The organism is Nocardia alni (assembly GCF_019038435.1).
Classification (GTDB): Bacteria; Actinomycetota; Actinomycetes; order Mycobacteriales; family Mycobacteriaceae; genus Nocardia; species Nocardia alni.
This window is the reverse complement of record NZ_JAGPOX010000088.1, coordinates 1-40661: the sequence shown is the minus strand read 5'-3', so window position 1 is coordinate 40661 and position 40661 is coordinate 1. Positions and strand designations below refer to the sequence as shown.

Annotated in this window: 36 protein-coding genes and 1 pseudogene; 15 read left to right on the top strand and 22 right to left on the bottom strand. The window is 65.9% G+C overall.

Annotated features, from left to right (window positions below; genetic code table 11):
- A partial coding sequence (locus JZ791_RS28300) for a hypothetical protein (RefSeq protein ID WP_216898392.1) occupies positions 1 to 221 on the bottom strand: 221 nt, incomplete at its 3' end.
- 173 nt (positions 222 to 394) lie between these two features.
- Here JZ791_RS28300 and JZ791_RS28295 point away from each other — a divergent pair.
- On the top strand, positions 395 to 1009 hold the full coding sequence (locus JZ791_RS28295) for a dihydrofolate reductase family protein (RefSeq protein ID WP_216898391.1): 615 nt from the start codon (positions 395 to 397) through the stop codon (positions 1007 to 1009).
- A 53-nt stretch (positions 1010 to 1062) separates the two neighbouring features.
- Here JZ791_RS28295 and JZ791_RS28290 read toward each other — a convergent pair whose 3' ends face one another.
- Both JZ791_RS28290 and JZ791_RS28285 read right to left on the bottom strand, forming a co-directional pair.
- A complete protein-coding gene (locus JZ791_RS28290; protein ID WP_216898390.1) occupies positions 1063 to 2568 on the bottom strand; it encodes an AMP-binding protein in 1506 nt (501 codons plus the stop codon).
- 130 nt (positions 2569 to 2698) lie between these two features.
- Complete coding sequence (locus JZ791_RS28285; RefSeq protein WP_216898389.1) at positions 2699 to 3151, bottom strand: VOC family protein; 453 nt, start codon at positions 3149 to 3151, stop codon at positions 2699 to 2701.
- 524 nt (positions 3152 to 3675) lie between these two features.
- Between JZ791_RS28285 and JZ791_RS28280 the strand changes: the two genes are divergently transcribed.
- Positions 3676 to 4803 carry an alkaline phosphatase family protein gene (locus tag JZ791_RS28280; protein ID WP_216898388.1) on the top strand — a complete coding sequence of 376 codons (1128 nt, stop codon included), beginning with the start codon at positions 3676 to 3678 and terminating at the stop codon, positions 4801 to 4803.
- 69 nt (positions 4804 to 4872) lie between these two features.
- Here the strand turns inward: JZ791_RS28280 and JZ791_RS28275 are convergent, their stop codons facing one another.
- Positions 4873 to 5304, bottom strand: a complete 432-nt coding sequence (locus tag JZ791_RS28275; protein WP_216898387.1) for a TIGR03618 family F420-dependent PPOX class oxidoreductase — start codon at positions 5302 to 5304, stop codon at positions 4873 to 4875.
- 330 nt (positions 5305 to 5634) lie between these two features.
- Between JZ791_RS28275 and JZ791_RS28270 the strand changes: the two genes are divergently transcribed.
- The gene (locus JZ791_RS28270; protein ID WP_254206435.1) at positions 5635 to 7353 is read left to right on the top strand and encodes an MFS transporter; all 1719 of its coding nucleotides are present in this window, start codon (positions 5635 to 5637) and stop codon (positions 7351 to 7353) included.
- 24 nt (positions 7354 to 7377) lie between these two features.
- Here JZ791_RS28270 and JZ791_RS28265 read toward each other — a convergent pair whose 3' ends face one another.
- Entirely contained in the window at positions 7378 to 8232 is an 855-nt protein-coding gene (locus tag JZ791_RS28265) for a hypothetical protein (RefSeq protein WP_216898386.1), read from the bottom strand.
- A 366-nt stretch (positions 8233 to 8598) separates the two neighbouring features.
- Here JZ791_RS28265 and JZ791_RS28260 point away from each other — a divergent pair, with 366 nt between their 5' ends.
- Entirely contained in the window at positions 8599 to 9117 is a 519-nt protein-coding gene (locus JZ791_RS28260; protein WP_216898385.1) for an Imm42 family immunity protein, read from the top strand.
- A 4-nt stretch (positions 9118 to 9121) separates the two neighbouring features.
- Here JZ791_RS28260 and JZ791_RS28255 read toward each other — a convergent pair whose 3' ends face one another.
- The 3 genes from JZ791_RS28255 to JZ791_RS28245 form a co-directional block, all read right to left on the bottom strand.
- Entirely contained in the window at positions 9122 to 12526 is a 3405-nt protein-coding gene (locus tag JZ791_RS28255) for a tetratricopeptide repeat protein (RefSeq protein ID WP_254206434.1), read from the bottom strand.
- A gap of 240 nt (positions 12527 to 12766) precedes the next feature.
- On the bottom strand, positions 12767 to 13264 hold the full coding sequence (locus tag JZ791_RS28250; protein ID WP_216898383.1) for a VOC family protein: 498 nt from the start codon (positions 13262 to 13264) through the stop codon (positions 12767 to 12769).
- A gap of 50 nt (positions 13265 to 13314) precedes the next feature.
- Complete coding sequence (locus JZ791_RS28245; RefSeq protein ID WP_216898382.1) at positions 13315 to 14076, bottom strand: pirin family protein; 762 nt, start codon at positions 14074 to 14076, stop codon at positions 13315 to 13317.
- A gap of 411 nt (positions 14077 to 14487) precedes the next feature.
- Between JZ791_RS28245 and JZ791_RS28240 the strand changes: the two genes are divergently transcribed.
- Positions 14488 to 17313 (top strand): DUF6924 domain-containing protein, encoded by a 2826-nt coding sequence (locus JZ791_RS28240; protein WP_216898381.1) that lies wholly within the window; start codon positions 14488 to 14490, stop codon positions 17311 to 17313.
- Positions 17314 to 17416: 103 nt separating this feature from the next.
- Here the strand turns inward: JZ791_RS28240 and JZ791_RS28235 are convergent, their stop codons facing one another.
- The 4 genes from JZ791_RS28235 to JZ791_RS28220 form a co-directional block, all read right to left on the bottom strand.
- Complete coding sequence (locus JZ791_RS28235) at positions 17417 to 18394, bottom strand: hypothetical protein (protein ID WP_216898380.1); 978 nt, start codon at positions 18392 to 18394, stop codon at positions 17417 to 17419.
- A 292-nt stretch (positions 18395 to 18686) separates the two neighbouring features.
- Complete coding sequence (locus JZ791_RS28230) at positions 18687 to 19265, bottom strand: NUDIX domain-containing protein (RefSeq protein WP_216898379.1); 579 nt, start codon at positions 19263 to 19265, stop codon at positions 18687 to 18689.
- Positions 19266 to 19833: 568 nt separating this feature from the next.
- Entirely contained in the window at positions 19834 to 20688 is an 855-nt protein-coding gene (locus JZ791_RS28225; RefSeq protein ID WP_216898378.1) for a DUF4097 family beta strand repeat-containing protein, read from the bottom strand.
- Between the two features lie 84 nt (positions 20689 to 20772).
- A complete protein-coding gene (locus JZ791_RS28220) occupies positions 20773 to 20946 on the bottom strand; it encodes a CsbD family protein (RefSeq protein ID WP_216898377.1) in 174 nt (57 codons plus the stop codon).
- Positions 20947 to 21135: 189 nt separating this feature from the next.
- Between JZ791_RS28220 and JZ791_RS28215 the strand changes: the two genes are divergently transcribed.
- Complete coding sequence (locus JZ791_RS28215) at positions 21136 to 22110, top strand: hypothetical protein (protein ID WP_216898376.1); 975 nt, start codon at positions 21136 to 21138, stop codon at positions 22108 to 22110.
- 78 nt (positions 22111 to 22188) lie between these two features.
- Here the strand turns inward: JZ791_RS28215 and JZ791_RS28210 are convergent, their stop codons facing one another.
- Together JZ791_RS28210 and JZ791_RS28205 are read right to left on the bottom strand one after the other, a co-directional pair.
- Positions 22189 to 22968 carry a PucR family transcriptional regulator gene (locus JZ791_RS28210; protein WP_216898375.1) on the bottom strand — a complete coding sequence of 260 codons (780 nt, stop codon included), beginning with the start codon at positions 22966 to 22968 and terminating at the stop codon, positions 22189 to 22191.
- A gap of 500 nt (positions 22969 to 23468) precedes the next feature.
- Positions 23469 to 24413, bottom strand: coding sequence for an aldo/keto reductase (locus JZ791_RS28205; RefSeq protein WP_216898374.1), 945 nt, complete (start codon positions 24411 to 24413; stop codon positions 23469 to 23471).
- Positions 24414 to 24958: 545 nt separating this feature from the next.
- Here JZ791_RS28205 and JZ791_RS28200 point away from each other — a divergent pair.
- A complete protein-coding gene (locus JZ791_RS28200; protein WP_216898373.1) occupies positions 24959 to 26443 on the top strand; it encodes an amidase in 1485 nt (494 codons plus the stop codon).
- A gap of 134 nt (positions 26444 to 26577) precedes the next feature.
- On the opposite strand, the gene JZ791_RS28195 is transcribed toward JZ791_RS28200, so the two are convergent.
- Entirely contained in the window at positions 26578 to 26964 is a 387-nt protein-coding gene (locus JZ791_RS28195; protein ID WP_216898372.1) for a putative quinol monooxygenase, read from the bottom strand.
- Between the two features lie 17 nt (positions 26965 to 26981).
- On the opposite strand from JZ791_RS28195, the pseudogene JZ791_RS28190 reads away from it, so the two are divergent.
- A pseudogene (locus JZ791_RS28190) lies at positions 26982 to 27215 on the top strand (epoxide hydrolase N-terminal domain-containing protein); the annotation flags it as partial.
- A gap of 36 nt (positions 27216 to 27251) precedes the next feature.
- On the opposite strand, the gene JZ791_RS28185 reads toward JZ791_RS28190, so the two are convergent.
- Positions 27252 to 28244 carry a glycosyltransferase gene (locus JZ791_RS28185; protein WP_216898371.1) on the bottom strand — a complete coding sequence of 331 codons (993 nt, stop codon included), beginning with the start codon at positions 28242 to 28244 and terminating at the stop codon, positions 27252 to 27254.
- A 27-nt stretch (positions 28245 to 28271) separates the two neighbouring features.
- Here JZ791_RS28185 and JZ791_RS28180 point away from each other — a divergent pair, with 27 nt between their 5' ends.
- Positions 28272 to 28532 (top strand): hypothetical protein, encoded by a 261-nt coding sequence (locus tag JZ791_RS28180; protein WP_216898370.1) that lies wholly within the window; start codon positions 28272 to 28274, stop codon positions 28530 to 28532.
- A 287-nt stretch (positions 28533 to 28819) separates the two neighbouring features.
- Here the strand turns inward: JZ791_RS28180 and JZ791_RS28175 are convergent, their stop codons facing one another.
- Positions 28820 to 30016 carry an epoxide hydrolase family protein gene (locus JZ791_RS28175; protein ID WP_216898369.1) on the bottom strand — a complete coding sequence of 399 codons (1197 nt, stop codon included), beginning with the start codon at positions 30014 to 30016 and terminating at the stop codon, positions 28820 to 28822.
- Positions 30017 to 30130: 114 nt separating this feature from the next.
- Here JZ791_RS28175 and JZ791_RS28170 point away from each other — a divergent pair, with 114 nt between their 5' ends.
- The 4 genes from JZ791_RS28170 (at position 30131) to JZ791_RS28155 (ending at position 33334) form a co-directional block, all read left to right on the top strand.
- A complete protein-coding gene (locus tag JZ791_RS28170; RefSeq protein WP_216898368.1) occupies positions 30131 to 30967 on the top strand; it encodes a helix-turn-helix domain-containing protein in 837 nt (278 codons plus the stop codon).
- Positions 30968 to 31255: 288 nt separating this feature from the next.
- A complete protein-coding gene (locus JZ791_RS28165; protein ID WP_216898367.1) occupies positions 31256 to 31966 on the top strand; it encodes a dienelactone hydrolase family protein in 711 nt (236 codons plus the stop codon).
- A 27-nt stretch (positions 31967 to 31993) separates the two neighbouring features.
- A complete protein-coding gene (locus JZ791_RS28160; protein WP_216898366.1) occupies positions 31994 to 32266 on the top strand; it encodes a YciI family protein in 273 nt (90 codons plus the stop codon).
- A gap of 552 nt (positions 32267 to 32818) precedes the next feature.
- Positions 32819 to 33334, top strand: coding sequence for a GNAT family N-acetyltransferase (locus JZ791_RS28155; protein WP_216898365.1), 516 nt, complete (start codon positions 32819 to 32821; stop codon positions 33332 to 33334).
- Between the two features lie 352 nt (positions 33335 to 33686).
- On the opposite strand, the gene JZ791_RS28150 is transcribed toward JZ791_RS28155, so the two are convergent.
- The 5 genes from JZ791_RS28150 to JZ791_RS46160 all read right to left on the bottom strand — a co-directional run bounded on the left by JZ791_RS28150 (position 33687) and on the right by JZ791_RS46160 (position 38255).
- Positions 33687 to 34514 (bottom strand): ZIP family metal transporter, encoded by an 828-nt coding sequence (locus tag JZ791_RS28150; RefSeq protein WP_216898364.1) that lies wholly within the window; start codon positions 34512 to 34514, stop codon positions 33687 to 33689.
- A gap of 226 nt (positions 34515 to 34740) precedes the next feature.
- Positions 34741 to 35628 (bottom strand): type I-C CRISPR-associated protein Cas7/Csd2, encoded by an 888-nt coding sequence (gene cas7c, locus JZ791_RS28145; protein ID WP_216898363.1) that lies wholly within the window; start codon positions 35626 to 35628, stop codon positions 34741 to 34743.
- Positions 35625 to 37442: a type I-C CRISPR-associated protein Cas8c/Csd1 gene (locus JZ791_RS28140; RefSeq protein WP_216898362.1), complete on the bottom strand. Its 1818-nt coding sequence runs from the start codon at positions 37440 to 37442 to the stop codon at positions 35625 to 35627. Before JZ791_RS28140 ends, cas7c begins: the two co-directional genes overlap by 4 nt.
- Positions 37442 to 38113: a type I-C CRISPR-associated protein Cas5c gene (gene cas5c / locus JZ791_RS28135; protein ID WP_216898361.1), complete on the bottom strand. Its 672-nt coding sequence runs from the start codon at positions 38111 to 38113 to the stop codon at positions 37442 to 37444. The genes JZ791_RS28140 and cas5c overlap by 1 nt, the downstream gene beginning before the upstream one ends.
- Before the next feature lie 10 nt (positions 38114 to 38123).
- A complete protein-coding gene (locus JZ791_RS46160) occupies positions 38124 to 38255 on the bottom strand; it encodes a hypothetical protein (RefSeq protein WP_256461972.1) in 132 nt (43 codons plus the stop codon).
- Positions 38256 to 38264: 9 nt separating this feature from the next.
- On the opposite strand from JZ791_RS46160, the gene JZ791_RS28130 reads away from it, so the two are divergent.
- Both JZ791_RS28130 and JZ791_RS28125 read left to right on the top strand, forming a co-directional pair.
- The gene (locus JZ791_RS28130) at positions 38265 to 38624 is read left to right on the top strand and encodes a hypothetical protein (protein ID WP_216898360.1); all 360 of its coding nucleotides are present in this window, start codon (positions 38265 to 38267) and stop codon (positions 38622 to 38624) included.
- 1394 nt (positions 38625 to 40018) lie between these two features.
- Positions 40019 to 40661 (top strand): WXG100 family type VII secretion target (locus tag JZ791_RS28125; protein ID WP_216898359.1); only part of this gene is annotated, 643 nt, incomplete at its 3' end.

The window sequence follows — 40661 nt, the reverse complement described above, 5'->3', positions numbered from 1 at the left end:
ACCCCACTGTTACCCGCGGGAAACGCCACCACCAGACGCGGATTCGGCCCCGCCCGCAACACCAGATGCGCCGCGGTACCGCCGTCCCGCAGAAAGTAGTTCAGATTCCCGCCTTCGGAGACCTCGAACCGCAACGGCTGCTCCGCACGCCCGGCCGTGCACCCCGCGACCACCAGCGCCATCGCGACCACCAGCGCGATCCTCGAGCCCAGCCACCGCATCCCCGCCTCCCATCGGTGAGGTCAGTATCGGAATCGATAGTGCCTCGCCACAGCACGGATATGAAGCTTCTTCCGCCCCGTTTCCGGGATACTCGAGTCTCATCTACCGATGATTTTCCGGACCGCCCGTCGTCCATCCGGTATAGGCGTGCATCTCACACAGGAGGAAGGTCATGACTCGGGTTGTCGCGGATATCACGATGTCGGTGGACGGATATATCACCGGGCCGAACGACGGTCCCGGGGCTGGGCTCGGTGAGCGCGGCGAATGCCTGCACAACTGGGTGATGGGCGGGCCGTGGACGTATGCGGGCGGGCATCCGTTCGCGCCGCAGGAGGCCGATCGGGAGGTGCTGGCGCAGGCCGTGAGTTCGATCGGGGCGGGCATCATCGGCAGGCGCATGTTCGACGTCACCGACGGCTGGGGCGGCAACCCGCCCGGTGGGCCGGACGCGCGGTACTTCGTTGTGACGCATTCGGTTCCGTCGAAGTGGGCGAATGTCGAATCGCCGTTCACGTTCGTCACCGACGGCATCCACAGCGCCCTGGACCAGGCTCGCGCGGTGGCCGAGGGAAAGGACGTGGGGATCGGCGGCGGCGCGAACGTCATCCAGCAATTCCTGGCCGCCGGTCTGGTCGATGAATTGCGCCTGCATGTGGCGCCGGTACTGCTGGGCGCGGGTAAACGCCTGTTCGACCACCTCGGTGACCGAACCATCGAGCTGGAACGAACCCGCGTGGTCGAATCGCCCTACGCCACCCACCTGTATTTCACCGTGGGCAAATAATCGCGGCGAGCATTCGTTGCGCGGCGGATATCGCGCTCACCGATGCCGCCGATTCACCGAGCGCGGAGGGCGCGGCGCAGCATCTTCCCGGTTTCGGTGCGGGGCAACTCATCTCGGAACTCGAAGCGGTTGGGGATCTTGAATCCCGCCAGCGCCGCGCGGCAATGATCCGTCAGACGCCGAGCCAGGCTCTCGTCGCCGACGCTTTCCGGCACGGGCTGGACGAAAGCGACGACGCGCTGACCCCATTCGGGGTCGGGTTCACCGATGACCGCGGCGTCGGCGACCTCCGGATGCGCGAGCAGCCTGCCCTCGATCTCGGCGGGGTAAATATTGACACCACCGGACAGGATCAGGTCGGTTCGCCTGTCGCACAGGAAGATTCGACCTTCCTCATCGAGGTAGCCGACATCGCCGACGGTGAACAGCTCACCGCGGCGCGCGGCCGCGGTCTTCTCCGCGTCACCGTGGTAGTCGAGCTGGGTGGACGCGGAGTGGAAATACAGTATTCCGGGCTCACCGGGCGGCAGCTCCGCACCGTCGTCGTCGAGAACCCGCACCTGGACCGAGGGCAGCGGACGCCCCACGGTGCCCGGCGCCTTCAGCCACTCGGCCGTCGGCACGATCGAGACCATGCCCTCGGAGGCGCCGTAGTACTCGACCACGACCGGACCCAGCCAGTCGATCATCTCCTGCTTGACCTGCGGTGGACACGGGGCGGCCCCGTGCATGACGCTGCTGAGCGAGGACAGGTCGTGACCGGAACGGACCCGTTCGGGCAGGCGCAGCATGCGGTGGAACATCGTCGGCACGAGATGGGTGCTGGTAACCCGGTACTGCTCGATCAGTCCGAGCGTGCGCTGCGCGTCGAACCGGTCCATCAGCACCAGGGTGTGCCCGAGATGCAGTGCGCCCATGGAGAATGTGCCCGGCGCGGCGTGATACAGCGGGCAGGCCACCAGATGTACGCCCGCGCCGGGACGTAATCCGAAGGCCCGCAGGGTCTGTATGCCGTCGGGATGCAGGGCGGGGGGCTGCCCGGACAGCGGACGCCGAACTCCCTTGGGCCGCCCGGTCGTCCCCGAGGTGTACAACATCGTCTGCCCCGCAGTGCGATCCGCCGGGGCGCCGCTGGGCTGATCCGCGCCCCAGCTCTCGAAATCCGACCATCCCTCGACCGGCCCGATCGAGAATCGCCGCTGCTCCGTGATGCCCAACTCGTCCAGCACCCAGGTGCAGGTCACCGCTATGTCCGCATCGGCGACGACCACGCGCGCACCGCTGTTCTCGACGATGTACGCGATCTCCGCGGGCGTCGACCGGTAGTTCACCGGGGTGAAGTAGACCCCCATCTGCATTGTCGCCAAAAGCATTTCGTAATAAGCGAACCCGTTGCGCACGACCACGACCACCCCGTCGCCCACACCGGCCCCCAGCCCTCGCAGTGCGTGCGTCAGCCGATTCGCTCGCGCGAACAGCTGCCCGAAACTCACCGGACGCCCGGCGGGATCGATCACCGCGACCCGGTCCGGATCCTCCACGGCGATGTCGTAGAACATGCTCGCTCCCTCGCTCGGCTCTGCCGGTCGTCCGCTCGCTCAGACTCGATCGACATCCACCGTACGACGAATCCCGGCACGGCCGACGAGATCGACCGCCAGCCGGGGCCGAGCGCGAGAAAACCTCAGCTCACGGCGCGAGCCACGGTGAATCACCATCCGCCCCAGCCGGGTCCCACTCATGGGTCTCACGCGTGTAGAACCGCACGGACTGCAGGCTCGGACTACGCGCGACCAGTACCCACCCCGCCAGCCCACGCAGCACCGGAGAGTGCTCGATCCCGCGACCATCCAGGCGCTCGCCCAGCCCGACCAGGTCATCCCTGGTCCGGACCGCGAAGGTGATGGGATCGAGCCCGGCGGTCCGCCCTGCCGCGGCCGGATCCAGCCGCAGTTCCAGATACGGTGCGACACCGGGAATCCGAACGAGACAGCCGAACAGATCACCGGCGGCCGTGCGGTGGTCCAGACTCGGCTCCCGCCGAGCCCCGACGAGCGCCTCCCACCACGCGAGGTCAGCGGCAAGATCGGTGACGAAAACCTTCAGATGATGTATTCCGTCGAATCCGTTGGGCCCGTCCATCAGCACACCATAGCGCCCCGAATGAACGATTCAAGTTGCGCGACAAGGTGATCCAGCGGTCCGGCGCGCGAGAACCGGCCTCCCGCCGCATTTTCCGCCCGCGTTCGTCCGAAACCGGATGATCGAGCCACGAAAATGCAGCGGTAGGCCGGGTCATCGCGTAGTGGCGTGGAGTCGGCTCGCGGAGCGCGGTTCGGTGTGGTGGCCGTGCGCTGATGGCTGGCGGGTCGCGGGGTATGGGAGAACCGGCCTCCGGCTGCATTCTTCGGGCGGAATTGTCGGGAATCAGAGTTTCGGGGCGGAAAAATGCAGCGAAAGGCCGGGGTGCGGTCTGCTCGCAGAGTGCAGCGCGGCGGCCGTGCCCTGAGACCGGGTCATGGGCGTAGTGCCGGGTCGGCATCGCGGGGAGCGGCTCGGAGAACCGGCCTCCCTCTGCATTCTTCGGACGGAATCCTCGGAAACCAGAGTCTCGGGGCGGAAAAATGCAGCGGGAGGCCGGGCACGGACCGGCATGATGGACGGCGATGTCCAATACACTCGCCGATATCCTGCCGTCCGTCGCCGCATCGTTCGGGATGGGCGGGCCCGATCCGCTGGGGCTCAGGCCCAATCGCGATGTCGTGATGCTGCTGATCGACGGTTTGGGCGCAGAACTACTCGCGCGGCACCCGGAGGTCGCGCCCACGCTGACCGCACACGTCACCGGCACGCTGACCGCCGGATTCCCCGCGACCACCGCGACGAGTCTCACGAGTCTGGCCATCGGCGCGCCCTGTGCGACACACGGCATCGTCGGATACAGCTTCGCGGTACCCGATGCCGATGGTCCACGGCTGCTCAACGCGTTGCGCTGGAGCCTGGACTCGGCGACCGGACCGGATGCGCGCGAGGCGTACCCGCCGGAGACGGTGCAGCCGCATCCCAGCCGGTTGCAGGACCTCGCCGCGCACGGCGTGCAGGTGCACTACGTGGTACCCGAATATCAGCGCGGCTCCGGGCTGACCCGGGCATCGTTCCGCGCGGACGGAGTACTGCATCCGGCCACCACCCTCGACCAGGTGCGAGCCGGAATCCTCACGGCCGCGGATCATTCGGATCGGCAGAGCCGCTTCGTCTACGCCTACTTCCCCGATCTCGACGCGAACGGTCACCTCCACGGCCCCGAATCGCCGCCGTGGCTCTCGGTTCTGGGCGATATCGATCGGTGCGTCGCCGATCTGCTGACCGATCTCCCGGCCACGTGCACACTCCTGATCACGGGCGACCACGGAATGATCCGGGCGGACGCGGTGATCGATCTCGATACCCGGCCGCACCTGCACCACGACGTGCGGCTGATCGGCGGCGAGCCTCGCGTGCGCCACGTCTACCTCGACCGCGCCGACGCGCTGCCCGATGTGCTGGCCCGATGGACCGGCGAACTATCCACGCACGCAACGATAGTGAGCCGCGAGCAGGCGTTGGACGAACACTGGTTCGGCCCCACCCCGCCCGGCCCGATCATCACCGGCCGCATCGGCGACCTCGTCGCCGTCGCCCAGGGCAACAGCGTGCTCGTCCGCCCCGGCCTCGAACCGATGGAATCGACGCTGCTCGGCCACCACGGCGCCCGGACCTCCGCCGAACAGCTGATCCCACTGATCACCGGATAGCGATGGATACCCGGGGCCGCACCCTCTCGGGCACGACCCCGTCCTTATTCGGTGATGTCCGAACGATTTTCAGAGATCTCCCGAATAGTCCTGGCTGATCCACCGGTCAGGACGAATGCTGAACAGCACCGACCCTTCCACGGGCATGGCATCGGCGAACGCCCGACCGCCCTCTGGTCCGAGATAGCGCACGGCGATCTCCTCCCGCACGTCCCGCGGCGCGGGGCTCGTCGCATCGACGATCGTCCCTTCGACGCTGACGTACTGATACGGCGGCTCTTCGCGCTGCACGGTCACCGTCACCACCCCGGCGGCGCGCATGAGCCGCGCCTTGCGACTCCCGTCGCTGGTGTGAATCCGGATCACCCCACCCGGGGTGTAGTCGTACCAGATCGGAATGCTCAACGGCGGCCGGCCATCCGCCGCTTGGACCGACAGCACGGCCGTGTGCTTGGCCTCGAGAAACTTCTGACGCTCAACCTCGGAAAAGGGTTTCGGCATGCATGATCAGACACCCGACCCCGCGTCGTTTATTCCTGGCCGCTCGGCGACGCGCGAAACCATACACTCGATAGTGATATACATCACAACTCTAACCTCATCGGATTCGCCGATCGACGGCCCGTCGGTGTCGTGACATCCCCGTAGCGGTTTCGATGAGCTAGAGCGGCTGAGCGAGAACGGCTTTCATTCACCCTGGTCGACAGGACCAAGACTTGACTCCAGATTCAACTCGAGTCAGCATTGTGTCGCAGATCACAGGCTCGGTGATCTCGCCGAGCCGGACTGCTTGGATCGACGCCGGTCGACGGCCGGATCAGCGAGGTAGCCATGCTCGACAGCACCGCCAACACCCCCACGCGAGAAGGCCGGGCCGGTTACCCGTTCGGCTGGATCTGGCATAGGCAGTTGCCGCACTATCCGGATACGGCCCTGCGTTACGGATTCCTGTTGATCACCGTGCTCGCCACCGTGGTGCTCTACTACGAGCTGTACGTCCAGGGCGCGGTCGCCACCAAGATCATAGTCAGCTTCGGATTCACCTTCACCCAGTACATCTTCGTCTCGGTGCTCGGAAATCTGGTGGGGGCCTTCGGATCTCTGGCGGCGGGCCTGGCCGACCGTTGGGGGCGAGCGAATCTCGTGGTCGTCGGCCTGTTCATCACCGGCCTCATCGTCGTCGTCGGGCTGCCCAGGGTCACCGAGAAGCCAGCCTGGACAGTGCTGTTCGCCGTACTGAGCATCGTGGAGGGGATCATGCTGGTGGCGACGCCGGCACTGATCCGCGACTTCTCACCCCAGCTGGGCCGCGCCTCGGCGATGGGGTTCTGGACCATGGGTCCGGTACTGGGCAGCCTGGTCGTCACCGTGGTCTCCAGCCACACCCTGTCCACTCATCCCGACTGGCAATTCCAGTTCTACGTCTGCGGTATCTCCGGCCTCGTGGTCGCCGTGATCGCACTGCTCGGTCTGCGCGAGCTCACGCCGCAGTTGCGGGATCAGCTGATGGTGAGCCTGCGCGATCGTCAGCTCGTCGAGGCGCGCGCGGCCGGCCTCGACCCGGAGCAGGCGCTGCGCGGGCACTGGCGGCAACTGCTGCGCCCGGACGTTTTCGGCTCCGCCTTCGCGATCAGCGTCTTCCTGTTCTTCTACTACATCGCGGTCGGCCTGTTCGTGGTCTACTTCGTCACCACGTTCGGCTACAGCGAGGCTCGCGCCAACGCCCTGGCCAACTGGTACTGGGCCGCGGACGCGATCGCGCTGATCGTCGCCGGAGTCCTGTCCGACCGACTGCGAGTGCGCAAGCCGTTCATGATCGTCGGCGCGGTCGTCGCCTGCTGCTCGACGGCGGTGTTCGCCCTGCTCGCCACCCGACCGAACACCTCGTATTACGAGTTCGCCGCGGTGATGGCCATCGGCGCCGCCGGCGCCGCGTTCGCCTACTGCACGTGGATGGCCGCGTACACCGAGACCGTCGAGGCGCACAACCCGGCCGCCACCGCCACCGGCCTGGCCATCTACGGCTGGACCATCCGCATCGTGATCACCATCTCCCTGGCGGTGTTCACCCTCGTGGTCACCGCGACATCCACACTGGTGGACCAGGGTTCGCGCGTCGGGGCGATCGTCGCGGCCTATCCCGAGCAGACCGCCGCGCTCTCGGCCCTATCCCCGCAGGTGAGCGCCCAGCTCGCCGCGCATCCCACCGACCCGTCCGTCGCCGCCACCGCGGTAACACAGCTCATCCACGCGAAGGTGGCCACGGATCCGGCGGGCGCCGAAGCCGTTCTGCGCCAACTGGGCTCGCACCCGATTCCCACGGCGGATCTGGCCTACCTGAAGGCGCATTCGGCCGAAGTAGCGAAGGCAGGACACGACGGCCCGCGGCAATGGCAGGTGTGGTGGTGGGTCTGCGCCATCACCCAATTGCTGTTCATCCCCTTCGTTTTCGTGATGCGTGGCCGCTGGAGCCCGTCCAAGGCCCGCGAGGACGCCGAACGCCACGAGGCGATGGTCCAGCAGAGCCTCGCGGAGCTGCACGGCCGATAACCACCCCGATCGGGAACCCGGCGCCTAACCGGGTCGGACCTCGTCGAGTAGCCGGCGCAGGTCCGTTCGGTCCGATTCGGCGGTTTCCGGATCGGTGAGCAGCGCGGTGGCGGCGACATGCAGAGCGTGTATCGCGCAGCGCACCGTTGGTTCGTCCATCAGCGCAAAGGCGATACCGCGCCGGGAAACGAGGCCACCGACTGGTCGCTCGGTCGATACCGTCGCCGCCCTTCTCACCAATCTCTCCCAGCCGGTGATGGTGGTGATCCAGTCCGTTCCGTCCGGGAAATAGATGTGTCGCCGCGTCGGCTGGATCGTGCCGAGGAGGGCGGCCAGGTGGTCAGCCAGTATGTGGAGCCGAGAGTCGATCGGCGGCTGGGTGGCGAGTTCCTCGACCGTGTCCAGGAGCGCCTGCACGAACTGTTCGTCGTATCCGGGATCCACACGCATGCCCTCCGGTCGCAGCCGATCGGCGAGTTGTCCCAGCCCGCGCTGTTCGAGTTCATCCCGAGCCCGTGCGGAAATCCGTTGCCAGGTGGCCGGTTCAGCGGTCCACCGCTCGATACCGAAATGCACGGCGACCGGGCGTTCGGTCGTAGCGAGTTCCACTTCCAGAAGTTCCGCCAGGCGGTGCGAGTGGTCGGCATTACCCTCCTCGCCGTCCGCGATCGCCTCCTGATGCAGCTCACGTGCCGCACCCAGTAGCGCTCGAGCCACCGGTAACCGATCCTCGTCGGACATCATGTCGAAGAACACCCCGTAATCGTCCAGTCCCTCGGCATCCGGTAACCGGGCCCGCGCCCGCTCGACGAACGAGTACCAACCGAGCGAATTGGCGAACCACAGCTCACCGCTGCTGAAAACGACGACCGCCGACACCAAGCCATTGTCACTCGATACCGTCCGGCCGCAACCAGATTCGCCCATGGACGACCTCGATGTGCTCGACACGTCCACTGACTCGCCCCAGCGCCCGCAGCGCGGGAATCACTGTGCTGAAACACGAACCATCGGCCCACAATCCGTGAGCGAAAACAATACTCGGCATGACGTGCGCTTGCGGGTTCCGGAGCGGAGGCGGGTTTTCCGGACCGGAAAAGCCCCGGACCTCCAGCTCCCGGAGGGCGCGGGCGACCGGGGCGCTGACAGCCGATGCGGCTTCTTCCTACTGTTCGGTGGTGATTTCGGCTCGGTCTTCGGTGCAACCTGCTGTGGCGGCGGCGGTCATAGGTTCGGAGAGATGCAATGGTGCTGGTCGGGGATCCACAACGGTTTGCCGTCGAATACGAGCTCGACGCGGCGGGCAGCGACACGCCGCCGTCGCACTGGATATTCGGGCGTATCCGATGGTGGTGCGGTAACCAGCCGGTCGGCCGCTACGAATCGAGCACGGCGATCCGATATGTCGCGTCGGCGGCCGAACGGATTCTCCGGCAGGACAGCGGCAGGCACGAGTCCGACCTCGTCGACCTGCCGGCCGGGGAAGTGGCGCGGATCGTCACCGAGGCGCTGTTCGCCGACAACGACCGCTCCGACGAGCAGATCGCGGCGGACGGCACGCGGTATGGTCCCTATTTCGTCAGTCCGCGCACCGCGGCCTTCGATCCCTGGGACATCTTCGTCGTCGAGAGCGCGACGCACGCACGACTCATCTGGGGGCAGGTCGATCATCGGGAGTTGCACGAACTACGCCTGCGCGCCGGCGAATTCGCGCAGGTGCTGCGCGGATTTCTGGACACCCTTCCGCTGGAGCAGGCCCGGTGAGCGGTCAACGCGCGACCTCGGGCACCGGCAGATCGCGCCACACCCGGCGCCTCTTCCAGCGGATATGGATTTCGCGGATCGCGCGAAGCGCGTCGACGTAGGAGACCACCGCGTTCTGCGGCCCGCTGGATTCCTCCCAGAGTTGATTGATCTGCTCGACCACCTCGGCCCGGCCGGGCTCGTCACCCAACTCGCGGAACAGCGCGAGCCCCGCACCGGCCAGGTCGGCGGCGGAATAGTCGCCGGCCTTGAACCGCACCAAGCCCAGGCCGAGGAAGGCGTACGCCTCACCGATCCGATCGCCGATCTCCCGGAAGATCCCCGGCGCCTGTTCGACCAGCTCGGCGGCGCCGCGATAATCACCGGCCTGGTAGCGCAGCAGCCCCAGCAGCATGAGGCTGTACGCCTCCATGACCCGGTCGCCGATGCCGCGGACGATCGCGGTGGCCTCTTGCAGATGGAAGGTGGCCTCACCGTAGTTGCCCTCGGCATACCGCAGCAATGCCAGTCCGTCGAGGCTGAAGGCGTGCCCCAGCCGGTCACCGGTCGCCCGGTAGATGCTCAGCGCCTGCCGGACCAGGGCCTCGGCGGCCGCCATGTCGCCCGCGGCGAAGCGCAACCGCCCCATGCTGCCGAGGGTGTACGCCTCACCGATCCGGTCGCCGACCTCCCGAAATATGCCCAATGCGCGGTCGAGGTCCGCGACTCCCTCGGGGATGGCGTCGGCGGCGTACCGCAGCCTGCCCAGGCCGTTGAGCACGTAGGCCTGGCCCACCCGGTCACCGATCTCCTCGAAGATCGCCAACGCCGCCCGCATCAGATCGTTTGCCTGGTGGTAGTCGGCGGCCGCGTAGCGCACCAGCCCGATCATGAGCTGCGTGTACCCCTGCCCGACCCGATCACCGATCTCCTGGAAGATCGCGAGTTCGCGGCGCATCTGCTCGGCCGCGGCCATGTAATCGCCGGTCGAATACCGGACCATACCGAGACTGCCGTGCACATAGGCGGTGCCGACTCGGTCACCGATCTCCTCGAAGATCTCCAGCGCCTGTTCGACCTGTTCGGCGGCGGCCGCGGCCTCTCCTGTCGCATACTTCGCGGTGGCGAGGGTGTCGATCGCGTAGGCCTCGTTCAGCCGATCACCGACATCCCGGCAGATCGCCAGCGCCTGGCGACCCAGCTCCGCGGCGCCCGTGTAGTCCCCGGTGGCGAACCGGACAGAGGCCAGATCACCGAGCGCGTAGGCCTCGCCGAACCGGTCACCGGTCTGGCGGTAAATCTCCAGCGCCTGCTGTTCGGCCGCCACCGCGTGCACGTAATCACCTGTCGCATAACGGATAACGCCCAGCTCATCGAGGGCATATGCCTCCCCCAGCCGATCACGAACCTGCCGGAATATCGCCAATGCCTGCTGAACCAGACTCGCGGCGCCCGGATAGTCGCCGGTCGCGTACCGGACCACGCCCAGCCCGCTGAGCGCGTACGCCTCCCCCAGCCGGTCGCCGACTTCCCGATACAGCGCCAGCGCCTGCCGGATCAACTCGACGGTGCCCGGATAGTCACCCGTGGCATATCCCAAGCGGCCCAGGCTGTTCAGCGCATGCGCCTGCCCGACCCGGTCACCGATATCCCGGTACATCCGCAAGGCCTGCCGGATCACCTCGGCGGTCCCCGGATAGTCACCGGTCGCGTACCGGACCCCGGCCAAATCGTTGAGCGCGTCGGCGGCGGCGGGCAGATCGCCGCTGTGTTCGGCGACCGTGGCCGCCCGGCGGTGCAGTCGAATCGCCAACGGCCACGGCCCATCCAGACGCAACAGCCCCGACAGGATGCTGGTCAGACCGATCACCCGCGCCGACTGATGGTGCGACGCCGCGTATTCCAGGCAGGCCAGCAGGTTCTCGCGCTCGGTCCGCAGCCAGGTCAGGGCCCCGGCACGATCCGAGAAGTACGGCGTGCCAGCCGGTTCCGGATCCTGCGACACCTGCAGGCGCAACCCCACAGCCACGAACCGATCGGCGGTCTCGGCGGTATGTTCGTAGTGGTCCAACAGCGCGTCGAGGGTCTCCCGGCGCTCGTCGACCGGATCCCGCTCGACCAGCTCCAACGCGTACTCGTGCAGCAGATCGTGCATCCGGTAGCGGCCGCTGTCCGGCTCATCGAGCAGATGGTCGGTGAACAGGGCCTCGAGTTCGCGCCGGGCCCGGGCCGGGGAGAGGCCGCCCAGCACCGCGGCCGCGTGCCGGTCGATGGCGGGCCCCGGATGCAGGCTCAGCTGCCGGAACAGCCGTTGCCGTTCTGCGGGCAGGTCACGGTAGGACATGGTGAACGCGGCCCGCACCGCCCGCTCACCCGCCTCCAGTTCGCCCAGCCGGTCCTGCGCCGTCGCGAGATCGGCGGCCATTTCGGCGACAGTCCAGCTGGTGTGATAGGCCAGCCGGCCCGCGAGCAGCACGATCGCCAGCGGCAGGTACCCGCACAACCGCACGATCTCCCGTACCGCCGCACGGTCCTCGCCGCCGGGGGTGCGGCGCGACAGCGTCCAGAACAGTTCGGCGGCCTTGTCCGGATCCAGCGTATCCAGCGCGAACGGCTCGGATCCGTCCAGCGCGATCAGGTGCCGCCGGCTGGTGATCAGGGTCAGGCAACCGGGACCGTTCGGCAGCAGCGGCTCGACCTGGTCGTAGTCCGCGACGTCGTCCAGCACGAGCAGGATCCGCTTGCCCGCCACCCGATCTCGCCACAGGTTGCGCCGATTCTCCAGGGTGTCGGGAATATTGCGGGGATCCACACCCAGATCGGTGAGCAGCCCGGCCAGTACGTCGGTGGGCTTCACCGTGGGACGGCCCGGGGTGTGGGCGTGCAGGCTGACGAAGTACCGGCCGTCCGGAAACCGTCCGGCGAGCCGATGCGCGACGCGGGTGGCCAGCACGGTTTTTCCGATGCCTGGCATGCCGTCGATGGTCCGGATCGAGGACGTCGCCGGCCGCTCGCCCGCCGCGTCGAGGATTCGCTGGACCTCGTCATCGCGGCCGATCAGCGTGCCGACGTCGCGGGGAAGGGTATCGACGACCACTGACCGGACGGCCGCGTCCTGCGCGGACGCCGGGGGCACGGGCGCCACCGTCGTGGAACCGACCTCGTCCAGGGCGGCCTGCCAAACTCGTTGCCATGTGGTGATATTCAGCAACCCGGCGGGGACGTCCGCCTGCTCCGACTGTGCCCGGAAGATCAGTGTCGCCAGCACCGGCTCGAGCGAGGAGAACTTCGCGGGCACATTGCGACCGGATCGCCAGTCGCTGACGCGCTGGACCGTCGGCAGCCCACGCCGCCCCTGTAATCGAGCCCTGGTGGCGCGCACCACCTGTTCGAGGGTCGGATTACCCGCCGCCTCGAACAGCTCTGACAAATTGCGCGCGAACGCCTTTCGAGCCGAGGAACTCGCCCCGCCAGCGCTACTTCTCGCCTGTCCAGTCAGTGTGATCACTCTTGTCTGGATGTGCCAATACATTCCGTTGTGTGCCGGGTCTGCGTACTCGACCCGCGCAGTGTGAATCTTATTCGGCGACTGGTCAGTTCGGGAACGCACATGCCGGATCCCCGGTCCGGCTTCACGTGCGATGTGGTGTGCCACAGGCACTACGCGGTTTTACAGCACCCGATGGCCGTACATCTCCCCGAGTTCGTCGGCGATCAGCTCGATTCGGGCGCCGTCCGGATCACGGAAGTACGCCGAGACCTCGCTGTGCGTCTCGTACGGCACACCGGCGGCGTCCAGGCGGGCCACGACCTCGGTCCAGCGGGCGGGGTCCATCGAGATCGCGAGGTGGTGCAGGCCGCCCAGGACCTCCGCGTAGGGGCCGAGGTCCAGACCCGGGAAATCGAAGAAGGCCAGCAGGTTGCCGTTGCCGATGTCGAAGAAGAAGTGCGAGGAACCAGCGTAGTCGCGGTTCTCGATCAACTCGGTGAGCGGGAAACCCAGCAGGTCCTGATAGAAGCGGATCGTCCGCTCCACATCACTGCTGATCAGCGCGGTGTGATGCAGGCCGCGGGCGGTCGAGGCGCCGCGGGCGGCGGGCGCCCGCAGATATGCCTCGCGCAGGCGCCGCCGGTCGGTGGGGGTATCGGTCACGGTGTCATCGGTCATCGAAGGTCTCCTCGGGCGTCTACATCCATGGTGGGCTCAAAAACGCCCGATTACGACTGGACGGTGGCGTGCATCTCCCACACCAGGATCTCGGCCGGTTCCGTCGCGGTGACCTCCAGGCCGCCCGTCGCGGTGAACCGGACCGCGTCGCCGGTGCGCAGCTCGCCGGCGCCCTCGAGCCGCACCGCACCACGGGGCACGAACAGGTGCAGGAACGGCGCGTCCGGCAGCCGCACCGACTGCCCCGGCGTCAGCCGCGCGGCGTGCAGGGCCGCGTACTTGTTCTTGATGCGAATGGCGGCATCGTGCTCGGGCATCCCCGAGGCGACCGGCACCAGCCCACCCGCCAGCAGTTCCGATTCGATCTCCAACTGCTCGTAGCCCGGGGTGATCCCGCCTTCGTCGGGCACCACCCACATCTGCACGAAATGCACCGGATCGGTATGCACATCCCCGCTCAGACGCCACGAGTCGTTCTTCTCCGAGTGCATGATCCCGCTTCCGGCGCTCATCCGCTGAGCCAGACCCGGGTAGATCACACCGCTGTGCCCGGTCGAGTCCTGATGCACCAGCGAGCCCTGCAGGACCCACGTCACGATCTCCATATCGCGATGCGGATGGGTCTCGAAGCCGGTTCCGGGATCGACGATGTCGTCGTTGTTGACCAGCAGCAACCCGTGGTGGGTGTTGGACGGGTCGTGGTGATGACCGAACGAGAACGAATGCTTCGAATCCAGCCAGCCGTACCGGGACTTCATCCGGTCCTCGGCACGGCGGACATCGATCTCGGGGGTCAGTTGGACGGTGCTCATGATGAGTACTCTCCTCGAGGGTTCCGGGTCGCTACTCACGATCCCATTTGGTTTCCATGTCCACCAACCGTACGCCGAGTGCGTCTATTCCCCACGGTCGCGCGAGCCGAGTCGGCGGCATCGCCGGTTGTCCGGACCGCGAGTGCATGATCCCTGTCGCCTGACGTTCTTCGCCCTACCAGCGCGGACACCGCTCGGCGCGATTCTGTCGGTACCTGAGCCTATGGTTGGCCCCGAACGCGGAGATCGGCCCGCACACGTGCCGCCGGTGTCCCGCCGAGATCGGGCTCCCGGCAACCACTTTCGGGCCGCCCGTCCGGCGGACCGTCCTTGCGACGGTCGCGTACGACCGTGTGCCGCCGTGGAATTCGTCCGCGGCGCCGTAGGTAAACAGGAGGATCGGTGCAGCCGGTGTCGGATGAAGTGTCCGCGTTCGCATTTCGCATGTGGCGACGCGCGTGGGGTGCCACGGAGTGGGTGCCCGCGACGCGGTTGCTCGTGCGGGTGAACGACGGTGATCCCGTAATGCCCACGCAACTGTCCTGGGTCACGCAGGACGGCGCCCGGCTCGCGCTCGGCTTCGCGCCGGATATGGCGAGCTGTTACGGACACCGCTACGCCGACGACGGCCTGATACAGGAGCTGCGGGGCGAACTCGATGATTCGCTCGCGCAGGATGCGGCCGACGCGCGCGGGTACGAGTTCGACACCGAGACGCAGGATTCCGACGACTGGAGCCCGGCGGGGCGGTTGCGGATCCTGATCGACGGCGGCGAGACCCCAATGCGCTCGGTGGCCTGGTCGGACCGATCGGGACAAGCCTGCTCGCTCGTCCTGCGCTCGGCGCGTCCCTCCGGCACCGAGGACGTCAGCAGCCTTGTGAACGGCGTATGGGCCAGTGCCGAATATCGCGACGCGGGTGAGGTGGCCGCGAATCTGGTGCTCGCGTCGAGCGCCAAGTGGTTCGCCCACCAGAACCGCGCGACCCTGGAGTTCGAACTGGCCGAGCAGGTCGCGGTGGATCGCTACGTTCTGACCTCCGCCAACGACTCACCCGATCGCGATCCGTCGGCGTGGACGCTGCGCGGTTCGGCGGACGGGCGTCAGTGGCGGACGCTCGATTCGCGCTCCGGTCAGTTGTTCACTCAGCGGCATCAGCCCAAGACGTACCGGATCGCGACGCCGGAATCCTGCGGGCACTATCGCCTGGACATCACCGGCAACCAGGGTTCACCACACCTCCAACTCGAGACCGTGCGGTTCCTGGCCGGCGGGGATGGCGGATTCGCCGGATACCGCCAGCGCGCCGGACACGTCCCAGTGGCTTTCCGGGGCATCAGTGTGGTGCAGGCGGAGCCGCGGGCCCGGAGCGGGTCGGCCCCCCTCTCGCCGCAAATGCCGCAGAAACGTATACCGGGGCACACCGGGGGCGCCCGATCGGCCATGCCGGCGATGCCGGCGCGCGCTGCGTCCCTGGGCAGCATGAGCCAACCGCTCCGGCGGCGGGTGGTATGGCAGCCGGGACAGTCGTGGCTGCCACTGGGCGGCAGCCTGTCGATGCAGTCCCTGACCTCGCCGTCGGGGCGATTCACGCTGCTGCACTCGCCGTATGAGCCGTCGTTGGCGGTACGCGACAACCTCACCCGCGATCGGGTCTGGACAGTCGATTCGCGGACCTCGAGCCTGTGCCTGGGCCCCGACGGCGATCTCGTGGCGTGGGACCACCGCGGTAACCGGATATGGAGCACCGGCACAGCATGGCTGGGCGTGCGGCGGCTGGAGATGCGTGACAGCGGTGAACTGGCCCTGACCTCCGGGAGCGGCGAGGTGTTGTGGAGTACGGGCGTCCCCGACGTGCCCGCGGGCGAGGCACCGCGTCCTGTGCCCCGGGGATCGACGTTGCGTCGTGGCGAAAGCCTGGACGGACAGTCACTGACCAGCGCAGATGGGTCGACCGTACTGTTCCACGACGGTCGTCTGGTGCGGATCATCGTGCGAGGACACACGTCGCACTGGGATCGGTTCCCCGATACGCAGAACATCCTGGCGCTCGATGACGACGGATTCCTGCGCGTGCGGAACCTGGACGGCACGGTGCTGGAGCAGATCGCCGGACCTGGCGCCGAACTCGTGGTCGAGCGCGGCGGGGTCGAGCTTCGCGACGACGCGGGGGCCCTCGTGTGGGCCTCGTCCCCTCGCTCGCAGCGACCGGGCCCGGTCCGTGAACCGCGGCTGGCGCACAACGAAGACCTCCTCACCTGGTTCAACGTCCTGAGCGGGCACGGCCACTGCGTGGCGGTGGCGAAGGACAGCACTCCGGAGCAGGTCCTCGAGCGGATCGGCGCGGCGCCGGTGGCGGGCACCTGGCGTGAGCTCCAACGACACAGGGACGCAACGCATCCGGACGGCGGGACGGTGGTGGCGGCCATCGCCGTTGGGCCGGACGTTCTGCTGATCTCCGACGACCCGGATCTGCAGGTGGCACAGCTCGCGCCGTCGGTGGCGGCCGTGCATCAACCGGACGGGAACTGCGGCTTCGCGGTGTTCGACCTCCACCGGGACGGCACGCTCGTGGCCGAACTGCGGGAGTACCCCCATCGCCGCAAGGGAGCCAAGGTGCCGGAGGTCGCCGCCGCCCTGGCGGAGATCGTGCACTCCATGCACTCCCACGCCCTGTTGTTCCGCACAACCGAGGTCGTTCCCACCGCCGCCGCCCTGGGCGGCGAACTACTCGGCGGCGTCCTGGCGCCGAAGCCCGAACCCGAACCCACGAGCCCGCCCGAACCGCTCCTGGTGGTGGAGGGCTGGGAAGATATGACCCCCCTGGTGGTCCGCACCGACTTCACCGACGACGAGGCATGGGACCAGATAATCCAGGAGATGAGCGCGCCGTGGTTCGACAACGACCCGGTGCCCCCATGCGTAGTCACCGATCCTCGATTGGCCGGCGCCCCAGCCGAACAGGTGCTACGCGAGGTATGCGCAGCTCTACCCGAACCAGGCAGACCAGGAGCACTGTTCATCGCAGATGCCATGACGATGAACAACCCGGTCCATCCCCTACTGGCCGTGACGACCGAGTGGGACGGCAACCCCTTCGAAGAGGACGAGGAGGAATTCACCACCCAATTCCGCCTGATGCCCGACGCCGCAATCGAAATCAGCACAAACCTCGACCTCGGCAACATGGACTTCGAGGACTTCGCCACCGACGGGATCGCCGAACGCCTGGCGTAACACCCAAAGGTGACACCGCCGCAGACCGAATAGGGCGCGTCGCAGCACCCGATGGCCGCACATTCCGCCGGATTCGCGCCGCGTGCTTAGCCTCTAGTGATACCTATTGGGCCGCAGGCAGTTCGATGCTGCCCGATCGACGGATCATCGCCAATGTTTCCTCTGGGATCGCGTCCTTCGGCCAGGGGCGGACTCGGCCGGCGGTGCCGGAGGTTTTCAGCCCTCCTGGCGCCGTCCTCAGGAGAGCGGCACCGGTCGTGTTCGAGTCCCAGTCCATCGCGTAGCGGTCCACTGACACATCGAAATACACCTGGGCCCCCGCTGTTTGGTACCGAACGCCAATGATCCGCAGTTGCCGAAGCGGCGGGCCCACGGCCCAGGCTTGGCGCACGGTGGCCAGCATATAACCACCGAGGAGGCGCTGGTAGGCAGCGTTGACCTCGGTAGCGGGCCACGCCTTGCTCGCCAGTCTGCCTGTGGGAGTGACATGCGGAATCTTCTTCGGCAACACATCAAGCCCAGGCATAGTCAAGATGAGAACCGCGGATCGGCCATCGGTGGCTGCGACACGAACCGGGAGCCGGGCATAGGCGAAAGCATTCGACAGTACAGCGGCCAAGACCACCGGATCGCCATCGTTCAGCGCATTCCACCATCGATCGGCTTCGTCCTGGCACCGGCGAACATCACGACAGGCCTCGTCGAACCGGCGATCGACCTCGGCCCGAACCTCGATGCCGATCCGCATACGGAGTTCACGACGCTTACCGCGCTCCCACAAACCTATGCCCGCCTTGCGACGACGCCACTCCTGCGCGATCACCGGCGCACTCGCCACCGGCACCGGTGGCGGCACGATCGGCCGCGTTGCCGACGCAAACCGCAGTGCTTCGACCGCCATCAGCCTGTCCAGAACAGCTTGCGATTCGATCGCAACACCGGCTCTACCGCCCGATACGGAGCGAGCGTCGAGCCCGGGACTCGCCACGCCCGGAGAGTTGCCTCGGCCGGACCGTCTGCCCGCACCGGTCGATCGTCGTCCGGAACGCCCCCTACCCGAATTCAGGATCGCATCGATCATCGAGTACTCCACTGCGGCAACCGGATGCGTCACAGTATGAACCGCGCGACCTACCGACCGCACCGACTTCGGAGTCACCGCCCGTCGAGCCGTTCGCACCGGATGCCTGATCTTACGCACGCTGCGCGGCGTCGCCCTGCGAACCGACCTACGCACCAACCGTCTGCCGAAACCCACCGAATACCTTGCCTATATCGATAACCTCATTCGCGAACCACCCGACCAGATCCGCATCCAAGTTCATGATCTGGTGACCACGAGCGACACGACAGAGTCGGAGGTCCCTCAGAGATCAGCGATCGAGAACCGGCCGGTGGAGCATGTCGACACGTAGTTTGGTGAGGAAACGACCGAGGTGCGGGTCGGATTCGGGGAGGGCGGAGGGATCGATGTCCCACCACCGTCCGCCGTCGAATTCCCTTCGGTCCAGGGCGTAGTCGCGCTGCCGCGAGCCGCGGATGACGTACCACAGGCTGACGTCCGTATGAGTGTCCGCATCGACCGTGGGAGTGACGGTGAGGAACAATGGCCGGTCACCGACGACGCTGAAGTCGGCGTCGATACCGAGTTCTTCGGCCGTCTCGCGCCGGGCCGCGGCAAGCGGATGCTCACCGGGGTCGACATGGCCGCCCATCGGGAGATGTAATCCAGCGAGACGATGCAAGCCCAGGTACAGCGCGTTTTCGACGGGGTCGACGAGCGCGATATACGAGACGAGATGTTGAGGCGGAGTCGCGGGCCTGACTCGGCGGAAGATGTCGTCGGTGCTCGCGAGCCAAGACAGAGTCAGATCGATGTGCTGTTGCTCGAGTGAATCCATTGGCGCGATCGCACGGACGATGTCGGCGACGAGCGCAGTAGCAGTCTCCATGCGCGCGACCATAGCCGCAGGTACCGACACCCTCGACCGTGTCGACGTCATCAGAATCGTGCACCTGCACAACACTGCTCGTATCGGGCGGGCAGTCGTCACCGGACGTGTCCGGATCTGTCTCACAGGGTTTGTAGGCTTCGGCCATGCAGGGGATCTGGGCCGGAGTGCGGGAACGAATCGAGGCTCTGGCGGGCCGACCCGGCACCGCGACGGTGTTCGGCGCGTCCAGTCATCACTTCGCGCTGCAAACGCCGCTGACAGAGGAGCAACTTCTCGACTGGGAAACACGAATCAGCGCGACTCTGCCAGCCCAGTATCGAAGTTTCCGACCGAGGTCGCTACAGCGGGAGCGGGTCCGCACCACGGGCAAAAAACATCACCCCGTATATCATTCCACAATGTAACGATCATCCAGAATAAATGATTCACAAGCGATTCGGAACCCCGCGCATCGACACCGCTGTCACTACATTCATGCTGGTTGCAAGCGCAGGACGGCGTAAAGCCCGGCGCATGTGCGGTGACGACAGCCGTGGCTACCGACGAAGCGCCCGACCGGGAGTGATCAGGCCGACCGGCGCACGATGATGTCGCCGGCCGAGGTACGCGCCCGTACCTCGGTGTTCTTGCCGGAGACTTCGGGGAGCTGGGCGGCGTCGAGTTCGTTGCGCACCGACCCGAACGGAGTGTGCAGGTCGAGCGCCGCGGCGATGCCGGGCCGGATGCCTATCTCGAGCTGGCCCATCCCGGTCTCGACGCAGACCGATCCCCGAGCGACCTCGTCGACCCGGATCGACCCCACGTCTGTTCTGGCGGTGACACGAGACTCCGCGCGACCGACGGTGATGTCGCCATTGGCCGACTCGACTCGCAGGTCGTCGGTCACCAAGTCGATCGTGGTGGCGCCGTTGGAGTGATCGATCTCTGCAGGGCCGTCGATGCGCTGGATGCGCACCTCTCCGGTGCCGGTGTGGATCTGTACTCGGCCATGTGCCTGCTGCACGGAGATCGTGCCCATGGTGGTGCTCAATTCCAGCGCGCCCGCCGTGTCGACGTGGATGTCGCCGAGCGAACTCGTCAGCCGGCAATCGCCGAGCCGGCCTGTGGTCCGGATCGTGCCCATCGCCGTGTCGGCCTGGACTCGTGAGCCGCTCGGCACCTCGATCACGACCTCGATCGCACCGTAATCGCGGCTGACCGCTCGCTCCGATGGCAGCGGTCGCGGCGTGTTCACCCGTAGTCGGCCCGCGGAGTATTCCACGCGCGTCTGTTCGACGACCTCTACGTCGAGGCTCCGGTTCTGGTTGTCGGCGCGCACGTCGACCACAGTGACAGCGCGGTCGGTCGCGATGATCCCGATGTGGCCTACGTAGGCGTCGACAACGACGGAAATAGGTTCGGGAGTGTCGAATTCGCGCATGACTGCGCCCTCCTGGCGTGACGTGCCGCCCACCGGGTCCAAGAACCAGCGGTGAGCGGCACGCGCCGTAGATGCCGGTGGTGATCAGTGCTTGAAGGTGTCCTTCACCTTCTCGCCGGCATCCTTCAGGTTCGATTTCGCCTGATCGGCCTTGCCTTCGTTCTGGGTGTCGCGATCCCCGGTCGCTTCACCCACCTTCTCTTTCGCCTTGCCGGCCAAGTCGTCGAGTTTGTTCTTCGCCTTGTCGGTTGCGCTCATCACATACCTCCTTCGGTCGGAGCGCCCACTGTCGCTGACGAACGGTCTGACGGGCGCTCGAGCCTCGGCTACCCTGCCTCTCGGGCTCGAAACAGAGGCGCTCCGGTTCGCGTTGCACAGACGGTGATAGTCGGGCAGACTGCACTGCCGCACCGGATAGACGGACACAACCACTTGTGGGGGGACGCGATGTATCGAACGCTGGCTCTGATCGGGGCACTCCTGTTCGGCATCGTGGGGTGCGGCACAGGCAACGGCCCGACGCCGACAAGCAGTCCGTCCGACTCCGGATTCTGGACGACGCCGCATCCCGCCGCCGACAGCGTCCAGATCGAGAACCGCATTCGACAGATCGACGTCTGCGCCCTGATCCCCCGCGAGACGCTGAACAGCCTCGGCTCGGTGCGCACGGTGGGCGATACGAATCTGAGCACCTGCGACGCGCAACTGGGGTCGGCCGAGGATTACAAGGGCACCGACGTGCAATGGTCGGACGTGTTCAGCACCAGACCCATCGCGGTGCCGAAGGGGACCCAGCAAACCGTCGGGGCCGTGACCTACACCTATCAGGCCGATCGAGATGGCCTGCCCGCCGCTCAGTTTGCCCAGCTCGTGCAGCGAACCTGCACCGCCACAGCCCGTTTCGTCTCGGGCGCGGCACTGATGATGTTCGTAGACACACCGCTGGGCACCGAGCCGTGCCCCGTCGCGCAGCGGCTGCTGCCCGACGCCATGCGCGCCTGGACCGCCGAGCCGAAGCAGGGCGCCTCGCCGGCCACCGCGCACTCGGTGCTGCTGGGCGCGGACCCCTGCGCGATCCAGACCCGGTTGGGCGTGCCGGCGACACAGTCGGTGCACAACCCCTGGGAATGCGATTTCCGCTATCACAACCAGGACGTGATCCTGCGATACGAATACCGGCAGCAGAATTCCCTGACCTCCGACGCCACCGCGATCCCGGACGGCCCGCACACGATCTACCGCGCGACCCCCGCTCCCGACCAGGACGGGTACTGGGGGTATAACAGCCCGGTCGGCCCGGCGATCGAACCCCAGGCGCCGTCCGACTTCACCGGCCCCTATCTGCCGAACGTGTACGTCTCCTCGAAATCCGACACGGTGTCCCAAGACGTTATCCGCCAGGCGATCTCGCAATTCCACTGACGGATCCGGTACTTCCATGGGCGTCGATCGAGCACGCGGCAGCACCGAGCTGCTCTGGTCCCGAGTCGATGCCCCACCTCATGCGGTCGCCGAGCCGGGCGGCGCACCATCGCTTCGAATGGCCGGATTACGCGATCCGACCTCGGCGACAAAGGCCGACCGCAGATACCACTGACCGATCGGATGGGTCGGATCCAGCCCGGTCTGCCGCGCGATTCGCTTGAAACGGTAATCGAGGGTGTTGGGGTGGATATGCAGCCTGCGTGCCAGCCGCTGACGCCCCAGATTCTCACACAGGTGCAGTCGCAAGGTCTCCAGCAATTCGGGATACTCCCCCAACGGCTCCAGCAGCGCGGCAAGGCGTTCACGCCCAGGACCGGGACGCGTCAACTGATACTCCAGGGCAAGATCAGCGAACCGATACACCCGGCCCGGCCGACCGAACTCGACGGCCAGCTCCAGAAGCTCGTGCGCACGCCGGGCGGCACTGGGGATCTGCCCAGGCGCCGCCGACACCACGGCGGCGGTGAACCGCGCCACGGTCGACAGCTGCGCCAGCCGGATGTCCAGTCCCTCATCCGTTCCGGACTCGACAGGTATCAGCACAGTGCCGCCCAACGGCGACAGCAACGACAACACGTTGCCCCCGAACCAACCGGCGAGCACGCCGCGAAGGCGCCCGACCACCCGCTCGGACTCGGCATCGCCCGGCCGACCACCCGGAATCGACACAGCCACAATAAAATACGATGCGGCGATGCCGACTCCGCAGTTGCGGGCCAGCGCGATGGCGACGTCCCCGGCCAGCAACGCGGCCGCGAGGTCCTCCGACGTGCCGTGTCGACGGTCCGCGCTCATAGGAGATCGAACCGCCCAAGGCGCGTGCACCGGGCGTCGGCGGCAACCTGGACTCTCAAAGCAGAATAAGCGGACATATCGAACTCCAGAGGCGAAAACGCTTGCGTGAGTTGGCGTACTGCTCATGGCGGCGGCACCGGCGGCGCGAATCTCGCGCACACCCACAAGTCGAGACGACCCGCGAGCACGGTGATTCCGAAACCGATGCGAGTGTGCTGGCTGCGACACCGCGACCGCCGAAGGTTCCCGCTGAGCGGGACAACCCATCATCCCCGGCCGCAGTGACAGCGCCATAACACACCGACCTCGCCCCGCCGCATACGGTGGGGCGCATTGCGCGCTGCGGCAACGACTTCAGCGATATCGAAACACGCCGCCGCCGGGGAGCTGCGGGTGGCCGGCCACCTGGGTTCGACAAGGTCGCGTACCGCGACCGCAACGCTGTGCGTCGCCACCGCGTCGGCGGCGACGCTGCCTGAGACGGCCCTGCGGAGGCGGTCTCACCCGATCCGGGCGGACACCTCGTCCAGTGCGGCTGTCTCGTCGGCGGTGAGGTCCAGCGTCGCCGAGGCCAGCAGGGCCGGGAGTTGTTCGAGTGTGCGGGCACTCACGATCGGGGCGACAATGCTCGGCCGGCCGCGCAGCCAGGCGAGCGCCACGGTGGACATCTCCGCCCCGCGGGCGGACGCGATGTCCTCGACCACTGCGACAACCGCGAGCCCGGCCTCGGAGAAGTACTGGCCGGCGATATTCTGACGAATCCCCCCGGCCAGATCCTGCTTGTTCTTGTACTTGCCGGTGAGGAATCCACTGGCCAGCGAGAAGTACGGTACGGCGGCGATCCCCTCGGCGACGGCAATGGGAGCGATCTCACGCTCATACGGCTGACGCGTCACGAGGTTGTAGTGCGGCTGCAGTACGGCCGGTGGCTCGTATCCCTCGCGGCGGGAGATGTCGAGCCATTCGGTGATCCGGGCGCCGGTGTAGTTCGACAGGGCCACCGTGCGGATCTTGCCGGCTTTACGCAGCACGTCGAACGCGCCGATGGTTTCGGTGAGCGGAGTGTCAGGATCGTCGAAGTGCGCGTAGTACACATCGATGTAGTCCGTCCCCAGCCGGGCCAGTGACGCATCGGCGGCCGCCGCGACAGTGGCCGGGGCCAGCCCTTTGAACTGGGGGTGCTGGCTCACCTTGGTGCCGACGATCACGCTGTCGCGGTTCTTGCGGGCGGCCAGCCACGAACCGATGATCGTCTCCGACTCGCCGCCCGAGTTGCCCGGCACGAATGCGGAATAGCTGTCCGAGGTGTCGATGAAGTTGCCGCCGCCCGCGACGAACGCGTCCAGCACCTGATGCGAAGTCGTCTCGTCGCTGGTCCAGCCGAATGTGTTGCCGCCTAGCACGAGCGGGAATACGTCGATGCCGGTGTGGCCGAGTTGTGTCATCGAAAACCCATCCATTCGTTCGTCACTTTTCTTACAAGCTACAAGCGCTTTACCTCCTCGGCCGCCTCCACCAGTTTCAAATGCCGATCGACCCGAGTGGCCCAGCGCGATCACACGGCACTGGACGAGGCGATCGACCACGCCGCGGACGGCCTCCAGCTACCGCGCTCGTCACCGGCGACAACCGGGGCATCGGCCTCCACCTCGCCGCCCAGCTCGTCGAACGGGGTGCGAAGGTCTACGCGTCGAAGCCAGCGCGTTCGAAGTGATCGTCGACGCGTTCACCGAAACGGTCAAAGCGTCGCTGAGCCAGGACCCGCGGGAGGCAGAACCCGTCCACAACCGAAACGAGTTGTGAATATATTCGGCGATCGTGGCATGCCGGGTCAGGCGTTCAGGAACCGCTGGAACTGCCTGTCGAACTTCCGCGGATCCTGTGCGGCCGTCGCGGTGGCGAATCGGCGGGTTCTGGGTGCTAGAAACCATGTAACTCGTTTGCGATGTCGCTGTGCCGCCGCCGGTGGTGACGGTGGAGAGGAAAGTTCATGCGGTACGACGAATATCGGGCCTATGATGCGGTCGGTCTGGCTGAGTTGGTGGCCGAGGGGGACGTGCACCCGGCCGAACTGCTCCAGGTCGCGATGGCCCGGTGCGAACAGGTCGACCCCGACATCCATGCGATCAGCCTCCGGATGGACGAGGCCGGGCGTGCGGCGGCCGCGCGACCGCTGGAGGGGCCGTTCGCCGGAGTGCCGTTCCTGCTCAAGGATCTCGGACAGGATTTCGCCGGCTATCCGACTGCGTCGGGCACCGGTCCACTACGAAAAGTGAAGGCCGACAGGAACAGTACGGTGGTGCAGCGGTGGATCGATGCCGGGCTGGTGATCTTCGGCAAGACCACCACGCCCGAATTCGGCGCCATCGCCGTTACCGAATCCCGGACCTACGGTGCCACGCGTAATCCGTGGCACCTGGACCGCTCTCCCGGTGATTCGTCGGGTGGATCGGGGGCCGCGGTCGCGGCGGGGATCGTGCCGATGGCCGGTGCCAGTGACGGTGGCGGCTCGATCCGCGTCCCGGCGTCGTGTACCGGGTTGTTCGGTCTCAAGCCGGGACGCGGGCTGGTGCCGGCGGGTCCGGACGCTGGTGAGAACATCTTCGGCGCGTCGACCGGCGGTGTGCTCTCCCGCACGGTCCGCGATTCCGCGGTCATGCTCGATATCCTCGCCGAACCCGACCTCGGCGGCCCCTGGCTGCCGTGGCGGCCGCACCAGTCCTACGCAGCGGCCATGGATACCTCCCCGCAGCCGCTGCGCATCGGATTCACTCACCAATCCCCTTTGGGCACAAAGGTTCACGCCGAGGCCGTACGCGCGGTCGAGGTGACCGCGGCGCTACTGGAACAGCTGGGCCATCACGTCGAGCCCACCGCACCGCGCCTGGACGGCGGGCAACTGGCGCGCGACTTCATGACGGTGTGGGCCGCGAACCTGGCCACCAAGCTCGGCCGGGCCCGGCGCCTCACCGGCGCAAGCGATTCCGAGTTCGACCTCACCACCCGGATGCTGGGCGCCGCCGGCCGCGCACAGTCGGTCCCGGAACTGATCGAGGCCCAGGAGCGGTGGAACACCTACACGCGCGCGCTCACCGAATTCCACGGCACCTACGATCTGCTTCTCACACCCACACTCGCGCAACCGCCCCTGCGCATCGGTGAAACGAAACCGCCTGCGGCCGTGGAGAAGATCATGGCCCTGCTGCTGGAACTCGGTGCGGGCGCGGCGATCACGCGTACCCCGGTCTACCGCGACCTCGTCCTGAGGAATCTGGCCCCGACCCCGTTCACCCAACTCGCCAACATCACCGGCCGCCCAGCCATGAGCGTGCCCCTGCACCGCACCACCGACGGACTCCCGCTGGGCACCCAATTCGTGGGCCCCCTCGGCTCGGAATTCCTACTCTTGCAACTCGCCGCCCAACTCGAACAAGCCCAGCCCTGGAGCCATCTCGAACCCCCGGAACCCATGTGATCGACAGCGAAATTCTCCGCTCATGCACGGGCGGGCGATGTCGCGATCTGCAGCGCGCTGGCAACACCATTACATCGACGGTCGGGGGCTCGCAGGACCGCAGGCAAATCGTCGATGGCGATGATCGAGGTTGATCAGAACGTGGTTTCAGGCGGCTCGATCTCGTGACCGAAATCGACGTCGAGACGCTCGAAAATTTCGTCCCTGACGACATTGAATTTCGTCGTATAGACGAGTTTCATGTTGGCGGCTACCGCTTCGCGGCCGGTCCATCGCTCGACGAGCGTGAACGAGTGTGGGTCGTGCTTGCCCTGGAAAATACGAAACTCCCCGCAGTCCGGGTTGGCGCGGATCGGGCCGACGATCTCGAGCAGCACACGCTGGGCCGCTTCGATCCGGTCCGCCCGCGCGCGACCGTGCACGATAACGCAGAAGCCGTGCCGGTCCCGCGGCGCAGACGTCGGCTGCACATGGTCGGTGACAGTCTCCGGGGTGCCTTCTTCCGTGAGATCTTCCGGCATATTGTCAATAATTGCCGATGAGATTCAGGCCGACGAGCGGAAAGGTTGCCTGTTTTCGCAAGAATCGTGCCATTACTGAGGTCGAGCCATTTCCGGTGAGCATTCCCGACCACGATCTGGAGGACCTGCGCAGACGTCTGGACCATGTCCGGCTTCCCGAAGCGGAGACTGTTCCGGACGGTACGCAGGGCATCGGGCCGGATCGCCTGCGGAACCTGCTGGACGCCTGGCTACAGCGCGACTGGCGATCCCTGCCGTGGTCGCTCGCCACGACACCCACGCCGACGCTACGACAGGCCACCGAGCGACAGGAGTTCCGCGAGTACCTTCTCCGGCGCGGGGAGCGTCGCGATCTCCGCTGCGACCTCCTTCGCCGCCCGTCGATACGCCGGATCACCCAGGACGCGACCGACCGCGGCACCCGCCTCGGCGGGATCGGCCAGCACCTCGGCGACCCCGCGATGCGACGCCCGCGCCGCGTTCAACGGTTGATCGGCGAGCACGGGAAAAAGTACGGACGGGACCCCGGCGGCCAGCGATGCCAGCAGCGTGCCACTGCCTGCCGAGCCGATGACAACGTCGACCTCGGGCAACAGCTCATCCAGAGGGGTGAACCCGATGGCGTGCACCCGCTCGTGCGCCTCCAACCGCTCCGGTTCAGAAGTAACGAGTACGTCCACGCCCGTCTCCGCCACCGCCCGAGCGAGTGTGCTCAACAACGCGGCATCGTCCACGGTCGTGCCCATGGTGAGCAGGACGCGAGCCGTACCCGCGGGCCGCGACGGCACCGGTAGGCTCGGCCGCCCCGCGAAGGAAACGGCGACACCGCCCGGCCGGATCATCACCCGATCGGCTTCCGGCGCCGTATCGGTGGACAGACGCAGCGAATCCGGAAACGGATCGACCAAGGCGAGACGCTCGCGTGGCACCACGGACAGACGGCCGTGCTGCTGCTCGGCACGCCGCCGCATCGCACCCACGAACTCGACGGGCAACGGTCCACCGATCGAGTGCGCGACCCACGGCACGCCGAACTTGGCCGCGAGCAGCGGTGTCACGAAGTCCACCCACTCACCCACGATCAGATCGGGTTCGAATTCCAGTGCCTGTTTCAACGCGTCTTCCCAGGTGAGGTCGACCCTGGTGCCTGCGAACAACGCGGCGGAGGCCTCGCCGAAGTTCGTCGGGTCGCCAGAGGCGCGCCGCGCATTCTCCGCGAGCAGCTCGCCGAGGTCCGGGCCCGCGGCCAGCAGTGTCCGAGCGCCGAGGAATCCTTCCATCGCCCCGGCGGTCAGAAATGTGACATCATGACCGACCCGAGCCGCTGCATCCGCGAGAGGCAGGAGCGGCAGAAGATGACCCGCCGCAGGGGTAGAACCGAACAAAATCCGCACGAACGTTCTCCCACTCCACCCACATATCGATGGAGCGCCATAACCTGGGTCGAGTTCGGCGATGGCACCCTGAATAGAAAATACATCATCGAAACCGAAGGCGCCCGCCGCAACATCACCATCCACATCCTCCGCCACATCGGCGACCGCCTCGAAATCAGCGGCGCTGGATGAGGACTCGACGGCACAAACGTCACTCGGCATAGTTCTACCAGCTCTGAGTCGCTCAATACGGCGCGGATCGTGATGGAAGCCAAGGGCCACCCGGTCATTACCGGAGAAAATTCACACGCACCGGCAAGTAGCAAATAGGACAGATTTCGTTGCTCGCCTCCCGCCAGGCCATTCGGCGACAGATCTTTGGGGGACTGCCGTTCGTGGGCTTCACGCCCGACAACGGGCTCGGCAGTTGGCCGTCGACTATGACCTGGAACCTTGACGTCGAGCAATGAGCGCTCACGTTATGTGCGCAGCGGCCGGAAGAACTCTCGTATGTCCTCGGCGAGTTGTTCGGGCGCCTCGATGGCGCCGAAGTGCCCGCCTCGGGGCATCGGGGTCCAGCGCGTCACGGTGAATACTCGTTCCAGCCACGACCTGGGCGGCATCGGTTCCTGCGGGAACGCCGCGACCCCCATGGGCGGTACGACCCGCTCGCCGGGCGCGAAATGTAGTGGTAGCAGACTATTTTCGCGGTAGAACCGCATGGAGGATCCTATCGTGCCGGTGAACCAGTAAAGCGAGATGTTGGTCAGCAGGGCATCCATGGTGAACACCTGCTCGACGTCGCCGCCGCAATCGCTCCAGTTCCGATTCTTCTCCGCGATCCACCCCGCCAGGCCGGCCGGCGAATCGGTCAGTGCGTACGCGGGGGTCTGCGGCTTCGTCGACTGCAGGGCATGGTATCCCCCCTCGGTGGCGAACCATTCCGAGCGGGTATCCAGGAACGCCTGTTCCTCGACCGACACGGGTTGGCGATTCCCCACGGGAGGCCGGTACAGGCCGGGAACCATGGTGATGTGCAGTCCGGCCACATGCTCGGGAAAGCGCGAGGCCAGCCACATGGACACGCTGGCGCCCCAATCATGGCCCTGGAGCGCGAACCGTTCGTACCCCAGACCCGTCATCAACACCATCCACATTTCGGCTACGCGGTGGGGACCGAAACCCGGCCGGTCCGGGCGTTGCGAGAAACCGTATCCGGGCAGCGAGGGGGCGACGACGTCGAACGCGTCGGCCGGGTCCGCGCCATGGGAGCCGGGATCGGTGAGCAGGGGAATGATCTGCGCCATGTCGAAGCCCGACCCCGGCCAGCCGTGGGTGATCACCAGCGGGAAGGGTTTGGGGCCGGTTCCGCGCTGGTGAATGAAATGAATATCGAGGCCGTCCAGGCTCGTGGTGAACTGCGGAAGCATGTTCAGCTTCGCTTCCTGTGCTCGCCAGTCGAATTCGGTGCGCCAGTAATCTGTGAGGCGGCGCAGGAACGCGAGGTCGGTGCCGTTGTCCCAGTTCGTGTCCGGCACAGCGTCGGGCCAGCGGGTGTGCCGCAACCGGCGGTGCAGATCATCGAGTTGGTCCTGGCCGATCGCGACGGCGAACGGTGCTACTCGCAGTGGTTCGGTTCCTGGCCTGTGCTTTTCAGCGTGGTTCGTGGAATCCATGCACATCACCTTCGGCTCGATCCGTGGCAGCGACCAGACCGTGCCCAGGCTGGCCCCCGCAGGGCCACTCTCCGCCCCCGCCGTCATCTCTCGAAGGCCGTAAATTAGTGAGGTATGGGGACGCCGTTGGGAGAGTTCATTCGCGCCACACGCGACAGCCTCCAGCCCGAGGCACTCGGTCTGCCGAGCCGAGCCCGCCGACGCTCGCCCGGCCTGCGCCGTGTGGATCTGGCCGCCCGGGCGGGGATCAGCGTCGAATATCTGACGCGCATCGAGCAGGGCCGCGACCGCAATCCTTCCGGGCAAGTCCTGAACGCACTGGCCGACGCACTCGGCCTCGACCGTGCCGCGCGCAACCATCTGCGATATCTGGTGAAGATCAGCGGCGGCGCCTGCTCCTCGCACGGGCGGCCCGTGCCGCCGAATCGGGAGGTCCGGCCCGCGATACTGGAGATACTGCGACTGCTGGAGCCGGGCATCGCGGTCGTAACGAACCGATTGGGAGACATCCTGGCCCACACCACTGCCTACGACACGCTCACCCGCGACTCCGGGCTTCTGGACGGCGATACCGCGAATCTCACATGGTACGTATTCACCGATCCTCGGGCCCGTATCTTCTTCGCCGATTGGGACCTTGTCGCCGACGAGCAAGCATTCGACCTGTGGCTCGGGCCATCACTCGAGAACACCGAATGGTTCACCGAGCGACTGGCTCCCGCCGCCGGTCCAGGATTCACCAGCCGGCTGAACCGCCATATCGTGCCCCAGCGCGGCGTGCTGCGCCTGAACCACCCCACCGGAGACGAACTGCGCCTACGGCGCGAGACACTCGACGCGTCCACCGATGACCAGCAACTCGTAATCTTCCTGCCGGACGACGCCGACACCGCCCACGCCCTCCGCCGACTCACCTCCCAGAATCGCGGCCGGCTGCGGTCGATCTCATAAGCGCTGGATACCCGCGCTGCAAGCCGGAAGGCGCAGGATCAAGGACTTCGGCATCGAGTAGCCGTGCCACTGACCGCGGAGATTCCATCGACTTACCCGGCCGACAGGCCCTGGCCCCCACCGGGAGCCGTCCCGCCGGTTCGGCCAGATTCCGTCGTGTGTTGCAGCACATCACGCTGTAGCTCGACGTCTGCCCGGTGCAGGTAGTCGGCATCGGAAGCTACTTTGCTATTGCTAAATAAATATTTATGTGATACAATGCCGAATTGTTCAGATAGATTAGGTCGTATGACCATCGTTTCGCGTGATGTTATTTACGCCGACCTCGACACTCCGCTCACCGGCTTCCTTTGCCGCGACGATGAACAACCAGGTGAACGACCAGGCATCCTTCTGATCCACGGCGGAGCCGGGCTCGACGAGCACGCCAAAGATCAGGCTCGCCGTTACGCGTCACTCGGCTATTCAGTCTTCGCCTGCGACATGCTCGGCGACGCTGCAGGCGACCGCGAGCGGATCGTGACAGCGCTCACCGCGTTCCGCAACGACCCTGCCTCGCTGCGGCGCCGCGCCCGAGCAGCCATGGCGGCCCTGCGTGAGAGCCCCGGCACAGACGGCCGAATGGCGGCGGTCGGATTCTGCTTCGGCGGCCTCGCCGCACTCACCCTCGCCCGCGCAGGTGAAGCCCTGGCGGGGGTAATCAGTATCCACGGCAGCCTCACTAATACCGCGCCCGCAGAGCCCCGCACGATTCGTGCCCGGATACTGGTCTGCCATGGCGCGGCAGACCCACACGTCCCAGCAGCGGACGTCACCAGCTTCACCGAAGAAATGAATACCGCGGCAGCGGACTGGCAGCTGAACATGTACGGGGGTGTCCAGCATGGCTTCACCCACAAAAACACGCCCAGCACGACCCCGGGAGTTGCCTACGACCTCGCGGCGGACACTCGCTCCTTCGCCGCCGCCAGCGCGTTCCTGACCGAGATCTTCGCCTGATCCACCGCGCGAACACAGGAGGATCGAATGAAAGCCGTCGTGATAGGGCAGCCCTCGGGCGCCACCATAGAAACGATCATGAGCGTCTATCCACGACACAAGCAGGTGGTGGACAAGTTCATCGCTCGCGGCGTAGTCATTGGAATCGGCACTTTCTCCGATATGGGAAACATGGCGATCTTCACCACTCGAGCCGCGGCCGAACAGTTCACACAGGAAGACCCCTTCATACTCGAACGCCTGGTGAAGTCCTTCGAGATCAAGGACTGGAACGACACGCTCCTGCCTGAACAGCGGTAATACACGGCACAACGCCCCGATACCGACCAACAAAAACCGGTTGCCGCAGCGCACACTCTCATTAGGCTGCACGACCATGCAGGAATGATCCCTTCGTCACTGTCACCATCGACATCGCCCCACCGAAGGGCGGTCGATCTGCACCCGCTCCAACACCCCGGCCACCGGCGGCGACGTCCCGCCCGTCGACTTCAGAGACCGCGCCGCCCGAGCGGCCGCAGTCTTCACAGGATCCAACCTGGCGATCCGCCGCTGCACCGACGACCGCGACGGCGAGCACAGCCCATACCTTGCATTCCCCGGCGATCTCGCGGCAGATGACCGACACCGAACGCCGCCTGCCTACTCGGGTACCACGCATTCAGCACCTTGCGGATGATGGCCTCATCCGCTCACCACCCCATCCACCGCGGACTTGCCCGGCAGGTCTCGCGGACTCGTCTACAATATAGTCGTCGTAACTGTTTGTCTCAGTTCAGGTTTGGAGACGCGGTCATCTCGGGCATGTCCATGACGCGGCGGGCGTGATTCGGTCATCCGGGAAGGATGTAGATGCTCATCACGCGCCCCTGCCGGGAACAGGACCTCGCTTTGTTGCGGACCCATATCCCAACACCCGGCCAGCCCGACCGCCACGGCACACGATTCGAACGCCAGCAACATGGCCACAGCACATTTCTGATCGCCTGGAGCGACGACATCCCCACCGGAACCGGTCAGATCCTCTGGAACGGCTGCGCTGCTCCCGAGGTCATTCAGCAGTTCCCCGACTGCCCCGAACTGAACGGTCTGGACGTCTGGCCACCCGAACGCCGATCCCAGGGCATCGGAACAGCACTCATCGCCGTGGCCGAGGACCTTGCTCGCGAACGGGGGTATCACCAGATCGGATTGGGCGTCAACGGGGGAAACCTTCGGGCAGCGGCCCTCTACCTGCGACTCGGATACCAGGAAACCGGTTGCCACTACCTCGATCGCTACCACTACACCGACAGCGACAGCACCCTCCATGACATCGCCGACCCCGCACGATTCCTGGTGAAGAACCTCCAGTCACGCATCAGTTGACCCCGGAAAACGAGACCGACGAGCGGTGGTGGCGGCGCAGCATGATGCGTCCGCGCATGAGTAGGCGTCGGGCACGCGGTGCCGAGAGCATCGCTGTCGTTTCACCGCGACGGCCCGGACCCGGGGCCCCTCGGGCACGGGCGCGTCGGGTGCGGCCGGGTTGCCTCACAAGAGGCCGGTGCCCGGGTCGGGTAGCCGGGGCCGACACACGGGAGTCGGCGGGTGCGGTCCGGCACCGATCCAGGTTGTGGCTCCGCCCCTTCGTTCAGCGAGGTGTCGGTTCTGGTCGGCATGGGGTCGCATCGCATCTGGCGGCAGTAGTCGCGGTTGGCTTCCTGACGCGTGGTTTGCGTCAGGCCCCGGCTGCGGTGACCACGGCGTCGGTGGCGAAGCCCAGCACGAGACCGGCGAAGACACACCAGGTCATCAGCGTCTTGAGGCCGGCCTTACGCGCGACAGCCAGCAGCTCGATCACCACGTAGAGGATGGACCCCGCGGCCAAGCCGAGGAAGGCGATCGACACCGTGTCGTTGACCAGGCGTTGACCGACGACCGTGCCGAGGAAGGTCGGGCCACCGCCGATCAGGCCGAGCCAGAGCAGAGCGAGCCAAGAGGGGCGTTCACCGGCCGCGGCGAGCGGGGCGACGATGCCGAAGCCTTCGGTGGCGTTGTGCAGGCCGAAGCCGATGATGAGCAGGACCGCCAGGGACAGCTCGCCTTTGGCGGCGGAGTTGCCGATGGCCAGGCCCTCGGCGAAGTTGTGCAAGCCGATGCCGGTAGCGATCATCAGTGCCAGCGACGCAGCCTGGCTGCGGCTCGTGGACGCGAGTTCCGTGACGGCCACCGCACCCGGACCCTGCGGGCCCCTGGGAGCCTGACGGCGACGGGCCATCCAACTGTCGTAATACACCAGGCCCAGCAACCCCGCCGCCAGGCCCGCCACCAGGGTGAGCCCGCCGGATGCCACCGTGCCCCACTCGTGCTTGCCCAGCGCCCCGTCGATCGGTTCCCAGGCGTGCGTCAGCACGTCCCAGACCAGGAACACCAGGATCCCGATGGCCAGCGCGTTGAGCCCAGCCCTCAGACGAGGGGTGGGTTTGCGCAGCCGGCCGATCGGAAGGCCGAGGTAGATGGTGAATCCTGCTATGGCGCCTAGCAGGGCGATGTTCGTGCTGGACATGAGAGGACCTCGGCTAGGGCGGGAGCGAACGGACACAGTGTAGGTCAGGCAACCCTTACCCAACAAGCCGTCAGAGGTTCCCTCGTTAGCAGCGGCCAACGTCGCCCAGGCGCCGTCGGCAGTCGTTGTCGACAGCCCAGTTCCGGTGGCTTGTCTGGAGCAACTGAGCCCTTAGCCCTGCCCTGGGAGGGACTGGCGGATTATCGGCTCTGTTGCACTTTCGGTTTCAACTGATGAGCTTGGTCAGCGTGATTCCGTCCGGGAGGTCGGTATCGTCGATGTTGACGACATAGTCACCGAATGTTCTTGGCGGAGTGGCAGTTTGAGGATTCAGGTGGGATAGTTTGATGCGCTCGGTGAGCGTGTGGGCGGGTGCGGCACCGAAGGTGTTGGGGTGGTTGAAGACGTAGAGACCTCGGGGTGCGAGGGTGCCGCGGGTGGCGGAGCGGTCGTGGTCGAACATCATCTCGAGGCTGGTGTAGAGCAGTTCGAGATCGCGCGGTCTGACGCCGGTTTGGGCGGCGCGGGTGGCGGAGTAGTACATCTCGACCTTGTACAGGGCGTAGGGGACGGTCCATTTTCCGCCCATTTCGGTGGTTTCGCCCTTGTCGATGTCGTCCTGGCGGGTTTGGGTGACGCGAGTGATGGCGTGGTCGGCGGGCGCGGTGGGGTCGATGCTGCGGGCCATCCCGACCTGCACGGGTCCGCGGACCTGTCCGAGGGGTCTGGTTTTGCCGACGGACATGACGGCTCCGAACAGGCGGATATCGACGTACCGGTCGCACAGCCAGGCGCGGGCTTGTGCCGCCTGTTCGGCGGTGATCTTGGCGTCGAGTGTGAGACCGGTCGCCGTGTAGGAGGCTTCGAGGCGAGGGTTCAGGGCGTGTCCGGCTTCGACGAAGATCCCGTAGCGGGGGTCGCCGTCGGCGGCGAGTGCGATGGTGTCGCGGATCTTGCGTTTGAGGGCGACGTCGGTGACCAGGCCTTGGCCGGTTTCGTCGTCGGTGCGTGGCCGGTTTCCGGCGTCGGGGTCGCCGTTGGGGTTGCCGTCTGTGACGTCGAAAAGGTAGACGATGTCATGGCGGACTTCGGGATTCAGGTGGGGTTCGGTCATTCGGTGGGCTCCTCTTCGGATGGGGCGGAGTTATGGCCGGACTCGGCGGCGGCGAGACGAGCGGCGCGTTGCTGGTGGCAACCGAGCAGGAACCACGCCTGCTGGTCGATACCTCCGCGACCGGGGATGCCACCGACCTCGGCGAGCTTGCTCAACAGTTCGTCGAGCGCTTTTGCGTGGTTGACCACTGCGCCACGGTGTGCGCGGCGGAGTTTGGTCAACCACGCGCGCGCCTCTGTGAGGCCGGCGACGAGGCCAACTTTCGGGTTGGCAACCGCGCTGGACAGGTGCCGGTCACTGTAGGTGGTGTTGAGTCTTCCTCCACAAGCGTCGTATTGCAGCGCTTCGAGGTTGGCGAAGACTCGCCCGGCGAGGTAGCCGGGTTTGTCGTTGTTGTCGTCGAGGCCGGGCGTGGGCTTCTCCGTGGTGGCGGGTGAGCGGTTCAGGATGAGCCGGACCAGCGCGGCACGCGTGGAATCGAAGTGGTTGTCGCGGTGCACGCGGTGGATCAGTTGCGGGAGCAGTGATGCCGGCAGCGGCCGGTTGAGCAGCGCGGCATGGATGAGACCGCGGTAGACGTCGTGCGGACGATCGGCGCCCTTCGCGTCGAAGTCGGCGTAAGCGCTCGTTGCCGAGATCCACCGACCGGTTGCCAATGCGAACCGGAGAATCCCGTGGAACTCCGATGCGCCCGGACCTAGCGGGACCATTGCGTGCTCGACGAACCAGTCGGCGACGTTCTCCTGGACATTCTGGACGGGCATCTCGATCCAGTCCCGGACCATGATCCGGGACACGTTGCCGCCGATGGTGAGCGAGCAGAACAGATCGGGCTTCTCTCGCTCCTCGGCCCGTTCGCTGCCATCGAACACATGCTCTCGGCGCGTCGGCGCGTCGATCAATGCCCTGACGTCTTGCAGTCTGGGGCGATTGAGCATCTCGAGGACGGAAGAGTCGCTACCGCTGGTCAGCCACCATGCCATGCGGCTGTCCTGGCTGGGGAGGGTGATGGAATGCGGGGATTCCAGCACCGACCGCAGTCCGACGATGATCGACTCGCCGCAAGTAATGCACATCGGGCAGGCGCCCAGCTTGGTGGTCAGCCCGTATCCGAAGACCGGCTCGTTCACGGTGACCAACACCGCGTCATTGGTCGCTCCGGGGACCAGCCGTGCGGGGATCTTGCCGGGCACGGTATCCAGCAGCGGTCGATTCTTACGACACACCAGGCACAGACCGTCCTGGTTGCTGCCCTTGTTGCGGGCCACCTCGGCGGCCCAGAACGGCACCACCGACGGGGAGCGGTAGGCCGGAATACCATCGACTGTGATGAGCACGCCTTGTTTGGCGAAACCCTTCCGAAGCACGTCCGGGTCGGTGTCGGTGCGGACCTCATCCGGCGGCTCGAGCATCCCGAGCCCGCCATTGCGGTAGAAGGCAGCCACCGCTCGCGCGACCGGGTCCTGCCGGCCGGCCTCGCTGTCGGCCCACCGAGAGGTCAAGTCGACGAACGCATCCAGGCACCGAGCCACTCGCGCCGGTTTCGTGTCTTCGTCACCCCACCCCATGACGTACTGGACATCGCCTGCGGTCAGTGTCGGTGCGATATTCGACGACCGGCCGGTGGCGGGAACAACATGATCGATGCCCCGGGCTTTGCCCTTCGCATCGACTTGCGACAGCGCCGGCAAGGTCGAGGATCGGGGCCGGCCGGTGGCGTCGAGGTCCAGTTGCCAAGCGAAATTTCGTGACCGATGGAATAGTTCGTTGATATCGCCACGTTCGGCGACTTCAACCAGCCGCGTAAGCAGCATCAGCCGATCCCTCCACTGCTGGCGATACCGCGCTCCGGGATGTGCAGCACACCACGATCCAAACAGGCGGTGAACCACGCGAAAGTCGGCGGTGTACTGGAGTGGTCGATGCTGTGCAACATGATGCCCAGGTCCTCGGTCAAACCGCTTACCGCCGGTGTCCCGTCGGAATCGCCGAAATAGGCGGTGAATTCACGCGTCCCCAGGTAGGGCTGGCTGAAGCAACTGCCTCGGGTCACCTTGCGCCGGAACTGATCCCGGTAGGCGGTCGTCGGCTTGTCGGCGTGGGGTCTCAGCACCACATGGGCATGAATGCGGTAGGCCACGTCCCGTAGGCATACCGAGTTGCGCTGCACACGGTGAGCAACGGTGTCGACCCGGCGGCGTCCGGCTACCGCGTCAACCAAAGGCACGAGATCGGTTGTCTCATTGCGCCGCTGAGTGAATTGACGGATCGGTTTGAGGACCTCGATGGCGACCACCCGCCAGTCGAACTCCGGCTTCGCGTAGATCGCGGCGAGCACACCGATCGCCGCAGTGGGCGTCATGACCGGATAGGTCACCCGCTCGGCTTTGAGCTCCGGCCTGGTGAACAGCGCCGCGTCACCCCAGACCTGAACCACCACAGGCCGCTCTCCCGCCGCCGAGCGTGGTAGCTGCAGTCCGCTCACAATCATCTCCTCAGCTGAGCTGATTCTCGTCGATACCGACACCGTCGTCGTAGGTCCCGGACCACCGATACAGCCCACCGGTCGCCCGCGTCGGCAATCCGGCATCGGCGCATCTGTCCAGCAGTCGGATCGGGAACGCCACAGTGCAAGGTTGAAGATCCCGAAAGACCTGGCGGCCAATACTATTCGACCGATCGGTCCGAGCCAAGAGCCGATCGGCAACGCCCGCTGGTCCGTCGCCGGTGACGACCACCGGCACGGTGCCATCGCCGAGCACCCGGAAGGCACGCGTCGGATCACGAACTTCCGGCCCCGTCATCGGATTCCGGCCCTTAACGGCGGCAGGAAACCCCCACTCGCGGCGAAGGTGCTGGAACAGAGGACGAGCCCACAGTCTTGCGATGAAAACTCCGGGCCCGATGGTGCGGAATCGGATGATCAGTTCGTGCGGGCGAGTTATTGCCGGGAGCTGTACAGGGATCTACACAAACGGCCTATTTTTGAAATCTAGGGCACTTGTCATGGCCGGACCTGGACGAGAACGAAAGAGACATGTCATCTGACTGATATCCGGAAAAATTCAGGCTGGTTCGAACCTCCAATTCGACGTATGCTCCAAGAAATTTGCGAGCATACGACCACGGAAATCGGGGTATCAAGAGCTAGAGTACCTAACGAAGCAGTCCTGAGCAGCGCGAAAGCGCTCCTCAGTCAGCGCAATGCTGAGCATCCACGTCCAGCGAGAATCTCAACGGCGACCTGTATGTCATAGACAGGAAACTGGTTGATAGCGCCGGGCGCTTACGTCCGGCGAGAATCTCAACCACCAGGAATCGAGACCAGACGTCACGCAGTGATGCCAGATATTCGCGGGCAGCGAGAATGTCGGCACAGCGGTGGCCCCATATTTCGGAAACGGTGACCAGGGAACGCCAGTATTCACATTGGCAGCTAATTGTCGGTGAAGTGGACGGAACCAGGACCGTGCTCACGAGCGAATCGCGAATGCCGCACTGGTGGATCACCACACAGCTATCGGAAAGAGGGAAAGAGGAGCGGCGAGTTGATTGCGAGTACGCTTTTGTCCCGATCGCCTTCGGCGGGGAGGTCACGAGCACCGCGCGATGCATCCGTGTTCGCGGTCGATTCAGCAGTTGACAACTGACAGTTCGCGATTCGCACGAGATCGCGGGCGAGGGCCGAATGGACTTCGTGGCCGTGGCTACCAGGCATCACCCTGGCAACCGACAGCGCTCACTGTAGATAGTGAATGCGCCTATACACCAGGCATTTTCGAGACAGACCGGGATTTTTGAAACCGTCGCATGTTACGGAAGTTCTTGGTACACAAGGTGTTCTGACCGGTCTGATGCCTCCGGAGGACGAGTCGAGTTCGCCCTGTCCGGTCGATCCGCAGGATCGCGCGTCCGTGACAGGAGCCCCGAGCGTCGAGTCGGGCTACCGGATCGTGCCCGGCAATCCGGACGCACGCTGTGCATTGATTGTTCAAATCATGATGTCACTCAACAGGATTCGACGCGGTGGCACGTCCTCGTCGACAAGGCTCGCTATCGCTCACATGAAGAGAAAGCCTCGAGCACGAGAACAGCCGGGATCAGAAGATTGCGGTACCGTTTACTCCAGGAGACGGCCGTACAGCTTCCTAGGCCGCGCAGGAGTGCACGTGGTGAACCTTCCAAAAACGAACTGCAATCTCACGAATTGTACTGGTGCATACAGCCGTTCGATCGCCACGGCTCACGGCAGCGGATCGCAACATTTGCTGCGTCCATCGGGAACCAGCTCGCCACAACCGGATTCGGCCCACGGATCGGCACCTTCGACGGTGGCCAACAGGGAAAGTTATCGTCAACACCCGACTGTCGCTGATCGATGAGTTGAGCGATGAGCCTGGAAATCCCTCCCGAGCTGCAGTGGCTGGCGTATCTCGCTGGTTCGTCGTGGCCGAAGGGGGATGAGGACAAGCTCTTCGCGTTGAGCAAGGATTGGACGGATACGTCCGAGTCGTTGAACGGGATCCTGGATCCGTTGCACGCGGCGGTGGATTCCGCGTTGGCCAGTTATTCGGGGTCGGGCGCGGATCAGATGAAATCGCAGTTCGATCAGTTCTTCTCCGGCGACAGCTCGATCCCGAGCATGGTGCAGGGTCTGGAGCAACTGGGCGATTCGGTGTTCGATATGGGCAGCCAGACCGAGTACGCGAAGTTGCAGATCATCATCACGCTGGCGTTGATGGCCGCGGAGATCGCGTATGCGCTTTCGACGTTGTTCGGTGCGTGGGCGGTGTCGTTGGTCGAGGCCGAGGGTGCGGGGATCATGCGGTTGATCGCGCGTGAGCTGGCTGAGGCGTTGGAGGCGCAGGCGGTGCGGGTGGCCGAGCGGCCGTTGTGGAAGTTGACTGCGATCGAGGCGCTCAAGCAGGGCGGGATCGGTTTCGGGGCGGATCTTTTGGCGCAGGAGATCGAGGTCGGTCAGGGGCATCGTCATGGCATCAATTGGGTGCAGGCGATCGAGTCGGGGGTGACCG

Excerpts from the sequence above, each read along its gene's own strand:
- JZ791_RS28295 (WP_216898391.1), top strand. The coding sequence starts at position 395 with ATGACTCGGGTTGTCGCGGATATCACGATGTCGGTGGACGGATATATC.
- JZ791_RS28290 (WP_216898390.1), bottom strand. The coding sequence starts at position 2,568 with ATGTTCTACGACATCGCCGTGGAGGATCCGGACCGGGTCGCGGTGATC.
- JZ791_RS28285 (WP_216898389.1), bottom strand. The coding sequence starts at position 3,151 with ATGGACGGGCCCAACGGATTCGACGGAATACATCATCTGAAGGTTTTC.
- JZ791_RS28280 (WP_216898388.1), top strand. The coding sequence starts at position 3,676 with ATGTCCAATACACTCGCCGATATCCTGCCGTCCGTCGCCGCATCGTTC.
- JZ791_RS28275 (WP_216898387.1), bottom strand. The coding sequence starts at position 5,304 with ATGCCGAAACCCTTTTCCGAGGTTGAGCGTCAGAAGTTTCTCGAGGCC.
- JZ791_RS28270 (WP_254206435.1), top strand. The coding sequence starts at position 5,635 with ATGCTCGACAGCACCGCCAACACCCCCACGCGAGAAGGCCGGGCCGGT.
- JZ791_RS28260 (WP_216898385.1), top strand. The coding sequence starts at position 8,599 with ATGGTGCTGGTCGGGGATCCACAACGGTTTGCCGTCGAATACGAGCTC.
- JZ791_RS28250 (WP_216898383.1), bottom strand. The coding sequence starts at position 13,264 with ATGACCGATGACACCGTGACCGATACCCCCACCGACCGGCGGCGCCTG.
- JZ791_RS28245 (WP_216898382.1), bottom strand. The coding sequence starts at position 14,076 with ATGAGCACCGTCCAACTGACCCCCGAGATCGATGTCCGCCGTGCCGAG.
- JZ791_RS28235 (WP_216898380.1), bottom strand. The coding sequence starts at position 18,394 with ATGATCGATGCGATCCTGAATTCGGGTAGGGGGCGTTCCGGACGACGA.
- JZ791_RS28230 (WP_216898379.1), bottom strand. The coding sequence starts at position 19,265 with ATGGAGACTGCTACTGCGCTCGTCGCCGACATCGTCCGTGCGATCGCG.
- JZ791_RS28225 (WP_216898378.1), bottom strand. The coding sequence starts at position 20,688 with ATGCGCGAATTCGACACTCCCGAACCTATTTCCGTCGTTGTCGACGCC.
- JZ791_RS28220 (WP_216898377.1), bottom strand. The coding sequence starts at position 20,946 with ATGAGCGCAACCGACAAGGCGAAGAACAAACTCGACGACTTGGCCGGC.
- JZ791_RS28215 (WP_216898376.1), top strand. The coding sequence starts at position 21,136 with ATGTATCGAACGCTGGCTCTGATCGGGGCACTCCTGTTCGGCATCGTG.
- JZ791_RS28210 (WP_216898375.1), bottom strand. The coding sequence starts at position 22,968 with ATGAGCGCGGACCGTCGACACGGCACGTCGGAGGACCTCGCGGCCGCG.
- JZ791_RS28205 (WP_216898374.1), bottom strand. The coding sequence starts at position 24,413 with ATGACACAACTCGGCCACACCGGCATCGACGTATTCCCGCTCGTGCTA.
- JZ791_RS28200 (WP_216898373.1), top strand. The coding sequence starts at position 24,959 with ATGCGGTACGACGAATATCGGGCCTATGATGCGGTCGGTCTGGCTGAG.
- JZ791_RS28195 (WP_216898372.1), bottom strand. The coding sequence starts at position 26,964 with ATGCCGGAAGATCTCACGGAAGAAGGCACCCCGGAGACTGTCACCGAC.
- JZ791_RS28185 (WP_216898371.1), bottom strand. The coding sequence starts at position 28,244 with ATGGAAGGATTCCTCGGCGCTCGGACACTGCTGGCCGCGGGCCCGGAC.
- JZ791_RS28180 (WP_216898370.1), top strand. The coding sequence starts at position 28,272 with ATGACCGACCCGAGCCGCTGCATCCGCGAGAGGCAGGAGCGGCAGAAG.
- JZ791_RS28175 (WP_216898369.1), bottom strand. The coding sequence starts at position 30,016 with ATGGATTCCACGAACCACGCTGAAAAGCACAGGCCAGGAACCGAACCA.
- JZ791_RS28170 (WP_216898368.1), top strand. The coding sequence starts at position 30,131 with ATGGGGACGCCGTTGGGAGAGTTCATTCGCGCCACACGCGACAGCCTC.
- JZ791_RS28165 (WP_216898367.1), top strand. The coding sequence starts at position 31,256 with ATGACCATCGTTTCGCGTGATGTTATTTACGCCGACCTCGACACTCCG.
- JZ791_RS28160 (WP_216898366.1), top strand. The coding sequence starts at position 31,994 with ATGAAAGCCGTCGTGATAGGGCAGCCCTCGGGCGCCACCATAGAAACG.
- JZ791_RS28155 (WP_216898365.1), top strand. The coding sequence starts at position 32,819 with ATGCTCATCACGCGCCCCTGCCGGGAACAGGACCTCGCTTTGTTGCGG.
- JZ791_RS28150 (WP_216898364.1), bottom strand. The coding sequence starts at position 34,514 with ATGTCCAGCACGAACATCGCCCTGCTAGGCGCCATAGCAGGATTCACC.
- cas7c (WP_216898363.1), bottom strand. The coding sequence starts at position 35,628 with ATGACCGAACCCCACCTGAATCCCGAAGTCCGCCATGACATCGTCTAC.
- JZ791_RS28140 (WP_216898362.1), bottom strand. The coding sequence starts at position 37,442 with ATGCTGCTTACGCGGCTGGTTGAAGTCGCCGAACGTGGCGATATCAAC.